The sequence below is a fragment of the Halomonas sp. TP35 genome, assembly GCF_052375975.1.
In the GTDB taxonomy this organism is placed as follows: domain Bacteria; phylum Pseudomonadota; class Gammaproteobacteria; order Pseudomonadales; family Halomonadaceae; genus Vreelandella; species Vreelandella citrativorans.
Window position 1 is genome coordinate 55,919 of record NZ_JBQSUZ010000007.1, and the last position, 56,994, is coordinate 112,912.

Below are 56,994 nucleotides of genomic sequence, written 5' to 3' on the forward strand. Positions count from 1 at the left end.
TTGCTCAGCTGGATACGTTCGCCATTAAGTGCAAGTTCAGCGGTGCCATTAACATTGCGCACGTTGAGTAGCCTGCCGAGCCAGTCGCTTTCTCGGGCACGGGCTAAAAACAATCTGGCGACCAAGCCGGTGTCGCGCATGGCCAGACGCAGCTGTGTGGACAGGCGAATGGGGTCATCCCAGGTAAGCTGTGCGTCATCCATGGAGAGCTGCACCCACCAGCCTGCGTCCTGAGCGCCTTGCTCGCTTATGCGGAACACATTTTCCAAGCGCAGAAATGAGTCATTAGCCGTAAAACGCCGTGCCTGTAAATCGCCTTCAGTAAGTTGTAAGTAGAGTTCGATATCGCCACGTAGCCGCTGATCAAGAAGGGCGAGGTCGGCGCCAAACGCACGTAGGGTCATGTTGCCTTGGGCGCTCATCCCCTCCAAGAGCCACTCGCTGCCCAGGCTTGCCTGACCGCCAAGCAGGCGAAGGCCTGCATCTGCAGGCAAGTAGCGGTTATAGCGCGTAAAGTCCGGCACTTCGGTAATCGGCAAGTCTATTCGGGTAACAAAGTATTCTGCTTCTGGCGATATGAGCACGTTGCTGAGCTGGTCTGTCTGGGTGGTTAAGGCAAAGTGACGCCCCTCTACATGAGGTTGGTCATCACCGTTACGCTGTAGCGAAAAGCGCGGAATACCCAGCGAAAGTTGTGCCTGTTCGGGGCTGTCGATTTGCGCGGTTAGCTCGCCGCGCCCGCTGGCCTGGTAGTCTAAAAATGCGACTTCAAGCTGGTTGGCATCGATACGCAGCCGAGTAGGTGCCAACAGGCGCTTACTGCTAAAAGAGCCTTGGGCGAACAGTTGCCCATTGCCAGACAACGAAACGCCGTGATCTGTGGGTAAAAAGGCGTTCAGAAAACTCAAGCGCTGCACGCTGCCCTCTAGCTGAAACTGCCCACTGGGAATCTCGCCACGCCGCTGAAAGCGGCCTTCGCGAACCACTAAGATACTTTCCAGGCGCTCTTCGGGCTGTGTGTCATCAGCGACCTGCCAGCGTAAACGGCTACCACTGATATCAATGCTTGTGCCATCGGTAGCGGCCTCGCGTAGTTGCAGTGAAAGCTGCATATCGCTAGTGAACAGGGTGCTCTGCTCATCACGTTGCCAGCGGGTAGTGAGCGAATCGCCGGTTAAGGTGAGCGCTCCGCTAAGCTGTTCAGGGGTAATATGGAGCGTTCCATTACTTTGCGCTTGGCCGCTGACCAGGTTAAACGGAGCCGGGTCCGGCAGGTAGGTGGCAATATACGGTTGCAGGGCGCTAATGCTGGCCATGCGGGCATCCTGCCAGTGAAGTGTCGCGGTGGCGTGGCTGCGGGCTAATACGGGTTCGATAGGACTTTGTGCTACCAGGTCAAGTGTCGCGTCGTTAAGCAGTGTTTGGTCAGCGTGGGAGAGTGTTGCCTGGGAGAAACCAAGTGTCGCGTCCACCATCGAGGCGTCCTTTAGCTCAGCGTTAAGTATGCCTTGCCCTTGAGCGGTCATATCCAGTGCGTTGACCGCGATTGCGTCTGCCTCGACCCGCAAATGGGCGCTATGGGCGTGAGTGTCGCGAACGCTAACCCTGGCCTCTAAACGGCCATTGCCGGATAAGCGAATGCCCTGACCCTCCAGCGTATTGGCGAGGTAGCGGTCCATCATGTCCAGCCGGGTAATGGTGCCTTCAAGCGCTAGCTCAGCATCCGTGGGTGGAGTTAGTTGGTCCAAGCGCTGGTTGGCCATATCGCTTTTAAGGCTTAAGGCGGTATTTACCGCATAGGGCTGTGTATCTGCCAGCGTGACATCTTGTAGGCGAGTCTCAAAATCAATATGGTGATCGGCTACGCGTAGCTGGACGCTTCCTCTACCGGTTGCTGTGTGACGTGGAGGAGGTGCATCTGCCTCTCTCCAAGTCGTTGGTTGATCGTGCTCTAAAAGCGTTCGCTCATCCAGCGTTAAACGTAATTCAGGTGCCTTCAAAGTAAGCAGGCTACCTGGTTTAAGTGTGCCTGAGGCAAGTTCAATATGGCCCTCCAGTGCGCCGCGGCCGTCCAGGAAAAGCCACGGAATGGCCTCCAGGTAGGGCATGAATACATTCCAGGCATCTGCCTGCGCCTTAATATCAAGTGTTGCGGAAAGTGCCGCTAGCAGTTCAGGGTTAAGTGCACCCGTGGCCGGGTCCGTGGGCGTGATCTCATCAAGCGTTGCGGTGGCTTCAAGGGTTATGGCGTTAACCAGTGTGGCGTGGTCACTTGGGCGTATCAGGCGGCCTTCTGTGATTGCCAAGTTCACATGGGGTATGGCCAGGTTTTCACGGCTAAGGGTTGTATCAGCCACTTCTAGCGTGCCCTGCGCTTCAAGGGCGATATCACCCACCGTTAAGCGGCGGATTCCTTCGGCCTCTAATACCTTGATATGTAACTCGCCGCGCAGCAGCGACCATAACGAGAGTGTGAGCGTGGCATGCTCGGCCTCAATTGCCATCGGTAGCGCATCGTCTTCACGGGCAAGATAAAGGTTGTCTACTTCCCAGCGTCCAGGGTGGCGGCTAGTTCCTTGGCTCCAGCGAACCTCAATACCTTCAAACTGAGAAATTCTTTCCGGTAACCACTGACTATTCAGCAACCAGTAGCTGCCCACCAGCCAAACCGTTATGATAAACAGGCTACTGATCAAGGTAGCCAATACAACGCGGGATAAGCGCTTTTTAGTAATGTTCGTGTTTGACATACTCGCTTCCTGGCAGGTGACTCCTGTTGGCGCGTGTTTTATGGCATTATGCGCGACGCTGGATAGTTATGGGTTTTCGATTTCAACGCTAGGCAGGCAGCAAACGCCATGTTCAAGGATTTTTACGCGCAACACGGAGAGTATGTAGTGGTCTCCGCCGAGCAGGCCAGCCGTTTCGCTAAAGGCGTGGCAGGTGATTACAACCCGATCCATAATCCGGGTGCGCGACGTTTCTGCGTGCCTGGTGACCTGTTGTTTACGCTAATACTGGTAAAGTTCGGGCTGTCGCGGCAAATGGAATTTCGCTTCACCAATATGGTAAGTGCTGATACGCCACTGCTCTTTAGTGAAGCAGAAAATGGTGAGCTTCACGTAAGTGATGAGAGTGGAAAATGTTATTTACAGGTGGTTCGTGATGGCGAGACGACCCACGATAGCGCTGCTATTGAAGCATTTGCTCGTTGCTATGTGGCGTTCTCAGGCAAAAATTTCCCGCATTATTTAAAACCGCTAATGGAAAAGCATGGGGTAATGTTTAACCCTAAACGCCCTTTGGTTATCTACGATAGCATGGGGTTTTCATTAGAGCGTTTGGATGGGTTTACACCAGGCCTTGCCTTAACGCGCTCATCGCTTGATGTGCAGGGGAAGCGAGCAGACGCATTGCTTGAGTTTTCCATTGAATCGAAGGGCGTTGCAATCGGTGTCGGCTCTAAAAAGCTGGTGGTCAGTGGCCTTTGTCATTATGACGCCGCTGAAATGGCCGCCATTGTTGATGAGTTTTACCGGCTTAAAGCTGCCTACGAAGCTGCCTGAGTTGTTTCTGCAGTGCTGGTCCAGCAGGACTGGTTGAAATACGATTCTTGCAGGACATTTTTGCAGCACGTTGAAGTATTTCTAAAGGCCACCCGTTAATAGCGGGTGGCCTTTACGTATGGGTGTCAGGCGGGGTGTTGCTCTACAGTGAGTTCTGGCTGACTGATGGCCAAACCTACCGTGGTAATGCGCCCATCAAGTACGCCTTGAACGGAGAGGGTCACGTTTTCCAACGCTATTGAGTCACCTATGCGTGGTTCGTCCGTCAATCGCTCACGCAGAAGCGCGTCTAATGTGCAGTGCATATCACGGTCTAGCGTAATGCCATAGGAGTTAAATACTTCGTCGACGTTGGTGTTGCCTTTCAGATGCAATATTTGATTGGGGAGTTGGTAGTGGTCGACCGTGGCTCCCTCCGCAAAAATACAGTCAACAAACGGCAGAACCTGTGGACGCAGCACGACAAACAAGTGATCGCCTGGCTGTAATTGGGTGGACCCACGCGGTGGGATAACGTCTTTGCCACGGGTGATCATGGCCACCACTGTGCCGTCAGGCAGTGCGAGTTGCGATAAACGACGGTTGGCTGCACGAGTAAAGTCACCTAGCCGATATTCCACAATGTCGGCGTCAACGTCCTCCAATGAGGTAATCTCCAGGCTGGCGGCAGGCACAACAGGCGGTGCTTCGGTAAGTTTCAGTTTACGCGCCAGGTAGGGCAGCGTAGTGCCTTGAATAGTGGCAGAAATTAATACCACGAAGAACACCACGTTGAAGATAAGTTCAGCGCCTTCCAGGCCGAAAATCAGTGGGAAAATAGCCAAAATAATGGGCACTGATCCACGCAGGCCTACCCAGGCAACCAGCCCGGTTTCGCGGTTCGTAAAACCGAACAGTTTAAGAATGGGAGTGACGGCGAGTGGACGAGCCACCAGGATTAATATGGCCGCAATCATTAGGCCTTCCAGCCATACATCCAGTAGGGAAACAGGATTAATCAGCAGCCCAAGCACCACGAACATGACGATCTGACTCATCCACGCTAATCCGTCATGAAACAAAAACGTGCTGCGCTGAAAGGCAATCGGGCGATTGCCGATCATGACGCCTGCGATAAAAATCGCCAGGAAGCCACTGCCTCCAAGGTTCGCAGCAACGCCAAAGGCGAAGAGCCCGCATGCCGCAACCAGAACGGGATAAAGCCCCGATGTGACCAGATGAATACGGTTAATAAGTTGAACGGCTGCCCAGCCGACCAGCAAGCCGACGGCGCCACCTACTCCGATTTGCAGGATAAAGAGTTTTAACAAGCCCACTCCAAGGGGCATATCGTTAACCAGTACTTCAAGTAATCCAATGGTTAAGAAAATCGCCATCGGGTCGTTGGATGCGCTTTCAATTTCAAGCGTAGACTTGAGCCGCTGATTAATATGGATGCCAGCATTACGCAGTAATGAAAAAACCGCAGCGGCGTCGGTGGAGCCGACGATGGCGCCTAGTAATAAACCATCCAACAGGGGGAGCTTTAGAATATAAGCAGCAGCGACCCCGGTAACCATTGATGTGATCAAAACGCCGAGCGTGGCCAATAGCGAGGCTGGCTTCCACACCAGGCGGATTGAGGCGAGGGGCGTTTGTAAGCCGCCATCGAACAAAATCATTGCCAGTGCCAACGTGCCCAGCGCGTGTGCCAAACCAGGATTATTAAAGTCGATACCGCCAATGCCTGCTTCCCCCGCAAGCATACCGGTTCCTAAAAACAGTACGAGTACCGGCATACCCAAGCGAGCTGACAGCTTGCTTGAAATAATGCCGACCAGTAGCAGAATTGCTGCTAGTAAAATAAGTTGGTCCACCAGAAACATACGCACGATTCCTGAAATAACTTGATATGGCCAGACCTTTTAATAATAAATGCCTGGTGTCATGTATGTGGCAAAGAGGCGTTATGCACCTCTGTTAACCGTCGTTATTTGTTAAGCGTAGGGTGGTGCTCTGCAGGGAGGAAGGCCGCCTGGTAAGCCTGGGTTCGATGAGCCAAGGGTATTCAATACGCAGTGATAAACGGCAGGCGCAATACCAGGCCATCTTTCATGGGCGGGCAGAGCCACCCCGGTATCATTTTGAATTACTACCGGGTTTTGGCGTCGCTTGTCATGGTCCAGGCTAAGGCGATTAAGTGGGTTAGCCAGCACGATCAGCGGTTTGGTGTGGTCTTCCAAGGCTGAGTGATGACCTGGCTCAGCAGCCCGCGGCATCACCTCGTGGGGAGCGGCACACCAAAGCAATAGCGCCAGGCTCCAGAGGCCCACTTGGCCAAGCCGGAGAGACGTCATAGCGGTGGGCATGTATTGCTGAGGCAAAGAGACATCTCCTGGGTGCGCTGTATTATCATCCCTTATTGAGAGGGGAGGTCAAGCGGTTAAACATGCGTTTGCACTGTCTTTGGGGTCTTGTCATCGCTAATCGGGATTGTCTCTAATCGTTAGTTGACGTTTACGTTAACTTGCTGATATACCCTGTTCTTGGCCCTGGGGCAGCTATAGAGACTGCCACTGTTACAAACACAATCATAATCAGGAGCAAGCGTAATGGCCGTTCGCGAAATTCCCATGATCATTGATGGTCAAGCCGTCCTGTCTCAAAGCCAGGAGTGGCGTGATGTGGTTAATCCGGCGACCCAAAAGGTGGTTGCCCGGGTGCCTTTTTGCACGGCAGAAGAAGTAGAGCATGCGATTGCAAGTGCCCATCATGCGTTTAGAGAGTGGCGCAAGGTACCGCTTGGAAAGCGCATGCGTATTATGCTGGCGTTGCAGGCACTGATTCGTGACAACACCGATGAGCTAGCCGCCTTAATCACCGAAGAGCATGGCAAAACGTTGCCAGATGCCAAAGGTGAAGTAGGGCGAGGTCTGGAGGTGGTCGAACACGCCTGCTCGATTACCTCGCTCCAGCTAGGAGAGGTGGCCGAGAACGCGGCAAGCGACGTCGATGTTTATACGCTACATCAGCCGCTAGGCGTAGGGGCCGGTATTACGGCCTTTAACTTCCCGATCATGCTGCCCTGTTTCATGTTTCCACTGGCCATCGCGACAGGCAACACCTTTGTGTTGAAGCCTTCTGAGCAGGATCCCAGCTCGACCATGCGCTTGGTGGAGCTCGCCCATGAAGCCGGTGTGCCAGCTGGGGTGTTGAACGTGGTGCACGGCGGTCCTGAGGTTGCCAACCAGATTGTCGATCACCCAACGATTAAAGCGCTATCGTTTATTGGCTCAACCCACGTCGGCTCATTGCTTTACAAGCGGGCGGCAGATGCGGGTAAGCGTATGCAGGCGATGATGGGGGCGAAGAACCACTGTGTGGTGATGCCCGACGCAAATCGCAGCCAAGCCATCAACAATCTGCTGGGCTCAGCATTTGGCGCCGCAGGTCAGCGCTGTATGGCTAATTCGGTCGTGGTGCTAGTCGGTGAGGCGCGACAATGGATTGATGATATTGTGGATGCAGCAGGCCTGATGAAAGTGGGTCCTGGCACTCAACAGGATGCCGATTTAGGGCCGTTGGTATCGCCTGCCGCCAAGGAACGTGTGTTAGGTCTTATCGAGACCGGTGAAAAGGAGGGCGCAACGCTATTGATTGATGGGCGTAACTGCCAGGTACACGATTACCCGAAGGGCAATTTTGTGGGACCGACGTTATTTACCGATGTGACTGCGGAGATGACCATTTATCGTGAAGAGATATTTGGGCCGGTACTCTGCGTTGTCAACGTGGAAACACTTGACGAAGCGATTGCGTTTATTAATGCTAATCCTAACGGCAACGGCACGTCTATCTTCACGAATTCTGGCTGGGTGGCGCGACGCTTTGAAACTGATATAGACGTGGGGCAGGTGGGTATCAACGTGCCAATCCCGGTGCCGGTTGCCTATTTCAGCTTCACTGGCTCACGCGCTTCAAAGCTCGGCGATTTAGGGCCAAATGGCAAACAAGCGATCGCTTTCTGGACGCAAACCAAAACGGTAACGGCACGCTGGTTTGAGCCTGAAAACGTTTCAAGCGGTATCAATAGTACTATTGCATTAAGCTAACGCTTACTTACTAAGCAGTCACTGGCTCTTGCGGGGCCAGTGACGTTGTTGTACTCAAGGATTAAAAATCATTCAGCAGGCTTAAACTTTCTTCCAGCAGCTTTTCAATCGGCTTAAGTTGGCTTTCATGCAATACGAGTAGAGACGGCGCCTCTTTTGGTTGTCCGACAAGGGGCACTAAAAGGGCGAACTCACTCTCCTCTAGATGAAATTCATGAATTTCACGCGGGCCTAAGGCTGTTTGGCATTGGGAGCAGCGGTAGACATCGTCCTCGCCATACACCAACCGGTGATACATTTTAAAAAGCGTATAAAGTGCCAAGCCGCCTTCAAGCGCAGACCAGCGTGCGGGCGTTTTGGGTATATCGTCGGTGACCTCTTGCCCTTCGGCTTTGGCATCGGCGATCACATTTGCTAAAGGCATCGCCAAAATGGCAGGGTCTTCAGAGGGTAGCGGAGCGTTTTGCTTCGTGGCCTGGTCGAAGTCTTTTACCGCGCGCTTTACATCATCTAGCGTATTTAAAACGTAGTCAGCATGCTGTAAGTCGCCAGGCTCGCAGCTACCGTTCTCCCAGCCATGGATCACGCGTAGCGTCATGTCTCCTCGTGACATGGGGCGGGCCAGCAGCATATAAAGCATTACACGAACGTGAAGCTGGCGCTCATCGGTATTGTTTTCAAACGCACGGTAGGGGTCAGCAAACAGAGTATTGAGCCGCCCTTGCGTATGCTCCTTGGCTTCGGTGTATGACATAGTGGTTTCCTGTAAGCGCGTCGCTTATTCTCCTGTGCGACGCTTGTAACACTAATGTTTTATAACACTAATGGCGGTAAGCTACTTTTATTTTGTAATGCTTTGACTCAGTGTACAGCAGCTTTTGTTAGTCTAGACAACGTTGTAGCGAATGAATAGCAGAAGTAAACCGTTTTCCTGTTAGCTATTTAGCGGCTAGGATACGGCGCGAGTAGCCACTCATTTTGACGGTTAGCTCGCTTTACATCAGGATACACTCTCAATTCACTGTCGCCAGGGGAGCCACGTTGTGTGGCTGAGAATGCTATGACGCAGACCCTGGAACCTGAACCGGTTAGTACCGGCGGAGGAAGTGCGACATGCCATACCTAACGTCAGCCGTGCTGGGCGCGGCGCTCTGTTGCTTTGCATTTTTAGGCCTTAAAGCCCGTGGGCGTAAAGGCTCATTGGATGACTTTGTTAGCGCTCGTAATTCACAAACCAGCACCACGCTAGGGCTCTCTTTTGTTGCATCTGGTATGGGCGCCTGGATTTTGTTTGCACCGCCAGAAATTGGCGCTTTTATTGGCCCATTGGCCTTGGCAGGCTATGCCCTTGGCTCCTCACTGCCTTTTATCGTTCTTGGCTTTTATGGTCCGTCTATACGCCGGGCTCTCCCTGAGGGACGGAGCATCGCTGAGTTTGCCGAGGCGTGCTATGGGCGCGGAGTGCGCCACTGGGTAACGCTGGTTTCCGTGGTGTATATGGCCTGCTTTTTAGCTGCTGAATTAACCGCTATTGGAGCAATCACCTCACTGCTTTCTGATGTTCCGTCGAGCTGGGTGATTATTGGAGTAACGCTCACTACGTTGCTTTACACGGTAAGCGGTGGGCTACGCGCAAGCCTGGCCACTGACCGTTGGCAGGCATGGCTATTGCTTGCACTGTTAGTGGTGGTTTCCAGCGTCGCCCTTTGGCACTTGCCTGCCATGCCGAGTAGTGCGGCATGGCCCTCTATCGCCTCTTCTGATGCGCTTAGTGTTGCTCTAACGCTTGTCATTGCGGTTACCGCCGCGAACTTGTTTCACCAAGGCTACTGGCAGCGGGTATGGGCGGCACGTGATGACCACAGCTTGGCCCGCGGGGCTTGGATAGGAGGGATCGCCACGGTCATGATCGTTATGGTGATTGGCGGTTTGGGTATGCTTGCTGCCATGAACGGCGTTCCGCTGGGCGAACCGCCCATGCCTTTTTTTGCGCTGCTCAATAACGCGCCACCCTGGCTGGCTATAACAGCACTAGTGCTTGCCGTCACACTGGTGGCATCCAGCGTAGATACGCTACAAAGCGGTATTGCCTCACTGATAGTATCGCGCAGTGAACAGCCTGGCGTTTCCATAGCGCTCACACGCTGGATGACCGTTTTGCTTATGGTGCCTGTAGTGGTTGTCGCGCTTCAAGGTGTGTCTGTTTTACGTCTTTTTTTAATCGCTGATTTAGTCTGCGCTGCAACCGTGGTGCCCGTACTGCTGGGCTTATGGCGGCGCATGACGCCCCTTGCAGCTGTCGGTGGCGGCATGGCGGGCCTATTGGGTGCGATCTTGCCTGGGTGGGTTAGTCACGCCAGCATAAGTGAAGGGATAATGGCGGCAAGCTTTCCGAACAGTGTGCCCACACTAGCGCCGTTTCTAGGTGCGTTGTTAGCTTCCACGGTGGTGAGCGTGTTGTTAGCGTATTTAAGAACCCCCTGGAACCAAGGACAGTTATGATTCGCAGTATTTTGACTACCCCTGATGGCGAAACTCATGAAGGGAACGAAGAGCTTTTTGTAACATGGCAGAATACCCCTGACAGTCATATCTGGATAGATATGCAGGGGGAATCAGAAGAATCTGCTGAGCGGCTACTAGGTAAGTTTGAGTGTCACCCCATGGCTATTCAGGACGCCCACAAGGAGCGCGTGCCACCCAAAATAGAAGAGTTTGATAACCACGCACTGATTATTTATCGCGGTATTTCATCTTTTGATGCCAAGCTAAACTTTGTTCCTCAGCAGGTCTGCTTTTTTATTGGTGAGCGCTTTTTAGTGACGCTACATCCAGGCGTTGCCATGAGCATTGAGTGGCTCTTTAAGGAGCACGGTAAGACGTTATTAGCGAAATCACCGGAGCAGGTGGCGCTCAAGGTGATGTATAGCTCTGCCGGGTACTACATCGATAGCCTGCTTGAGTTTGAAGCAGAGTTAAGCGATTTAGAAGACGAATTACTTGAAAACGGCAACGATGTATTAATGCGCAAAATTACTATGTACCGCTCTCGCTTGGTCAAGATGCGGCGCGTGTTTAATTATCATAAAGGGATTACTCAAGAGTTAACCGTCTACGACTATGAGCACGTCCCGCGTGAGGAGCGTGAAACGCTGCATGCCATTAACGATGTTGCTGAACGCTTTGAACGGCTTTATACGCTTACTCAGATGTATTACGACATTTGCGGTGATTTAGTAGACGGTTACATATCAATCTCGTCGCACCAACTGAACATTACAATGCGCGTTCTAACGGTCATTACGGCGATCTTTGTTCCGTTAACGTTTCTTGCGGGTATCTACGGGATGAACTTTGACTACATGCCGGAACTGCACTATCGCTACGGTTACTTTTTTATTTTAGGAATTATGGCAGGAGTCGGCGGCGTACTGATTTGGCTATTCAGGCGAAAGGGCTGGTTCTAGTTCAGCAGGCTTTTAAGCGGCAGCAAGAGTTTGTTATGGTCGACAAGTCATCTTATTCCTTTGTATCAAGGAGTCTGACAATGCCTGAAACTACCGCCGTTTCTTCTACGATGGCTGCCATGCTCTTGGTCGGGCATGGTGGCGTCGAACAACTGCATTATCGTGAAGACGTCAAAACGCCGTCACCCGGCCCAGGTGATGTTCTGGTCCAAGTGACGGCGACTGCGAAAAACAATACCGATCGCAAAGCGCGTGAAGGTCTATATCCTACGAAAGAGAAGGGTGATGTCACTTCATTTGCCATGGGCGGTACGCCCACCCTAACGTTTCCGCGTATTCAGGGGGCTGATGTAGCCGGGCGTATCATAGCGGTAGGCGAAGGCGTGAATGCCGAGCGGATTGGCCAGCGTGGCCTGCTTGATTTCAATATTTATGCGGATGAGCGCCGGGATATCAATCTAACTCCCGACTACTACGGCCATGGGGCTGATGGCGGCTACGCTGAGTATATTGCGGTACCTGCAGACCAGTTCCACTCCATTGATAATCCCGAACTCAGCGACGCTGAGCTAGCCGCGATGGGCATGTGCTCCTATCAAACGGCGTACCATATGATGACTTCGGCACACATCAAGGCTGGCGAGCGCGTGTTGGTAAGCGGTGCCAGCGGTGGCGTGGGTACCGCACTCATTCAGCTGTGCCGTATTGTCGGTGCCATTCCTTATGCGGTTAGCCAGCCTGATAAAGCCGCTGAGCTGCAAGCGTTAGGGGCCGAAGCTGTCATTGACCGGGGCGACCTGCCGACCTTTGTTGAGCGCGTTTTAGAAGCCACTGGCGGTAAGCCTATTGATGCGGTGATGGACTTGGTCGGCGGCGAGATGACCGACCTGTTTATCGATACCATGATTGTTGATATGCAGCACCGCCAATCCTATCCGCGCCTTTCCATAGCCGGGGCCAGCGGCGGTAATCTCAGTGAGATCATGTGGACGCGCATTTACCTTTACCAGGTGCAGATATTTGGCGTTTCTCACGGTACTCGTGAAGAAGCCGAGCAGCTAATCGCCTGGATCCGTAGTGGTGAACTCAAGCCTGTTCTCCATGCGGCGTTCAAGCTTTCTGAACTGCATGACGCCGAGCGCTATTTTGTTAATCGGGGCAGCAATTATCTCGGCAAAATTGTCATTGTTCCGGATGCGCAGTGGGATGCTCACGGCGCACCTTTTGGACTAACAAACGCTCAGGAGCAACGCCTTTGAAAAATATCCATACGCTTCAATTAATGGATACTCATGCGGGTGGCGATGTCAGCCGAATCGTAACGGGCGGGATTGATGCTCTGCCGGGCGCCACGGTGCGGGAGCAAATGGAGTACCTGCGCGACGATGCCGATGGCTTGCGTCGCTTGCTGCTGGAAGAGCCTTACGGTATTCCAGAGATGTCGGTGGATTTGCTGGTGCCAGCGACGCACCCTGAGGCCGCAGCGGGTTATATCATTATGGAAGTGATGGGCTACCCGATCTATTCAGGCTCCAATACCTTGTGTACGGCAACCGCCGTGCTGGAGTGTGGGATTGTGCCTAAGCAGGAAGGCATTCAGCATTTTTCGCTGGAGGCCCCGGCAGGTCTGGTACATATTGAAGCGCGTGTGCATAACGGCGTGGTCGAGTCGGTTACCTGTGAAGGCTTACCCAGCTACATTGACACCTACCGCGATACCATCCAGGTGCCTGGTATCGGCACAGTGACGTATTCCGTCGCCTATAGCGGTGGCTTTTACGCGCTAGTGGATGCTGCCGAGCTTGGTTTTAAGCTTATTCGTGAGGAAGAGCAGGCGCTTTCGGCCTGCGCGCATAAAATTGTTGAGGCCTTGCAGGCTCAGCGTGGCTTTTCCCACTACACGCTGGGTGATGTAGGTCCGCTGCCTTTCCTGCATTTTATGGGCCCCGAAGAGCAAGTGGGTGAAGGCTATGTACGCTCACGTTCAACAACGTACGTGCACCCCGGTGTGATTTGTCGCAGTACTACCGGTACCGGCACCTCCGCCAGGCTAGCGTTAATGAACTACGAAGGTCGGCTCAACATAGGGGATAAACTGGAAACGGTCTCGTTACGTGAAACCGGGTTTATTGGCACGTTTACAGGGACTCATCAGGAAGGCGCCTACCAGGTCGTTGAAAACACGATTACCGGGCGCAGCTATGTGCTGGCTCAGTCGGATATTGTGATCAACTGTGGTGATCCTCTGGTTTCTTGCGGTGAGCTGCACCATATTTTGAGCGACCGTCACTCTGTTAATCACTACTCTGTTACGTCGGGTGGCTAATCTCGGCTAACGCGATATAGCCCTGCGCTTCCAGGCGCTCCCAGACCGGGGCTTTTTCGGCCTCGGTCATTTGGCCCCAATAGGCAATTTCATCCAACGTACGGCCACAGCCTTGGCACGTATTTGTCGTGTCTAGCTGGCAGTGCTGGATGCAAGGAGAGAGCGGTCGGGAAACGGTGGTCATGCGAAATTCAATCGACTCAATAGCGCTTACGAAGAGGAAACTTTACCACGTAGCGATTTGATTTTTCCTTTGCGGGTCTTATGGTCAACGCGACGTCGTTGGGAGCCTTTGGTGGGTTTTGTCGGGCGGCGTACCTTTTGCTGCCGAGTCGCACTGGTGATCAATTCTTTCAGGCGAGAAAGGGCATCTTCTTTATTAAGCTCCAGCGTGCGATAACTTTGCGCCTTGATAATCACCACACCCTCTTTACTGATGCGCTGGTCATTAAGCGCCATTAAACGCTCTTTATAAAACGGCGGTAGGGTAGAGCGTGAAATATCGAAGCGCAGGTGTACCGCTGACGCCACTTTGTTGACGTTCTGACCGCCTGCACCCTGAGCGCGAATTTGGCTAATATCAATTTCCCAGTCGGCCAAGGCAACATGGTTGGAAATAGTGAGCATCAGGTCCTCTGTGTCACAGGTGAGTAATAAGGCTAGCACACTTGACACAGAGGTGGTCGCAGCGACGGGATTCAAGAGGCGAGATTGGTGACCGGCTCACCGTTGCTAAACGCGACGAGATTCGCAAACGCGTCACCAAAGTAGAGCTCGTAGCTATCTTTTTCGACATAACCCAGGTGAGGCGTTGCCACGCAGTTGGGCAGGGTAAGCAGAGGATCGTCGCAGGTCGGCTCGCTATCGAAAACATCAACTGCCGCGCGTCCTGGCCTGCCTGCTTTGAGGGCACTGACTAATGCACCTGATGCAATTAATGGTGCGCGGCTAGTGTTTACCAGAAGCGCTGTGGGTTTCATGCAGGCCAAATGGTCGGCGGTCACAATACCCCGCGTTTCATCGTTTAGGCGCAGATGCAGGCTAAGCACATCGGCACGTTTAAAAAGATCCTGCTGGCTCTCGGCAACCGTTAATCCGGCGTCCATGGCTCGTGCTCTGGTGCCTTCGCGCCCCCATACCAGCACGTTCATTTCAAATGCCTGCGCGTAACGGGCCACCAGGCTACCAATTTTTCCCAAGCCAAAAATCCCCATTGTGCGGCCTTTTAGCCCAGTGCCCAGGGTTTGTTGCCAGCGGCCAGCTTTAAGGTTTTCTACTTCTTCAGGCAGGTGGCGCATGCCGCAAAGTACCAGCCCCCAGGTTAGTTCAGCCGCCGCGTGCGGCGAGCCTTTACCCGTCATAACGGTAACGCCTTGGCGCTGACACGCTTTTAGGTCGACATGGGCCGCACCGCCCCCGGTTTGGCTAATAACTTTTAAATTGGGTAAGCGTTCAAGCAGCGCTGAAGTGATAGGGGTACGTTCACGAATTAACACAAGCGCATCCGCGTGATAAAACCGTGCCACCAACGCCTCAAAATCGGTCAGCGTATCGTGATAAATAGTTACGTCGTGCCCGTTGAGCATTGCATAGGCATCCAAATGGCGTACACAGTCCTGGTAGTCATCAGAAATCACGATATTCATTGAATTGTTCCTTTTCTCTAAGTATGTAGCAACCCTAAAAGGCCTTACGCTAAAGCGAGGCTGAAACAACGTGATACTCCGCTCTTGCTTGGTAATCAAGGGGCAGCGAACGAGCGATTATAGTTAAGCCGCTTGTTGCCGATATTAAATCCTGTAGGCTTCTGGATCACGTAATTTCAAAAGGGAAACACACCTTAACTGACGGTTTTTTTTAGAAAATAAATGCCCGGTTTTGGTTGTAACGGTTACCCTTGACCGCCTGGCTAGTGGTGCTTTTTCACCAAAAGTAGACGCTCCTGCATGACTTCTGACACAAGCGAACACGCACAATGAAAAAGACGTTAAGTATACGTACCATGCTCATCAGCCTCTTTATTGTGGCCATGTTGGGCGCGGTTGCGCTTGCCGTGACCGGCTGGTTTACCAACCAGCGGCTAATCAACGCTCAACACACTATCACCGACAATGTACTTCCTCTTCAGGATGCCAGTCGTCGTTTGGTGCTCACTGTGGCTGCCTTCGGCCAGCGTCATAACGAACTGCTCGCTGCAGAAAGCGCGGCTGACCTGGATAGCATTGTCACGGAAGAGACACTTAATCAGCGCTTTCTAGAAGCTCGTCGGGGATTAGGAGAAGAGAGCCTCCAAGGGCAACAGGAAAACCTGAGCAATGAGTACGATGCATTACGTGTGGGTGACGCAGCGCTTGAAGCGGCCCGCCAGACGGAGCTTGGCCTAAAAGCAGACACGGCCACTACGTTGACGCAAATGGAGACGTTAATCAGTAATGCCATGAGCAGTGCTGAAGAAGTGGCTAACGTCTCGGTGATTAACCAGCAGCGCTATCAGAGTGAGCAGCGTGAGTTGATGGAGGCGTGGCGTGAGGATGGCATGACCACGTTACCCACAACGGTGCTGGATAGCCTGGTGGTTGAAGGCACGGATATTAGCCGTTACAGCGCGAATGTCAGCACTGCGTTGGCGTTGCTGGCGGGTTATGGCCACCAAATGGTGCAGGCCACAGATGCCGAAGCGCTGTCTACGCTGCGCCGGAACGCTATCGAACCCCAGTTCACTCAGATGCGTGACTGGTTAACGGCGATTAACGATGCACCTGATTCAGAAAGAAGCCAGATAGCGATGGTCAATGCCTTGAGAGAGGATATTAATCAACTGGAAAGCGTGATGATCACTGACGCCGTGTCTGTTTACCGGCTCCGTGAACAGCAGTTGGAATTAGGTCGCCAGGTTCAGGAGGCGCTAGCGAGCGTGGCAAGCGCTATGGCACAAATAGAGCAGACGCTGAGCGACGTAGAGCGATATGCGGCGGCTCAGGCGGACAATGCGGTTGACCAGGCAGAAACACTGGCCGCCGCCGGGCTCACTCTGCTTATCACCGTCACGTTAGGCGTTGTCGCTCTGCTTGCGATTTTTGGCTGGCGTACGCTGGTACGTGTACTTGGCCCGCTGGTGGCCATGCGCCGGCAAATGGAGAACATTAGTGGCGCAGGTGGCGAAAATACCAATCTGTCACAACGTCTTGATCTACAGCGAAACGATGAAGTCGGCCAAACTGCCCAAGCGTTCAACCGTATGATGGACACGTTTGAAGGTATGGTTGCCCAGGTGCGTGAAAGCGCTGAGGCGATTGCCGAAAGCAGCCGACAAATTGCTTCGGGTAATGAGAACCTGTCACAACGCACAGATCAGCAGTCCGCCTCGCTAGCCGAAACGGCTTCCAGTCTTGAGCAAATTACCTCTACTGTGAAGCAGACGGCCGACTATGCGGATCAGGCAAAAGATGCCAGTGGCGGTGTCGATCAGCGGGCACGCTCGGCGGGGGATGTCGCCAAACGTACAACGGCGGCGATGGGGGATATACGTGAAGCGAGTGGAAAAATCACCTCAATCATTAAAGCCATTGATGATATTGCCTTCCAAACCAACTTGCTGGCGTTAAACGCCTCTGTTGAGGCCGCTCGTGCAGGGGAGCAGGGGCGTGGCTTTGCCGTGGTCGCCCAGGAAGTGCGTAAACTTGCCGGTCGCAGTGCCGATGAGGCAGCGCAAATTCGTCACTTGGTGGCTGACAGCGTGGCCAAAGTCAGTGAAGGCGAGCAACTGGTTAATGCGTCCAGCACGCACCTTCAAGAAATCATCGATAGCTTGTCAGAAGTCACTCGCTACGTGACAGAAATTGCCGATGCCACGCAGGAGCAGTCGACGGGTATAGAGCAGATTAATCAGGCGATTTCACAGCTGGATCAGGTAACCCACCAAAATGCCCGCTTGGTTCAGGATGCTTCAAGCGCAAGTCACGAACTTGATGCGCGAGCTGGCGATATGCATCTGCTGGTGAGCCGGTTCCAAATGAGCGGTGACGCGGGGCAGAAAGTACGTTCATTGCCTTATAAAGAGGCGCCTGCACGACTGACTTAGCGCCATCCTGTTGCTTGCTAACAGCGAATGCACCCATGGTGCATTCGCTGTTTTACGTTTCAGGGGTTGATTTATCCAGGCGCTGGCTGCACTGATTAAGCAATAGTCCCGTGAATGAACGAAACCAGAGAGGCAACATGACCACATTAGTAATAGGTGCCAATGGGCAGATCGGTAAACAGTTTTGTGAACTCGCCCAACAGGCTGGGGAGCCGATTAAGGCAATGATTCGGGATGAAAGCCAAGCAGAGTGGTTCAGCGAGCGTCAGATCCCCATCATTGTTGCTGATCTTGAGGGTGAGTTTGAACACGCCTTCGAGGATTGCGATCAGGTGATTTTTACTGCTGGCTCAGGCCCGCATACTGGACCGGATAAAACGCTAATAATTGACCTTTATGGTGCTATCAGAGCCGCTGATATCGCCAGTGAAAAAGGGCTTGATCGCTATATCATGGTGAGTGCTATTCGCGCAGAACATCCGCTTGAAGCACCCGAAAAGATGCGCCCTTACATGGCCGCCAAGTTTGCAGCGGATAGCCATCTACGTTTTGCCAAGGTTCCCCATGTCATCCTTAAGCCAGGCCCCTTGACTAACGAGAAGGCAACGCACGGGTTTGCCGGGACGATGGAGGCATCCCCCGAACAATCCATTACCCGGGCAGATGTTGCCCATGCCTTGCTGCACGTTGTGAAAACACCTACGTTGAAAGACAGGGAGTTCACGCTCTTGAACGGTAAGGAACGTATTAGTGACTTGGTGCGTTGAGCCTGAGCATCACATATTAACGATTGAAGCGCCTATTGGCGTCATTGCCGCTCACCCAGTCGCTTACCGTGAATGGTTGGCGGCTGCACTTGGTACATCGCTTTGTTGATTTTAATGAAGCGACGCCTTGCGATGTGGTATTGCACGGCCACTCTCATAAGCCCCGCAATGAATGGCAGGGGGATCGTCTGCTCTTTAATCCTGGTGCGGCGGGCAAGCGCCGATTTAAGCTTCCCCTTACCCTTGGCAAATTATGGCTTGAAGAGCGCCACATAAAGCGTGCCATTATGCATCTACCGGTTTGACCGCGTGTTTTCGCTATAAAAAATCAGTGTAGTAATGGCGTACTACCGCTATCGAAAACGCGCTTGCTAGGCTTGTTTGACACATGCGTTGTGTGCACAACGACAAAACAAGAAGGAGTACGGAGATGACCAGCAAGCGCATTCTGATGATTACCGGCGACTTTACTGAAGATTACGAGACCATGGTGCCTTTCCAGGCATTGATGGCTGTTGGTCATCAGGTTGATGCCGTTTGCCCTGGCAAGGCATCGGGCGACACCGTGGCGACGGCGATTCATGATTTCGAAGGTGATCAAACCTATTCTGAAAAACCTGGCCACCGCTTTGCGCTCAATGCTGATTTTGAGCGTATTGATCCCGCCGATTATGATGCGCTGGTGGTGCCCGGCGGGCGTGCTCCGGAATACCTACGCTTGAATCAGGATGTGTTGGCGATGGTTCGGCACTTTTTTGAAGCCAATAAGCCTGTTGCTGCGATTTGCCACGGCGCGCAATTACTAGCCGCTGCAAACGTGCTCAAAGGCAGGCAGTGTTCGGCATACCCGGCTTGCCAACCAGAAGTTGAGTTGGCAGGCGGGCATTTCGCCAGCATTGAGGTAAGTGAAGCGGTAACCGATGGCAATCTGGTGACGGCGCCCGCTTGGCCTGCCCACCCAGCTTGGCTTGCTCAATTTATGGCGCTGCTAAACCAGTGAGCGCTGGGTCGTTAGCGTAATCATACAAAGCAAAGCCTACGCGCCTAACCGACATGCACCTAACAGACATTAGGCGCGTAGTGTATTTGCCCGCTATGCTAACGGCTTACCTGAACGTTAAGAGATCACACCCATGTGCAAACTCTTTATTCACGCTAATCCTGAGTTATGGTCCAGCGCGACGCATTCATTGCGTATTGATGGCATGGTGACGAGCGTACGAATGGAGCACTACTTCTGGCTCATTTTGGAAGAGATCGCCACGCGTGATGGTATGAATACGGCTCAACTGATTACTCGCCTGTATCATGAATCTATCGATGCCGGACACGACCTGGGTAACTTCACCTCGTTTTTACGCGTGTGTGCGCTACGCTATCAGGCGCTTCAACTAACGGGAGATATTCCCTCTCAGCATGAGATACCGATTGCGACGCTGGATGCTGAGGAGATACTCGTGCGTGAAGGCCGATCCAGGCGCAGTCAGGTTCACTAATCACTGGCCGCCTTAGCGTTAAAGCGAGTAGCGATAAAGCCAGTACGTGAGATAGCAGGTGAGACAGTACGTGAGACAGACATCAACAGGATTTTTATGACAGATGTTGCCACTGCGGTGCGCCAATTACTCGCCACGGCACCCGAAAAAACATTACCGATCACCTATCAGCAAGTGGCTGTGGCGTTGGGTCTGACACCTCCACGTACTATTCAGCGGGTGGCTCAGGCGCTAGAGCAGCTTATGCGCGATGATGCTGCTACCCATCAGCCGTTTATCGCCGCGCTGGTGGTAAGCCGCCGGGGCGATAATATGCCCGCCGCTGGTTTTTTTGAGCTGGCTGTAGCGCTGGGGCGCTTTCCCGATGACACCACGCAACATGCCAAGGCGTATCGCCATGAATATCAGCAGGTATTGGCGTCGCGCTCAAACGCGTAACCTTATTTAGGCGGCTTTCGTAACGGGTCCAGCAAGTCGCTTAACCCATTATGGTCAATTTCCTGCATTAATTGCAGCAGTTGGCCAATCTCTCCCGATGGAAAACCTTCCCGTGCAAACCAGTTAAGATATGGCCCAGGCAAATCAGCAATCAGCCAGCCCTGGTGCTTGCCGAACGGCATCGTGCGGGTTACCAGTTTTTCAAGGTCTTCAGGTCTCATGTCTTACTTTCCTTTGGGCTTATCTATCGCGCTGGTTTCCGAAAAGATGTAATTTTGTTAGACTTTGGTCGACAAATAATACCCCCTCGATGTCGGGCATTTACAGCTTCGGCAAGTTATTTCTGTATCATCAGGATATGACATGCATAAACATTTACGTTTTTTACTCTGCACACCGCTCTTAGCGTTTGCAGCGATGCCCGTTGCGGCGGATGAGCCTGTTGATGTTGTATTAATTGGTGGCGGTATCATGAGCGCCACACTAGGTACCTATCTTCAAGAATTAGAACCCGACTGGGATATCCACCTTTACGAGCGCTTGGGCCAGGTCGCTGAAGAGAGTTCCAACGCCTGGAACAATGCAGGCAGCGGTCACTCTGCCTTCATGGAAATGAACTATACGCCAGGTGATGGTGACCACGTTGAAATTGAACGTGCGGTTAACGTTACTGAGCAGTTTGAAATTTCCCGCCAGTTCTGGGCCCACCAGGTTGACCAAGGCATCTTGAGCGACCCGAAAGCCTTTATCAACTCAGTGCCGCACCACGCGTTGGTATGGGGGGAAGATGATGTTGCTTTCCTGCGCGAACGCTATGCACGCATGACTGAAAACCCGCTATATGAAGGCATGGAATACTCGGAAGATCGCCAGGAAATCGCTGAGTGGATGCCGTTGGTGATGGCTGGCCGTGATGAGAATACACCGGTTGCCGCGACCCGTATGCAGATGGGTACGGAAGTTAACTACGGCGCGCAGACTCGCCAGATGATTGAAGGCTTAGGCGATAGCGATAACTTCACGCTTTCGCTTAACAGTGAAGTGCGCGGCCTTGAGCGTAATGACGACGATACCTGGCACGTGACGATCAAAAACCTGGAAAGCGGTGATGAATCCAGCGTTGATGCACGGTTTGTGTTCATTGGTGCGGGCGGTGCTGCGCTGCCGCTGCTTCAGGAATCTGGTATTCCGGAAGCGGATGCTTACGCCGGTTTCCCGGTGGGTGGCCAGTTCCTTTACACCACCAACCCTGACGTTGTCGCCCAGCACCAGATCAAGGTGTATGGCAAAGCCGGTGAAGGTTCACCGCCGATGTCGGTTCCACACCTGGACTTCCGTAACCTGGATGGCGAGCCTGCGCTGTTCTTTGGTCCATTTGCCACCTTTTCAAGCAAGTTCTTGAAAGAAGGTTCCTGGACCGACCTGTTTGGCTCCATGACATTTAATAATATCTGGCCGACAACCCAGGTGGGGTTGCATAACTTCAATCTGGTGAGCTACCTGGTGGGTCAGGTAATGATGTCCGATGACGATCGCTTTGAAGCGCTGCAGGACTTTTTCCCTGAAGCGAACAGCGATGACTGGAAGCTTTGGACCGCTGGTCAGCGGGTTCAAATCATCAAGAATGACCCTGAACGTGGCGGCCTGCTGCAGTTTGGTACCGAAGTGGTAAGTGCTGAAGACGGCTCAATCGCCGCACTTCTGGGTGCTTCACCCGGTGCCTCAACTGCACCACCCATTATGCTACATTTGCTGGAAAACGTGTTTACTGAGCAAGTGCAAAACGGTGCGTGGCAGGAAAAGTTGACCGAAATCGTACCGTCTTACGGCCAGCGTCTTTCTGAAAATCCGGAGCTGCTGCGTGAAATGCGGGTATACACGGCAGAAGCGCTTAAGCTGAACGAGCCAATGAATGCTGCTGAAACAGATACAGACGTTCAAGCGGAAGTTGAAAACGCGCAGCTTGAATCAGAAGCCGCTGATGCCGGTGATGAAAGCAGCGCTGACGAAAACGCTGATGCACAAAGCGAAGAGCAGGACGCCGAAACAGAAGAAGTTGCTCTGTAAGGTTTTGCCTGCTTAAACCCTGAATGCACTAGCGTGTCATGTCAGGTGCGGTCGATAACGCTAGCCCCTTTTTAAGGGGCTAGCGTTTTTTTTGGATTCAATAGTGGGGATTGGTAGCTTCACAAATCAGTTGGGCAAGCGCGCGGGCTGGGGCGCTTAACTGGCTGCTTGCGCGATGAATCAATCCTACATCCCGATGAAACGTATGTTCACCCAGCGGGATGGCGCGCACCGCTGGTGGCCAGGGCTGCAGGGCGGCTACCTCTGGCACCAGGGCAATGCCCACGCCGTTGGCCACCAATTGGATAATGGTATCCAGCTCGTCCACCTCACACAGCTCATGCACATGGCAGTGCTGGGCGCGTAAAAAGCGGTCGACTTGGCGGCCGCCAAACGAGGTGCGGTCGTAACGCACAAAAGGTCCGTGGCTGAGTCGTTCGCGCCAATCATCGCCTTCCGTTAAGGCCGGGACGATTAGGCGGTAAGGTTCATGGGCCAGTGGTGTCCAGCGTAAATCGCTGTGCAGTGAGAAAGGCGGGCGAATAATGGCCGCCATATCAAGCTCGCCTGCATCCACCTGATTGACCAGCGCCATGGAGAGCCCTGGCACCACGTGGCTTCGGCAGTCGGGATAGGCTCGGTGAAAACGGGCCAAGGCACTGGGCAGTAGCGAGCGCTGAATGGAGGCAATAGCGCCTATGTTCACCGGCGTGCTCGCAGGCTTGTCGGTATTGGCTTCACCAAGTGTCCGGTAAAGGGCGAGTAGGGTATGCGCCTGATGAAGAACTTCCTGACCTTGCGCCGTTAATACCGCCGCACGCCCTTTTCGGGCAAACAGGGTAACGCCCAGCTGTTCTTCCAGCCGCTTCATCTGTGCGCTAACAGCCGCTTGCGTTAAGCCAATTTTCTGGCCTGCCGAGGCAAAGGTGCCTTCTTGAGCAACGGCTGTTAGGGTTTTAAGCTCTCTTATCATTGATAAATAATATTTGTGAATGAGCGAAAAAGATATTGATTTTATTTTTATAAGGCTCGGCCTAGGATGATCATCACGGGTTGGCACTTTGTGTCACTCATTACATAACGATAGCGAGCAGGAGACCACTATGAGCCTTTCCCCCTTTCATCTGGCCATCCCGGTTTACGATGTAGCGCTAGCCCGGGCTTTTTACAACGACGTTTTTGGTCTGGAAGAAGGGCGCTCCAGTGACAACTGGGTCGACTTCAACTTTTTTGGTCACCAACTGGTAATTCACGGCCACCCTAAAACGCCCAGCCAAGAGAATGCCCATACCAACCCGGTAGATGGCCACGACGTACCGGTGCCGCATTTCGGCGTAATTTTAGAGTGGGATGAGTGGGAAGCACTTGCTGAGCGCTTGACGTCACGCAACACCGTTTTTGTGATCGAGCCTTACGTACGCTTTAAAGGTGAAGTGGGCGAGCAAGCCACCATGTTCCTGCTCGACCCCTGTGGTAACGCGCTAGAGTTCAAGGCGTTCAAGGACAAGAGCCAAATATTTGCAAAGTAAGTCTGCAAAGTAATTTCGCCAAGTGAGCTAGCCAAGTAAGCGATAACTACCCTTGCAGCATCTGCTCCTGGCGGCGATGTTGCAGGGGAGATTCGCCAAAGTAGCGTTTATAGTCACGGCTGAATTGCGGCACGCTACGATAGCCGACCGCCAAGGCCGCTTGGTTGACATTATGATCCTGTTGCGACAGAAGCTGCTGGGCTTTTATCAACCGTAGCCGCTTCAGGTACTGGGCAGGCGAGGCGCGAGTAATCTGCTTGAAATAGTGATGGAACGTCGAAACGCTCATACTGGCTCGCTGAGCCAACTGTTCAACCGTAAACTCATCGGCGAAGTTTACGTGAAGCTTCGATAGCACCTGCACAATGCGTGAATAGTGCCCTTGGCCGTTCACCAGCGCCCTGAGTGCGGGCCCCTGCTCTCCTTTCAGCGCCTCGAAGATCACCTCGCGGATGCGCGACACCCCCATGACCGCGCACTCTGTTTCGCATTTCAGCGTGTCTGCCAAGCGGGCAACGGCATCCTGCATTCCTTCTGTCATGGCAACCGACGCCATGGGCTTGGGAGAAAGAGCGGGTGCGCCGGTATCGCCCATGGTCATGACCATCTCGCTTAACAGGGCAGGATCCAGCTTTACCGAAATGCCCAGCAGCGGCGCTTCGGGTGAGCCATGAGTTTCACACTCAAACGGCAGCGGCAGGGTCTGTACCAGGTAGTGGCCGGGATTGTAGTGAATTTCACGATCGCCCAGATAGCCCACTTTCCGGCCCAGGGCGATAACGGTCAGGCTGGGCTCGTACAGTAGCGGAGTGCGCACTTGGTGGCGCCTAAGGCAGAGCAGCGAGACGCCCGGTAGGTGCGTCTGGGTGATGCCGTCTGCCTTGGTGAGCGCTGCAATAGTGCGCGCCAAGGGCGGGTAGGTAGGAAGCAACGAACTCATGAAGACCTGCCATAAACGTGCAAAAAAATGGGTGACTTCGGATAATAGTGCCATAATATAGGCTTATTTTTGTTATTTTATCACAGTGATTTGTAGGAATAGGCAAAAAATACGGAGCTTCGCTCATCGTTATTGCGGTTTAATCGGCGAATAATGGTCAGGCGTCCTCACGGTCCCGAGGATCACCGATTTAAGGAGTTTTATCTGATGAGCCAAGCTAAATCCTACGCTGCCTTTGCGGCGGATAAACCGTTAGCGCCTTTTTCATTCGAGCGTCGTCAACCGCGTGCCGATGATGTCGCCATAGAAATTCTTTACTGCGGTGTTTGTCATAGCGACCTGCACTTTGCTCAGAACGATTGGGGTATGAGCCAATACCCGGTCGTGCCGGGGCATGAAATTGTAGGCCGAGTAACCTCGGTAGGCAGTCAGGTGAGCCGTTTTAAAGCAGGCGATTTAGTTGGCGTTGGCTGCATGGTTGATTCTTGCCGCACCTGTAGTGCCTGTAACGATGGTGTTGAACAGTACTGCCAGGAAGGGTCCACCATGACCTACGGTAGTGAAGACCGCCAGGACGGCACGATTACCCAGGGCGGCTATTCCGATAGCATCGTGGTGAGCGAACATTTTGTGTTGAGCATGCCTGATGGCATCGACCTTGCCTCTGCAGCCCCTATTTTATGCGCAGGTATCACTACCTATTCGCCGCTTAAGCACTTTGGTATCGGCAAAGGACATAAGCTGGGCGTTATCGGTATGGGTGGTTTGGGCCATATGGCTGTGAAACTGGCCAAAGCACTTGGCGTAGAAGTGACCGTCTTTACCCGTTCCGATGCCAAAGTAGAAGAAGCCAGGCGTAATGGCGCCGACCATGTGGTGGTTTCAAGCGACCCAGCACAGATGGAAGCCGTGGCTGAGAGCTTTGACTTCATGATGGATACCGTACCCGTTCAGCACGACCTAAACCCTTACCTAAAGGCGCTTAAATACGACGGTACGCATATTCTTGTTGGTTTGCTGGAGCCTATCGAGCCTCCTATTGAAGCCTTCAATCTGGTATTCAAGCGTCGCGTCGTGGCAGGTTCTTTAATTGGTGGCATTGCTGAAACACAAGAACTTTTAACGCTGTGTGCCGAGCAAAACATCACGTGTGATATCGAAATGTTGGATATCAATAATATCAACGAAGGGTTTGAGCGCATGGCGAAAGGCGATGTGCGTTATCGTTTCGTGATTGATATGGCAACCCTTAAAAATACCGCTGTTTAAAAAAGCGTCGGTATTTACCCATCGTGGCCTGAGCCATGGTGGGTTTTTTTATACCTTTTAGTTATACATAGGTCGATAGTGGCACATAAAGTACTTCAGCTTGGTTTACTCTTGCCGATAGTAATGAACAACCATAAACGGCAAGGGAATCAACTGGATGAGACATCTCTCTATTAAGTGGACTTTGACCGCAGCGCTCGCGTTGATGGTATTGATGATAGGACTGATAAGTGGATTGGGGTTTTATGCCAATCACACCAGCGGCCGAGCGCTTGAGGAGTTAGCCGATGTCAATGTTCGGTTAACCAGTCTTGCCAACCGTACCCAAGTCAATGCACTCAGAGCACAAACGTTCCTGGACCGTTTTGCAAGCTTCAGTACGCAAGGCAATCCTGATAAAGGCCTGGAAAGCCTTCAGCTGGCGATTGAGGCCGTAGCAATGGCCCAAGCGAATTTTGATGAATTCAGTGCGTTGTCGGTGCCAGAAGAAAGTGAGCTTGCCGGCTACCATGAGGCTGTTGTTTTAAGCTACGAGGCATTTGTTACCAACGGCATTGTGCCCCTGCTGGAGGCTCCGCCGTTCCAGGTGCAGCGTCACCAGGAGGCATTAGGCGAGAGTGGTGTACGGCTGGATGAGGCCATGAACGATTTTATCGCTTACACCGAAGCGCGGGGACAGCGCGTGATCGAGCAGGTGGGGAATTTGACCCAAACGGTCGGCGTGATTGCGTTAGCGTTGCTCATCCTTTCGTTAGTGGCCGCTACTATTATCCGTATGGCCATGATGCACAGCGTCGTGCGCCCGCTTAACCAGGCAATAGCGCATTTTGCCACCATTGCCGAAGGAGATTTGACCGACCGCATTGAAGCGCGAGGGCGTAACGAGGTGGGCCAATTGTTCAGCGCCCTGGCGGACATGCAGGCCAAGCTGAAAGCACTGGTGCACTCTCTACGCAGTAGTAGCGAGAGCGTTTTTAATGGCGCGGGCGATATTTCATCGGGAAGTCAGGACCTCTCTTCGCGCACAGAGCAGCAGGCATCTGCGCTGCAGCAAACAGCTTCCAGCATGGAGCAAATGTCAGCAACCGTAAGCAAAAACGCAGAAACCGCTCACACTGCAGACCAGCTGTCGATTGCTGCTTCTCAATCAGCGGAAGCTAGCGGCGAAGAAGTGCAGCGCACGGTACAGTTGATGCGTGACATTGCATCCAGCGCAAACCGCGTTAACGACATTATCGGGGTTATTGACTCGATTGCTTTTCAAACCAATATCCTGGCGCTTAATGCATCGGTTGAAGCTGCTAGAGCCGGAGAACAGGGGCGTGGATTTGCGGTTGTTGCCAGTGAGGTGCGCTCGTTGGCTACGCGCAGTGCCGCCTCCGCCAAAGAAATTCGTGACTTGATTGGGCAAACAACATCACAAATTAACGGCGGCGCGGAACAGGCTGAACGCAGTGGACATACGATTCAACAAACGGTGCAGGCGATTGGGCAGGTAACCACGTTGATGAGCGAGATATCCACGGCAAGTCGTGAGCAGGATGGGGGCATTGAACAGATTAATGCCGCACTCACTGAAATGGATTCGGTCACTCAGCAAAATGCTGCTTTGGTGCAACAAACCAGTAGTGCAGCCAGCGCGCTTGAAGACCAGGCGCAGCAGTTAGCCACGTTGATAGCGACGTTTCGGCTAGATGAGCAAGCACCTGCCACCTCATCAAACCAACTGCCTGCGAAAACAGCCGTCATAAAAGAGAGCGTTGGCAAAGAGGGCGTTGGTAGAGAAAGTATTGCTAAAGAGAGCGCAGCTGAGGAGTGGGACGCGTTTTAACTGTTTTAACTACTCTAGCTGTTTTAAGAACGGGGGCTGGATGCCTGCCAGGGCTACAAGCATGTTGCTCTGGCAGGCGGCCTGTAACAGGTTATACGTGGGCTGAGACGCGTAAGCGGACATAATCTGCTGTCCAGTTTCCTTGGCCATCTTTTAAGCTATGACCAAGAAGAATCATGGTGTTATCCATAATTGAGTCTCGAAGGTCATCTTCTAATCCATGTAAAAACGGATTGGCGAAGGTTTCAAGCCAGCCTGCCATCCCCGCCGGTAACGCGGTGGGACGTGGAAGCAGCTCAATTGAGTCTATCTGAAAACCAACCGTTTGCAGCAGGTGCGCGTACTCTTCTGTGGTCGGAAAATACCAGGGGTGCCGACCGCGAGCGCTAATACCCCGAAACTGAAGCGAAGCAATGAGCGCGGTACAAATAGCCGCGACATTACCATGTCCGCCAAACTCAGCCACGAACCGCCCACCCGGTTTTAAAGCACGCTTAACACCAGAAAGAACAGCTTGAGGATCCAGCATCCAATGAAGTGAGGCGTTACTGAAAACGGCATCAAATTCGTGGTCAAACGGAAGCTCATGGGCATCAACAACGCGAGCGGTAACGCCGCGTTGGCGGGCGGCTGTCACCATTTCCTCTGATGAGTCAATGCCTAATACATCAGCACCAAGATGCATTAAACGTTCGGTTAATACGCCGTCGCCGCAGCCCAGATCCAAAATGCGCTGGCCTGGTTGTGGCGAGAGCAGCTTTACGACGTCACTGCCCAATCTGGGAACAAAATGGGCATTTTCCGCATATTGTCCGGCATTCCACTCTTGACCAGAGGCATCAGATTTAATGTTATTCATGGCAGCTTCCTGGCATCGTTATGTTTCATCAGGGGATTATCAAAGAGTATAGCCTGAAGCGCTACAACATCCTTGTATGTAAGGAAAATTTCTTAACGCTAAGCGACTCCATTAGTGGAATATTCGTGGCCTACCGATAGCTGCTACCTTGATAGATAAACCAGCGAGTAGGGAGTTCCATAATGGCAGGCGGATGGGCAAAAGAGGGTGCCGAACAAGAGCAAATCGAAAGAACACTGGATGATGCTGTCGAGCTTGCCCGCAGTCGGCTGCCGCAGGGCGAAAGCCGTAAGTATTGTGAGGAGTGCGATGAGGTGATTCCTGAGGCGCGCCGCATGGCAGTCCCTGGGGTTCGGCTGTGCGTTGTTTGCCAGAACGAGCACGACAAAAAACAGTCGAACGCTAGCAGCTATAATCGCCGAGGTAGTAAAGACAGCCAGCTTCGCTAGCAAGCCCATGTTTGCGCTTATTGGATAAAAGCGTTTAGCAGTAGGCTATTAGCGTGCGGCTGTGCGATTCTAGTGTTGATAAGCGATACTGATTTATAAAGGCGAGGTACCATGAACGACGTTATTAAACTCTTGAAATCCCACCGTTCAGTTCGAAAATTCAAGGATCAGCCGATTGCACGTGAGCTTCTGATCGAACTTATCCAAGCGGGTCAAGGCGCGGCAACGTCCAGTCATGTTCAAGCCTATACGGTTATTCATGTTACAAATCCGGCTAATCGCGAACAGATTGCTGAGTTAGCGGGTGGCCAGTCTTATATTGCCAGTTGTGCGGACTTTCTGGTCTTCTGTGCCGATATGAAGCGCCCAACCGAGGCATCAGAGCGGGCGGGTTCCAACGTTGTTCGAGGGATGACAGAACAGCTGTTGGTAGCCACGGTAGACACTGCCTTAATGGCGCAGAATGTTGCGACAGCTGCTGAATCAGAAGGGCTGGGCATCTGTTATATTGGCGGCATTCGCAATAACCCCCAAGCGGTTAGCGATCTGTTAAAGCTGCCTGAGCATGTTTACCCTGTATTTGGTATGTGCCTTGGCTATCCGTCTCATGAACCGGAGGTAAAGCCCCGCCTGCCGGTTGAAGCGATCTTAAAAGAAGACTACTACAGCGACGACAGTGCGCAGGTGCAAGCGTTTGATGACACCATGCAGGCGTATTATCAGTCGCGTAGCAGTGGCAATAAAGACTCCGATTGGTCACAAAACCTGAAGCCGCTGTTTGATAACAAACTACGACCCCATATGCGTGACTTCTTGATTCAGCGTGGCTTTGAAATGAAGTAGCCCAAACGGCACCTTGCTTATGACCGCCATCGCTCCTCTTCCCGATGCTTCATGAGTGATCGAATTCACTGCTGCCAGGAGGTGGCAGTGATAGTCTGGAAGCCGCCGTTTTTGAGGAAGCACTATGTGTAAGTTACGAACAGGGTATAAGCGACAAACGGGCTTTGGCCTATTATTGGTAGTGACGATGTCGGCTGCAGGATGCAGCGATTCCGAAGACGAACCCCCGCGTAATTTATCTGAACAGACAGCTACCAGCACGCAACCGGCTGACGCTTCTGTAGCGGAAGAGCCTGCGACCATCATACCCTTGGAAGTAGCTATTTCGACATCGGTTGCCTTGCGCCCTGATCGGCGTCTGATGGTGGAGGGAGAAACCAATCTACCTGATCAGGCGCAGGTGCAGGTTATTGTCGAGCGTGAAGTGAGTCGTGTGCGCTGGAGGGCACGTGCGCGGGTTAGTGACGGAGGCTTTATGGCCGGTCCATTTGGTTCAGGGAGCGGTTTGCCGGATGGTGGCTATATCGTACATGTGCAGCTTTCCGAAGCCAGTGTGCAGCCTCAAACCGTACAAGCCGTGATCGGTAATCGCGGGGAGAATTTGGCGGGTGAGCTGGTTAGCCAATCCCGCCATGGGTTGGGTCAAGTGGCCACCTACTCACGCCGTTTCTTGGTGGGGGAGGAGCCAAGACGAACACGTGACCAGGTGGAAGTGCATTAACATTTACGGGGATGTAGATGCTTTAGACAGAACGCCAATGGGCTAGCAGTACCGCATGTATTTCTACGTCAGAAGGCGCTTTTGCAAAGTGCTCAAGTACAAAACGCTCGTCGCGACTGACAAGATAATGCCCGGCTTTATGAAATACGTGTGTCGGGCCCAGCAGCAGTAAATCATTGGCTGCGACGGGTGAAAAGTCAGTGCCTGAATCTGGCGTTGCCATGACGCAGGGCGCTTTCCAGTCGATATTTAACGCTAAATGGTGTGGAACGGTAATTGTCGTTGCTTGCACCTGTTCCCAGGGGAGGGGGCCAGTGTGTTTCAACGTCAACAGTTGAGGGGCGGTGTCGCCTTCCAGCAAGGTAGCAAGTGAACAATCCAACGCCTCGGCTAGAGCGACCAAACGCTCGTGACCAATTTGTTTAATTGCACCTGATTCCCAGTAGGAAATAGTAACATCCGACACGCCAACGTTACGTGCTAGGGCAGCTTTGTTGAGCTTGGCCCTAAGACGCAATTGCTTAATACGTGAGCCTAGCGATTCCATTTCGATTTCCTATAATTGAGCTGTGTAAGCTCGTTAAGTTTACTTCAACCACAGTTGCAGCGATGTGAGCACGCTTAGTGCGTTTAAGCACTTTTTATAAGCATGATCGCCGATCATCGACGCCGCGCCATACTAAGCGATTGTTCAGTGTCGCGCATCTTGTAATCTTATAACCGTATTACTTTTTGTAAGACGCTTTAATATGGAAGTCGTTCCATCTACAGCGCTGTTGGTTATGCGTAGGGTAGGTATAATATCGCTACGCTTTCTCGCTATAAGGATGTCTTGATGACCGTTCGTACTCGCATTGCACCTTCCCCAACTGGGGATCCCCACGTTGGTACGGCGTATATTGCGCTGTTCAATTTATGCTTTGCGCGTCAGCATGGCGGGCAGTTTATTTTGCGTATTGAGGACACGGACCGCGTACGCTCAACGCCTGAGTCAGAGCAGATGATTCTGGACTCCTTGCGCTGGCTTGGGTTGGAGTGGGATGAGGGGCCAGACGTTGGCGGTCCATATGGTCCGTACCGCCAAAGCGAACGTGGCGATATTTATGCGAAGCATGCTCAGCAGTTGCTGGACGCTGGCCATGCGTTTAAATGCTACCGCACCGCAGAAGAACTGGATGAGCTGCGTGAGTCGCGTAAGGCAGCAGGCTTGCATCTGGCTCTCAAGCCGGGTGACTTGGCTTTGGATGACGCAGAAGCTGCACGCCGGCAGCAGGAAGGCTGGCCTTATGTCGTGCGTATGAACGTGCCCAGCGAAGGTGTCTGCGTAGTAAACGATATGCTGCGCGGTACGATTGAAGTGGAGTGGGCACAAGTTGACGCGCAGATACTGCTCAAGTCGGACGGCATGCCTACTTACCATTTGGCGAATGTGGTAGATGACCATTTAATGGAAATCACGCATGTACTGCGTGGCGAAGAATGGATTAACTCCGCACCCAAACACCAGCTGTTATATGAATACTTTGGTTGGGAAATGCCTGAGCTATGCCATATGCCGCTTTTGCGTAACCCCGACAAATCCAAGCTTTCCAAACGTAAAAATCCCACGTCGATTAATTTCTATCGCCGGATGGGCTTTTTGCCTCAAGCGGTTACCAATTACCTGGGCCGTATGGGCTGGTCCATGCCGGATGAGCGCGAGAAGTTTAGCTTACCCGATATGATGGCCGAGTTTGATATTCAGCGTGTCTCGCTGGGTGGGCCGGTGTTTGATCTAGAGAAGCTTACCTGGCTCAACGGCGTTTATATCCGCGAGGATCTGGATGACGATGCGCTGCTTACTGCGCTGCGCGAATGGGCGTTTAATGATGCCTATGTAAGGCAGATTTTGCCCCAGGTGCGCCCACGCGTAGAAACACTTTCACAAATCATGCCGCTAGCCGGGCACTTCTTCTCAGGCTTACCTGCGCTTACAGAAGATGACTTCGCCAGTATTAAGCTGGAGAAAGACGAGTTAGTGAAATTGCTGCAGTTTTTGGTCTGGCGCTTCGAGGTGCTACCTGCCTGGGATAAAGAGGCGTTGCTGGCCGAAGTAAAGAGCTTGTCAGAGTACTTCGAGCTTAAAATGAAAGCATTCCTGGCGCCCGTTTTTATTGCGATTACAGGCAGTAGCTCGAGCACGTCTGTTATGGATGCCATGGCGATCCTGGGTTCCGATGTCACTCGTGCGCGTCTGCGCAGCGCTATTGATGTGCTGGGTGGCGTTTCCAAGAAACAAGCGAAACGTTTTGAAAAAGAGTACCGCGATCTGTAAGTCATTCAGCTAATGGCTGCAGGAAACGCCATTCTCCATTGACGTTAGGCGTCTGGCGTTTTCCTAGGTAATTAATGCCCTTGACGAAGACGAGCGTAATCAGTATTATACGCTCCGTCTTCAGGATATGTGGGGCCTTAGCTCAGCTGGGAGAGCGCAACACTGGCAGTGTTGAGGTCAGCGGTTCGATCCCGCTAGGCTCCACCATTTAGTTTGTTTGTCGTAACGTCCCATTCGTCTAGTGGTCTAGGACACCGCCCTTTCACGGCGGTAACAGGGGTTCGAACCCCCTATGGGACGCCATCTCTTTTATACTCTTCTATCCCCATATTGATGTAGTAATGAACTCCTTCATTTGCTGCGTTTTTTCCTGCCTGCTATCTAGCTAAATCGCTAAATCCCCACTTTATTTGTGGTATTTTCGCTTGACTTGTCCACTTTTGGTGGTCCTTGCTAAAGGTTGTGCACAACCCCGTGCTGCACCTGCGAAAAATATTCGAATTAACTTATCTTATTTAAAAACAATAGCTTACGTTCGGTCAAAAAATAACCAATTTAAGGGGAGGTCACTGTTCATGGCGATTTAGGGGCATTTATGAAGGGTTATGAACAAGGTTATCCACAGATAGTGTGGAAAACATTTTTCCAGCCTGGCTCTTAAAAAAGTCAAGCGCTATTACGGCCTTTTGCTAGCGTTTTGGCTGGTGCTTTCGTCTATTGATGAGGTGGGACGCGAGCGTTTGGAGAAGCGTTGTTGGGTGTCATGCTGATGAGGTCAGAATGCTCGTCTAGCGCACGTATTCGAATGTGTTTAGAGAGGAGGGCTTGCGGGAATCAGCAGGCTTGGAGGGCGGTCACATCAAAGCAGAGACGCTTAAACAAGGAAGGCCACCCGAGGGTGGCCTTCTTGATGATTAAACCGTCGAAAATTATTTTGTCGGGTAATCGCGTTGGTCATGGCCAATGTAAAGCTGGCGCGGACGACCAATTTTATAGCTTTCGCTCAACATTTCGTTCCAATGAGAGATCCAGCCAATCGTGCGTGATACGGCAAAGATCACCGTGAACATATTGGTGGGGATGCCCATCGCTTTCAAAATGATGCCGGAGTAGAAGTCGACGTTCGGGTAAAGCTTGCGCTCGATGAAGTATTCGTCTTCCAGCGCAATTTGCTCTAGGCGCTTGGCAATTTTAAGCTGCGGGTCGTTCGCCATGCCCAGCTCGGCGAGCACTTCGTCGCAGGTCTCTTTCATTACCTTGGCGCGTGGATCAAAGTTGCGATACACGCGGTGACCAAAGCCCATCAGCTTGAACGGGTCTTCCTTGTCTTTTGCCTTGTCAATGAAGCGTTGGATGTTCTCTTCAGAGTCGTCACCAATCTCATCAAGCATCGCCAGTACGGCTTCGTTCGCGCCGCCGTGCGCCGGGCCCCATAGTGCCGCGATGCCAGCGCTGATGCAGGCAAAGGGGTTGGCGCCGGTAGAGCCTGCCAGGCGTACGGTAGAGGTGGAGGCATTCTGCTCATGGTCAGCATGCAGCATGAAAATGCGGTCCATCGCTTTCGCGTAAACCGGGTTGATCTTGTACTCTTCGCACGGGTTGCTGAACATCATGTAGAGGAAATTCTCTGCATAGCTCAGGTCGTTGCGCGGGTAATTAAACGGCTGGCCAACATTATACTTGTGCGACATGGCCGCCAAAGTAGGCATTTTGGCGATCAGGCGAATAGCACTAATAGTGCGGTCTTCTTCTTTAGTGATATCCATGTGGTCATGGTAGAACGCCGCAAGGCCGCCTACGACTCCACACAGAATCGACATGGGATGCGCGTCGCGGCGAAACCCTTTAAAGAAGTTGTTGATTTGGTCGTGCACCATTGTGTGATTACGAATGCGTGCAGCGAAGTCAGTGTACTGCTCGTCGTTGGGCAGTTCACCAAAAAGCAGGGTATAGCTCAATTCAACAAAGTTGGACTCTTTAGCCAGCTGGTCAATAGGGTAGCCGCGATGCAGCAGTACGCCTTTGCCGCCGTCAATATAAGTGATGGCAGATTGGCAAGAAGAGGTGGCCATAAAGCCAGGGTCGTAGGTGAACAGGCCTTCCGCACCTAAGCCACGGACATCAATAACGTCTGGGCCAAGGGTGCCGGAGTACATGGGTAATTCGATCGTTTTATCAAGACCGTCTACCGTCAATGTTGCTTTCCTGTCAGCCATGTTGGCCTCCTTTCGGATTCGGGTTGGGACGTAAAGTCATTGTTTCGCATGCCGCACCGGCGAAAAGGTTTGCCCACTATAAGAGCGTGCGACATTTTGTCAATTATGCAAAGCGCTAGGCATGGATGGTGCATGTAATGTTATGCAAAATTATTATTGTAGACAATTTTTGTATATAGTTAATGCTAGCTATAATAACCAGGTGGCAGAGATTTGACGAACCCTTAACAGGCTTATCAAATGACTAGAGTGCTGTCACTATATCGATGCTGCATTGCAAAATCGACTCGGGTGAGCTGCTTTTTTTGACATCATAATTGAGTTAGGTCCGAGTTCGGTTTGTCAGCAGGGGCGAAGGTTCTTATAATCCACGGCGCGCGACCGGCAGGTAGGTGGTCGTGCCCGACTTGGCAAACGGCCGAGCCCCTTCCAGCAACCACTGCCCGCTCGGGCTATGCCCGACCTGTCGCAGAGCGGGCCAAGAGAGTGTGTATAAGCCGTGAATAGCAAACGACCCGTAAATTTAGATCTAACAACGATACACTTCCCACTTCCGGCACTGACGTCGATTGCCCACCGTATTACGGGGGTTATTCTGTTCGTTGGCCTGGTGTTCGCTTTTTGGGCGTTGGGTAAGTCACTTTCATCTCCAGCAGGCTTTGATGCCGTTAGCAGCGCACTTGCCAATAATCTATTGGCCAAGTTCATTGCTTGGGGGCTGCTTTCTGCGCTGGCGTTCCATTTTGTAGCAGGGATTAAACACCTGTTAATGGATGCCGATATTGGTGTGACACTAGAAGGTGGTGTGCAAAAAGCACAGATCACCGTTGTGGTAAGTGCCGTTCTAATTATTCTGGCAGGAGTTTGGGTATGGTAACCAACGTCACAAGTTTTGGCCGAAGCGGACTGTCTGATTGGCTGATGCAGCGCGTGTCTGCGGTGGTGCTGGCCGTTTACACGGTCTTTATGGTGGCCTATCTGCTGTTTAATCCAGACCTTGACTACTACACCTGGAGCGGCCTGTTTAACCAAACGTGGATGCGGATCTTCTCATTGCTGGCTTTTATATCCATTGCAGCACATGCCTGGATTGGCTTGTGGACCGTAACCACTGATTACCTTAAGTCCACTGGCCTGCGCGTAGGTGTCCAGACGCTGATTATTCTGGCTATCTTCGTGTACCTGGTTTGGGGCATTCAAATTCTGTGGGGAGCTTGATAAATGTCTAACCTTCGTAGCCTGACGTTTGACGCCATTATTATCGGTGGCGGTGGCGCTGGCCTGCGCGCTGCTTTAGAACTGGCGAAGTCCGGTAAACAAACAGCCGTCCTTTCCAAAGTTTTCCCGACACGCTCTCACACTGTCTCTGCCCAGGGCGGTATTACCTGCGCTATCGCGTCTTCTGATCCCAATGACGATTGGCGCTGGCACATGTACGACACTGTTAAAGGCGGCGACTATATCGCTGACCAAGACGCGTCGGAGTATATGTGCTCTGAAGGCCCGAAAGCTGTATTTGAACTTGAGCACATGGGCCTGCCGTTTTCGCGCTTTGATAACGGCCGCATCTATCAGCGTCCGTTCGGTGGCCAGTCCAAGAATTTCGGTGAAGGCGGCCAAGCGGCGCGTACTTGCGCGGCGGCAGACCGTACCGGTCACGCACTGCTGCACACGCTTTACCAGAACAACCTTAAGAACAATACAACGTTCTTGAATGAGTGGTACGCGGTTGATCTGGTGAAGAATGGCAACGGTGACGTGGTGGGTTGTATCGCCATGTGCATTGAAACTGGCGAGGTTGTTCACGTTAAATCCAAAGCCACTGTATTGGCGACTGGTGGTGCTGGCCGAATTTACGCGTCTACCACCAATGCCCTGATCAATACGGGTGACGGTATCGGTATGGCGTTGCGTGCGGGCTTCCCGATGCAGGATATGGAAATGTGGCAGTTCCACCCGACCGGTATTTACGGTGCGGGCACGCTGGTAACCGAAGGGTGCCGCGGGGAAGGTGGCTACCTGATCAATAAAGACGGCGAGCGCTTTATGGAGCGTTACGCGCCCAACGCGAAAGACCTGGCGGGTCGTGACGTTGTTGCGCGTTCCATGGTCATGGAAATTCTGGAAGGCCGCGGTTGTGGCGAGAAGGGCGACCACGTCTTCCTGAAGCTTGACCACTTGGGTGAAGAAGTTCTAAGCAAGCGTCTGCCTGGTATCGTTGAGCTTTCCAAAACCTTCGCCCACGTTGATCCGGCGAAAGATCCGATTCCGGTCGTGCCGACCTGCCACTATATGATGGGCGGTATTCCGACCAACATTCATGGTCAGGCGATTCTGCAGGACGAAAGCGGCAACGACCAGATCATCAACGGTCTGTTCGCCTGTGGTGAAGCAGCGTGCGTATCTGTTCACGGTGCTAACCGTCTGGGCGGAAACTCCTTGCTGGATCTGGTGGTCTTTGGCCGTGCAGCCGGTATGTTTATTGAAGGCGCGCTGAACGAAGGTATTGAGTACCTGGATGCCTCCGAGTCTGATATCGAATCAGCGATGAAGCGCATTACTCGTTGGAACGAGTCGGAAGGCGGTGAGAGCATTCCTGCGCTGAAAGCAGAGCTTCAGGACATCATGCAGAACTCTTTCGGTGTATTCCGTGAAGAGAAAAACATGCTGGAAGGCGTTGAGAAGCTTGCCAACCTGCGTGGCCGCATTGCCAATGCTCACCTGCCTGACAAATCCAACGCTTTCAACACGGCGCGTGTAGAAGCACTGGAACTTGATAACCTGATGGAAGTGGCCGAAGCGACGGCAATTGCTGCCCTTGAGCGTAAAGAGAGCCGCGGTGCCCATTCGCGTTACGACTACCCAGACCGTGATGACGTCAACTGGCTGAAGCACTCGCTCTACTTCCCGCTCACCAAAGAGCTGAAGCAGCGCGACGTCAACTTCAAGCCGAAAACTGTTGATACGTTCGAACCCAAGGTTCGTACCTACTAAACTCCGCATTGACGAGAGGGAGTTATAATGTCCAATCTTCAGGTATCCGTATACCGTTACAATCCGGAAACCGACTCCGCGCCCTATATGCAGGAGTTTCAAGTTGATACCAAAGGGCGCGATGTCATGGTGCTGGATGTTCTTCATATGATGAAAGAACAGGACAGCGGCCTGGCGTTCCGTCGTAGCTGCCGTGAGGGTGTTTGCGGCTCTGATGGTATGAACATGAACGGCAAAAACGGCCTGGCATGTATTACACCGCTGTCGGACGTTGTGAAAAACAACAAGCTGATCCTGCGCCCGCTGCCTGGCCTGCCGGTTATCCGCGATATGGTTGTGGATATGGGGATTTTCTATAAGCAGTACGAGCGTATTCAGCCGTACCTGCAAAATGAAACGCCAGCACCCGCCATTGAGCGTCTGCAGTCGCCAGAAGACCGTGAAAAGTTGGATGGCCTGTACGAGTGCATCTTGTGTGCTTGCTGCTCTACGTCTTGCCCGTCGTTCTGGTGGAACCCGGACAAGTTCGTAGGTCCTGCTGGCTTGCTGCAGTCTTACCGCTTCCTGGCGGACTCTCGCGATACCGCAACCCGCGAGCGTTTGACCAGCCTGGAAGATCCGTTCTCGGTGTTCCGCTGCCGTGGCATCATGAACTGCGTAGCGGTTTGCCCGAAAGGCTTAAATCCGACGCGCGCCATCGGTAAAATTCGCGAAATGCTGCTCGCAGATGCAACATAAACGCCTTGTGAGTCAATAAAAAGCGATTGCCACGCAACAAGTCTCGTTTTACTACTTAAATCGTGGCGCTTCGCTTGTTATCATAGGGCTTGTCATAAGGTGCGGCGCGTCGCCGCACCTTATGAGCAGTCAAGTTTAAAAGCCGGTGCTGCGAGTACCGGCTTTTGAGCATGAACTGAGTAAGAATAGCAATTAAGAAATAGCAGTTAAGAAATAGCAGTTAAGAAATAGTAATTAAGTAGGGCTTCCGGCCGTTGGTCGGTGCCGCCGGCACATGTTCCGCCCCGCCGGCAGGGCAATAGCGATGTCGTTGTTTTTTGCAGCGATGCCGATACCACCCCATCAGTGTAGGGTGACCGAGAGATGCAACAAGGCATAATGGAGTTAATGTGGCGTTCCTCTCACGTTAGTGGTGGCAATGTCCACTACGTGGAAGCGCTTTACGAGCAGTACCTCGCCGATCCTGATGCTGTTTCTGACGAATGGCGTAGCTATTTTGACCAGCTACCGAGTTCCGAGGGCAGTGCCTCCCACGATGTTCCACTAAGCCCGACTCGTGATCAATTCTACCAGCTAGGTCGTGAAAGCCGCCCGGGCCGGGTAGTTGCCGCTGCCGATAGCGGTGAGAACAAAAAGCAGGTGAAAGTCCTGCAGTTGATCAATGCGTATCGCTTCCGTGGTCATCAAAAGGCTGATATCGATCCGCTTGGGCTGCGTAATCCTACCCCCGTCCCTGACCTCGATTTATCATTCCATCAGTTGACGAAGGCTGATCTTGATACCGAGTTCCAGACCGGCTCGTTTTTCCTGGGTATTGATAAGGCACCACTGCGTGAGATCGTGGACGCGCTGGAGAAGACGTATTGTCGCTCCATCGGTTGTGAGTTCATGCATATCGTGGACACCGAAGAGAAACGCTGGCTACAACGGCGCTTCGAATCAGTGCGCAGTGCTCCCAAGTTTAGCGATGATGTTCGTAAGCATGTGCTTGAGCGTCTGACGGCTGCTGAAGGTTTGGAAACTTATCTGGCATCCAAATACCCAGGTACCAAACGCTTTGGTCTTGAAGGTGGTGAGGTCTTCGTTCCGATGATGGACGAGCTTATCCAGCGTGCCGGTGGCTATGGCACGAAGGAAGTCGTTATCGGTATGGCGCACCGCGGTCGCCTTAACCTGTTGGTCAATATTCTGGGCAAAAACCCGGCTGATTTGATTGATGAGTTTGATGGTAAGAAGGTGATTGAGCGTGGTTCTGGCGATGTGAAGTATCACCAGGGCTTTAGCTCCAACGTCATGTCACCGGGCGGCGAAGTCCACCTGGCCATGTCGTTCAACCCCTCGCACCTGGAAATTGTCGCACCGGTTGTTGAAGGTTCCGTACGCGCGCGCCAAGACCGCCGCAAGGATCCTGCCGGCGACAAGGTGTTACCCATCAATATTCATGGTGATGCTGCCTTCGCGGGTCAAGGCGTGGTTATGGAGACATTCCAGATGTCTCAGACCCGTGCCTATAAGACCGGCGGCACGATTCACATCGTCATCAATAACCAGGTGGGCTTTACGACGTCCAACCCCATGGATGCTCGTTCGACCGAGTACTGTACCGACATTGCCAAGATGGTCCAGGCGCCCATTTTTCATGTGAATGGTGATGATCCTGACGCCGTTATCCATGCGACCCAAGTGGCGCTGGATTATCGACAGCAGTTCAAAAAAGACGTTGTTATTGATCTGGTCTGCTACCGTCGCCGTGGGCATAACGAAGCCGATGAGCCGTCTGGTACGCAGCCTTTGATGTACGCCAAAATCAAGGATCATGCGTCGACGCGTACGGTTTACGCAAAGCGTTTGGTTGACCAAGGCGTTCTATCTGAAGACGACGCCAAAGCGATGATGGAAACCTATCGCGATGATCTGGTCGCGGGTAACCACGTTGCCAATGCACTGGTTCAGGAACCCAATAAATCCCTGTTTGTAGATTGGGCGCCGTACCTGGGGCATGAGTGGACGGGCGATGCAGATACGTCAATTGATATGAAGCGCTTGCAGCAGCTTGCTGCAAAAATGTGCGAGATCCCGGGTGGGGTTGAAGTGCAGCGCCAGGTTGCCAAGATTTATGAAGACCGACGCAAGATGCAGGCGGGCGGTATGGCAATGAACTGGGGCTTTGCTGAAACGCTGGCCTACGCCACGTTACTTGACCAAGGGCACCCTATCCGGATTACCGGTCAGGATGTGGGTCGCGGTACGTTCTCGCACCGTCACGCTGTGGTTCATAACCAGAAAGATGGCTCTACCTACGTGCCGTTGCAAAACATGGCCGATGGTCAGCCGGCTTTCACCATTCACGACTCCTTCCTATCGGAAGAAGCTGTGTTGGCGTTTGAGTACGGTTACTCCACCACTGCGCCGAATGACCTGGTTATCTGGGAAGCCCAGTTTGGTGACTTCTTCAACGGTGCACAAGTTGTCGTTGATCAGTTCATCTCTTCTGGTGAGAGCAAGTGGGGCCGTTTATGTGGCCTGACGATGCTGCTACCCCATGGCTATGAAGGCCAAGGCCCAGAGCACTCGTCTGCGCGATTGGAGCGTTTCCTGCAAATGTGTGCTGAGCACAACATGCAGGTCTGTGTGCCGACGACACCTGCGCAGATTTATCACTTGCTGCGTCGTCAGGTGATTCGTCCGCTGCGCAAGCCGCTGATTGTTATGTCGCCCAAGTCGTTGCTGCGTCACAAAGAAGCGGTATCGAGCCTTGAAGATCTTGCCCATGGCAAGTTCCAAATGGTGTTGCCGGATCAAGCTGGCCTGACCGCTGAAAACGTAACGCGTGCGATTCTGTGCTCAGGCAAGGTCTACTATGATCTGGCCACATGGCGTGCAGAAAATGAGCGTAACGATACGGTGATCATACGTCTTGAGCAGCTTTACCCCTTCCCGAAAGAAGAACTTCTGGAAGTGCTTCAAGCGTATGGCAATGTGGAAGATATTGTCTGGTGCCAGGAAGAGCCGTTGAATCAGGGCGCTTGGTACTCCAGTCAGCACCACATGCGTACAGTGGCCGATATGCTTAAAGATGGCCTCGGACGCGAGTTGAAATTTGCAGGACGTCCTGCCTCTGCCGCGCCGGCAGCGGGTTATATGTCCGTCCATACTGAACAGCAGCGCCAGCTGGTGGAAGACGCTTTTAATCTGTAAAGCGCCCACCGGATTTAGAGAACACATAAGGGAAACGACATGGCTACCGAGATCAAAGCGCCAACCTTTCCGGAATCCGTTGCCGAAGGTACTGTGGCTACGTGGCACAAAAAGCCGGGTGACAGCGTCGAGCGTGACGAACTGATTGTTGAAATCGAAACCGACAAAGTGGTGCTGGAAGTGGTTGCACCCGAAGCGGGTACCCTGACTGACGTAATGGCCGAAGAGGGCGAAACCGTCGAGTCTGAGCAGGTACTTGGCAAAATTGGTGAAGGCAGCGCCTCGGGCGACAGCGGTAAAAAAGAAGAGAAATCTTCTGATGAGCCGAAAGCCGAGAAAGCCGAACAGCAAGACGAAAAGAAAGAAGAGAAAACAGAAGAGAAGAAAGCCAGCGGCGGCAAGCAGCATGACGTAAAAGCGCCGAGCTTCCCTGAGTCTATCCAGGAAGGCACCGTGGCGGCTTGGCACAAAAAGGTCGGTGAAGCGGTTAAGCGCGATGAAGTGCTGGCCGATATCGAAACCGATAAAGTCGTGCTTGAAGTGGTTGCGCCTGCTGATGGTGCGCTGGCTGAAATCAAAGCCGAAGAGGGCAGCCAGGTAGAGTCTGAAGCGATTCTTGCGGTCTTCACCGAAGGCGGCGGTAGCGACGTAGCAACAGCGGCCGATAAAGAGCCAGCCGCCTCTGCGGACGATGGCGCCAGCGATGAGAAAATGGGCGACAAGATCGTTGCACCGGCTGCGCGCAAGCTGATTGCCGAGCACGACCTTGACGTTGCCAAAATTGAAGGTACGGGCAAAGGCGGTCGTGTTCTAAAAGAAGACGTGCAAAAAGCCGTTAAAGATGGCTCAGCCAAGAAAGGTGCTGCCAAGTCTTCTGCGCCGAGCAAGGCGGCAGCGGCCCCAGCGGCTGTTGAAGGCGAGCGTGTTGAAAAACGCGTGCCGATGACCCGCCTGCGTCAAACGATTGCCAAGCGCTTGGTACAAGCGCAGCAAACCGCTGCCATGCTGACCACGTATAACGAAGTGGACATGACTGAGATCATGGCCCTGCGTGCGCAGTACAAAGATACGTTCTTAAAAGCTCACGATATCAAGCTGGGCTTTATGGGCTTCTTTGTAAAAGCGGCGACTGAAGCACTCAAACGCTTCCCGGATGTTAATGCCTCCATCGACGGCACCGACATTGTGTATCACGGTTACCAGGATATCGGTGTTGCGGTATCCACCGACCGTGGTCTGGTGGTCCCCGTACTGCGTGACACCGACAGCATGAAAATTGCTGATGTCGAAAGAACGATTGTTGATTTCGGTAAGCGTGGTCGTGACGGCAAGCTGGGCATGGACGACATGATCGGCGGCACCTTTACCATCACCAACGGGGGTACGTTTGGTTCTCTGATGTCGACGCCGATTATCAACCCGCCGCAAACGGCTATCCTGGGTATGCACAAAATCCAGGATCGTCCGATGGCTATTAATGGCAAGGTTGAAATTCGCCCCATGATGTACCTGGCACTGTCATATGATCACCGTATGATTGATGGCAAAGACGCCGTACGTTTCCTGGTTACGCTTAAGGAATTGCTGGAAGACCCGGCACGTCTGCTGCTGGACGTCTAAGGTACGTAGACCACGTATCCTTGCGTATTGATATTTCAATACGCGCCACCCTTCTTATGCAGTCGCACACCGCTCTTCTCTCGGCAATGTAAATACGAGAGAAGAGCACCGAGCTAAAGGAGCCAACATGGCTGACAAGTTTGATGTGATCGTTATCGGCGCCGGCCCTGGCGGTTACGTAGCTGCTATCCGCGCAGCGCAAATGGGCCTGAAAGCAGCCTGTGTTGAAAAATGGGTTAACAAGGAAGGCAAGACTGTTCACGGCGGCACCTGCCTGAACGTCGGCTGTATTCCTTCCAAAGCGCTGCTGGAAACGTCACATAAGTTTGTTGAAGCACGTGATCACTTTGCTGAAGTCGGCATCGAGATTGACGCGCCGAAGGCTAACATCGCCAAAATGCTCGAGTTCAAAAACTCGGTCATTAACAAAAACGTTGGTGGCATCAGCGCGCTGTTCAAGGCCAACGGTGTCACTTCGCTGGAAGGTAAAGGTAAGGTTACTTCGTCTACAGAAGTTGAAGTAACTGACCATGATGGCAATGTCACGACCTACACGGCTGACAACATTGTTATCGCCGCAGGCTCCGTACCGGTTGAGATTCCGCCGACGCCGCTGACCGACGACCTGATTGTTACGTCTACAGGCGCACTTGAGTTTACCGAAGTGCCCAAGCGTTTGGGTGTTATCGGTGCCGGTGTTATCGGCCTGGAGCTGGGCAGCGTTTGGAAGCGTTTAGGTTCTGAAGTGACCGTTCTTGAAGCCATGGATAGCTTTTTGCCGATGGTTGATGGCGCGATTGCCAAAGAAACCCAGAAACTGCTCAAGAAACAAGGGCTGGACATCAAACTGGGTGCGCGCGTAACCGGTTCTGAGGTCAAGGACAACGAAGTCGTCGTTAAGTACACCGATGGTGACGGCGAACAGGAAATGACCTTCGACAAACTGATTGTTTGTGTGGGTCGTCGTCCTTATACGCAAGGCGTTATTGCCGACGGCGTAGGCGTTGAGCTTGATGAGCGTGGCTTTATCTTCGTTGATGACCAGTGCCGTACCAATGTCCCAAGCGTTTATGCGATTGGTGACTGTGTACGTGGTCCGATGCTTGCCCATAAAGCGTCTGAAGAAGGCGTTATGGTCGCTGACATTATCGCTGGCCATAAAGCTGAAATGAATTACGACGCCATCCCCAGCGTTATCTACACGTCGCCAGAAGTAGCGTGGGTAGGTATGACGGAACAGGATGCCAAAGCCAAAGGCATTGAAGTCAAAACCGGCTCTTTCCCGTTCTCTGCCAACGGTCGTGCGCTTGCCAACAATGCGCCTGAAGGTATGGCCAAGATTATTGCCGATGCCGAAACAGACCGCATTCTGGGTATGCACATCGTCAGTCAGCACGCGGGTGAGCTGATTGCCCAAGGCGTTATCGCGATGGAATTTGGTTCCAGCGCTGAAGATCTGGCGTTGACCTGCTATGCCCACCCGAGCACTTCTGAAGCCATTCATGAAGCGGCTCTCGCGGTGGAAGGCCATGCAATTCACATGGCCAATCGTAAAAAGCGCAAATAAGCTCAGCGGTAACCACCAAGCGCCACCATAAGGTGGCGCATCACTTTCGGGCATGTTGTAAAATAGCGCGCGAAAGTACGGGGACAACCCGTTTTGAAAACGGGTTGTCGTTCGAGTCACATGCAACCAATGGCATGAATCGATGAACCTTCACGAGTATCAAGGCAAACAGCTGTTTGCTGATTATGGTCTACCAGTGTCTAAAGGCTTTGCCGTGGACACTCCCGAAGAAGCAGTAGAAGCCTGCAAAAAGATCGGCGGCGACATGTGGGTAGTCAAAGCCCAGGTGCACGCAGGTGGCCGTGGTAAAGCGGGTGGCGTTAAGCTGATCAAAGATCCGGCTGAAGCGAAGGCATTTGCTGAGCAGTGGCTGGGCAAAAACCTGGTAACCTTTCAGACTGACGAAAAAGGTCAGCCGGTTGCCAAGATTCTGGTAGAGACCTGCACTGATATCGCCGATGAGCTTTACCTCGGTGCCGTTGTCGACCGCACTACCCGTCGCGTGGTCTTCATGGCCTCGACCGAAGGTGGTGTTGAAATCGAAACGGTTGCTGAAGAGACGCCGGAAAAGATTCTTAAAGCCGAAATTGATCCGCTGGTTGGCGCACAGCCGTACCAGGCGCGTGAGTTGGCGTTTGCTCTGGGCCTGAAAGGCGACCAGGTCAAGCAGTTCACCAAGATCTTCCTGGGCCTATCCAAGTTGTTCCACGACAAGGATCTGGCACTTTTAGAGATCAACCCGCTGGTTATCACTGACGAAGGCAACCTGCACTGCCTCGACGCCAAACTTGGCCTCGACAGCAACGCGTTGTACCGTCACCCGGACCTGCAGGCCATGCGCGACCCTTCCCAGGAAGATCAGCGTGAAGCCGATGCAGCGAAGTGGGAACTGAACTACGTCGCACTCGACGGTAACATTGGTTGCATGGTAAACGGCGCAGGCCTGGCCATGGGCACCATGGACATCGTTAACCTGAGTGGCGGTAAACCGGCTAACTTCCTGGACGTTGGCGGCGGCGCGACCAAAGAGCGCGTAGCAGAAGCGTTCAAGATCATCCTGTCTGACGACAACGTGAAAGCCGTTCTGGTTAACATCTTCGGCGGTATCGTACGTTGCGACATGATTGCTGAAGGCATTATCGGTGCCGTTGAGCAAGTGGGTGTCAACGTGCCAGTCGTGGTTCGCCTGGAAGGTAACAATGCCGAGTTGGGTGCTGAGAAACTGGCGTCCAGCGGTCTGAACATCATCGCTGCTACCAGTCTGACCGATGCGGCTCAGCAGGTTGTTAAAGCGGCGGAGGGCAAGTAATGAGTATCCTGATCGATAAGAACACCAAGGTCATCTGCCAGGGTTTCACCGGTGGCCAGGGCACGTTCCACTCCGAGCAGGCGATTGCCTATGGTACGCAAATGGTCGGTGGTGTTACGCCGGGCAAAGGCGGCCAGGAGCATTTGGGCCTGCCAGTTTTCAACACCGTTAAAGAAGCGGTTGAGAAAACAGGCGCGGAAGCCAGCGTTATTTACGTACCGGCTCCGTTCTGTAAAGACTCAATCCTTGAAGCCGCTAACGCTGGCATCAAGCTGATCGTGTGCATTACCGAAGGCATCGCTACGCTTGATATGCTCGACGCAAAAGTAAAATGCGACGAGCTGGGCGTACGTCTGATTGGCCCGAACTGCCCGGGTGTTATCACTCCGGGTGAGTGCAAAATCGGTATCATGCCGGGTCACATCCACCAGCCGGGCCGCGTTGGTATCGTTTCCCGCTCTGGTACGCTGACTTACGAAGCTGTTAAGCAGACCACTGACCACGGTTTCGGTCAGTCTACCTGTGTCGGTATCGGTGGCGACCCGATTCCGGGTTCCAACTTTATCGACATTCTGGAAATGTTCGAGAAGGATCCGAAAACCGAAGCGATCGTTATGATCGGTGAAATTGGTGGTACGGCTGAGGAAGAAGCTGCCGCCTACATCAAGGATCACGTTTCCAAGCCAGTGGTTTCTTACATTGCCGGTGTTACTGCACCTCCTGGCAAGCGTATGGGCCACGCTGGCGCCATCATTTCTGGTGGTAAAGGCACGGCTGACGAGAAGTTTGCTGCCCTTGAAGACGCCGGTGTTAAAACCGTTCGTTCTCTGGCAGAAATCGGCGACGCACTGAAAGAAGTGACGGGCTGGTAAGCTAGCAAGCGGATCAAAAAGGGGTGCCAAATGGCACCCCTTTTTTGTGTCTGCATGTTGACTGCACCGCCGTCACTTTAACCCTCGACCTCACGCTTGCGGCCTTCAAGAATTTTTCTGAGCAGCGGGCGTCCTGCCATCAGCATAAATACCGGTGCCCCGGCGATCAGATAAAAATAGTAGGTGACAGCACGCCAGATCAAAATGGCGGCTGCCGCGCTGCTTTGGCCCACCATAGGGGCCAGCAGGGCCGACGAGGAGAGCTCGGCGCCCCCAGCGCCGCCGGGCAGCAGGGTCAGCTGGCCAGCCGCCATGGAGAGCATTTGCACCAGGAAGGTCCATGCCCAATCCAGATGTTGTCCAAGGCCGTACAGCGTGACGTAGAGAATGCTGTAGCGCACGATCCAGTGCACGATCCCGAATCCGAAGGCCAAAGCCAGCGCTGAGCGCGGCAACTGAAGGGTTTCGGTAAAGGCCTGTTTGAAGAGAAGGATGCGGCGCACCATGGCATGCTGGAGCCGTGCACTGACACGCATTCGAGACAGTAGGCGGCCGGTCACAATTAGTACGCGGCGATGATAGCGGCCTATGAGAACGACGCCGAGCAGTGCCAGGCATAAGAGTGCCATGGGTACCACCAACATCCATCCTAGCCGAGCATCAATTGAGCGCGTGATGACATAAATCATCATCGCGATCATCGAACAGAGAAAAAACAGCAGGTCAATGATCTGATCTACAGCAAAAATGGCAGTGGTCTGCGCGGGTCGAACGCCACGTCGCGTGAGAAGGGCGATCAGTGTCAATGGCCCACCGCTCCCCCCAGGCGTGGCGCAAATGGCGAATTCAGTGGCCATCACCGTGCCGGTAGCACGCATCAGCCCCATGTTGCCGGCGCGTCCCGCCAGTAGAACACGCAGCTTGGCACCGTTAAGCAGCCAGCAGACCAATATCATGCACAACATCAGCGCAAACAGACCTGGTGGAAATCCGGCAAGTAGATGAATAAGGTCAGTGCCACCCAATAGTATGGGGATGGCCATAACAGCGATGAGACCTGCGGCCAGCAGCCAGAGTGTTCTTTTCATGCGTCTAATTATTCAGGGGTGGGTTTGGCTCTGGGCGAGCGTTTTCAAGGCGGGTGTCCATACGTGATGATAAGGCGCCAGTCTGATCGTGCTGACTGCAATGGCGCTGTAACCAACTGATCTTGGTGGTGGGCCGATAGCCTTCTTCTAACAGGCGACGAATCGTCGTCAGCCAGTAGCGCCTTGAAATAGCATGGCGCATATCCACGGGATGTAGCCCCAGGCGAATCAGAGGTTCGTGGCGATGACGACGCCTAGCCCGCTCATTAACGACCCAAGACATACCGCGCCGCCAGCGGCTGCGTGCGCTCCATACCAGCGAGGGCGCTTTAATCGGTGTGTAGTCTGGCAGAAAGTACAGCTGGCCGGGGTCGCTGGTATAGGTAAACCCCTGGGTTTTTAGTGCCTGCCGTGCGCCTTCGCCTAAAAGCCAAGCGGGCGCAACGAACCCCTCCAGCGGCCAGCCCTGAGCACGAAAAAGTTCGACGCCACGCTGCAAACGCTCAAGTGCCTCAGCGTAGCTGAGCGGATAAAACTCACCTTCATAGGTATAAAGCCGTCGCATGAAGTAGTCGCGCGGCGTGCGGGGGGCGGGCGCATCATCGCAGTGATAGAAACCATGTAACGCCAGTTCGTCTCCGCGCTCCCGGCGTTGATGCAGGAGCTGCAGGAGATCAGTATCTTCAAAGGTGTTGCTGCGATGGTGAAAGTCGGGCACGACAAGCCAGGTCATGGGGATCTCCCCCATGCTGTCGATCTCCTCGACAAAGGCGCGATAGTCCGGCCAGGTGATAGGGGCAATGTCATGGAGTACCAGTGCAAATTCCCTGTTAGCCATGCTGTGCGCTCACCGTTGTCGTATGGCTAATGCCCAGAAGTTCGCGATAGTGCTGCATCACACCCTGCACGACGATATCCCAGTCATGATGGCGTTCTACATGCGCGCGCGCACGACGGCCCATGGCTTTTGCGTCGTTTTCAAAAAGAGCTTGAATGCTGCGTGCCATATCTTCACTGTCCAGTGGTCGACACAACATTCCGCACTCTTCGGGAACGTTTTCGGTCAGCGCACCGGCGCGGGCTGCCACTACCGGAATGCCACAAGCCATGGCTTCCAGCACAATCAGCCCGAAGGTTTCCTGGGTGCCCGCATGTAACAACGCATCGCTACTGGCGAAATAACGTGCAATCTCGGCGGTTGGGCAAAAATGATTGATGATCGTTACGTTGTCGGGAACCTGCGTCGGCATTGAGGAGCCGACCAGCAGCAGATGATAGCGCTGTGCAGAAGGGTCGTCCTGCAGGCGGCGCATTGTCTCCAGCAGGATAGGCAGGTTTTTCTCTTGCGAGCCGCGCCCGGCAAAAACCAGCAGGCGTGTGTCATCATTAAGCCCTAGCTCGACCCTGACCTGCTCATCGCGAAGTGCAGGGCGAAAGGTCGTGAGATCTACGCCCAGCGGCTGAACGCGAACCTCCTTAATACCCAGTCCTTCGAGTCGCTCTGCCATCACACGGCTCGGAGCGAGGACGCGATCATAATGATCATAAAGCCGCGAGATGTAGCCATTGATCAGCGAACGTGACCAGCCCCCCAGCCGATTGCTGATCATGGTGGGTAGGTCGGAGTGGTAAAAGGCTATCAGCGGGATATCAAGCTCACGGGCGCTTGCGATGGCCGCCCAGCCGACGGTATACGGGTCGCCGGCTTCGATCAGGTCCGGACGCACCTCATTAAGCGCTCGCCGCCAGGGACGCCTTGTCAATGGGAAGCGGTAGCCATTGCTGAAAGGCAGTGGGGTTGCGGGCACATCAACACGGTGATCTTGGGTTATATACACATGGCGCTCGCCAGGCACCAGCAGGGTATGGCGAGCATCGGCCAGGGCGTTCAAGCGATGACGCTTGGCATCAAGATAGGTACGTACGCCGCCACTGGAGGGCGCATAAAACATGGTCATGTCGGCAATATGCACTACACCGATACCTCCTCGAACCACTGATAGTTGAGCGGGCGACTTATGATTGCAAACGCAGGGGGCCGCAGGCGCCCCCTGTATAATGTGTCACTTTGATGACCGCTGAGGCAAGCGGCAACAGACTATTGCCTGTCACATTGCCGAGGTCATAAGCCCGCCCATATGGGCGGGCAGGCACTTTAGGCGGGGCGTGCCACCAGCGAACGGGTCTCTTCACGCGCTTCTACCAGCGCAACACGCAGGCTATCGCCCAGTTTATAGCGCTCTTCACCCTCGATCTGAATGCGTCCCTCTTTATCATCGATAGCCACTTTGTCGCGGTCGCTATGCATCAAGGGAGCTGGAACAAACGCGGTAGCGCCATTCTCAATCAGGCGTACGCGCATACCGCCACGGTTAATCGCCATAATGTCGGCTTCAAACGTGTCCTGGTTCTGCGCCGCAGGCGTTAAGAAGCGCACGTAGAGCCAGTCTTTCACATCACGCTCGGCCATCCGGTTTAGGCGGCGGCGCTCGGTGAGCTGCTCGGTTAACGCTTGGCTTGCTTCTGCCGGGGCCTGTTCGCTTTTCAGTACGCGTTTGATCAAACGGTGATTGACCATATCGCCATACTTACGAATCGGCGATGTCCAGGTCGCGTAAGCAGCCAAGCCAAGGCCAAAGTGCGGGCCGGGCTGAGCAGACATGCTGGTAAAGCCCTGGAAACGACGCAGACGGGCATCCAGCCAAGCGTCATCGCGGCTCTCAAGCGCGCGCTTAAGCTCTTTGTAGTGATCCAGTTCCGTTAACGCTTCACGCTCAACGGTAATCTCCTGGCTTGCCAGGAACTCTTGCGCCGCCTCGGCTTTTTCGGGCTCAAAGGCACGATGCACGTTAAAGATACCGTGGCCGATGTGGCTTGCCAGGAAGTCCGCGCAGCAGGCGTTGGCCGCAATCATCGACTCTTCAATCATGCGGTTGGCGATACGCCGGTCTTCGGTATTGATCGCCAGCACATTGCCTGCCGCGTCAAGCTCAAAAACGTAATCGGGACGATCTTTAAAGACCAGTGCGTGCTCGTTGCGCCAGGCGGTACGTGCTTCGGTGAGTTCTTGCAGCGCAGTAAGCTGCTCGGCGATGTTATCTTCGGGTGCCCAATCGCCTTGACCGTCAATCCAGTCAGAAACGCGGTCATACACGAGCCTGGCATGCGATTTAACGTTCGCCGCGAAGAAGCGGTAGTCACCCAGGCTGCCGTCGGCATTGATAACCAACGTGCAAGCGAGTGTCGGGCGCTCTTGGCCTTCCCGTAGCGAGCACAGGTCATCGGCCAACTGTTCCGGCAGCATGGTCACGTTTTGGCCCGGCAGGTACACGGTGAAGGCGCGGGTACGTGCTTCCAGGTCAGCGGCATGCCCCTCTTCTACATAGGCAGTGGGGTCCGCAATCGCGACGCTTAGCTGCCAGCCGCCCTCTGCGCGTTTGCTTACGTGTAGCGCATCATCCATATCGCGGGTTTTTTCACCGTCGATAGTGAAGAAGGGCTGCTCGGTAAGGTCTTCGCGGGTCAGGCCTTCTTCGTGTAATGGCCATTCGGTGCCCGCATCGGGGCAGTCCTGTTCCAGCGCGTGACGGGCAAGTGTGACGCGCCATGGCACCGCAGGGTCGTCCGACTTGGCGACCAACTCATCAATTTGGGCAAAAAAGCCGCGGTCATTCTCTTTAAGCGGATGGCGAACCAGGCGGGCAACCACCCAGTCACCATCGGCAATGCTGGCTTCATCCAGGCTGTTTTTGATACGTGACTTGATCACATTACGAATAGAGGGGTGATCAGGGACGACGGCCAAACGATCTTCGCGCTTTTGAACACGCGCCACAAAGCGGTCAAGACCGGCTTCAATCAGCTTTTCAGGCTCAACCGATTTCTTGTCACCGTTTTCGTGAATCACCGCTTCTACGCGGTCACCGTGAATCACCTGCTTCATCGCGGGAGGCGGCACGAAGTAGGATTCACCGTTATCGGTTTCGAGAAAGCCAAAGCCTTTCTCGGTGGCTTTAATCACCCCTTCAGCGCGCGGGGTGGTATCACGAATTTGTTGCTTGAGCTGAGCAAGCATAGAATTATTCTGAAGCATGAGATCAATCAGTTGGCGAGAGTAGCTTGCCACTATACGGATTCCCAGGGGCTGCGCCAATTATCCGCCGTGGAAGTTGATGTTAGTTAGATAGTATCTTAGATAGTATCAAGGTGTTACATAGCCCGAGGAGGATCGGTTAAGCTGATGTTTCATTAATGGAGAGCGCACGTTATGACACCACGGCTGATTGTTTCTGATCTTGATGGCACCCTATTGGGGCGCGACCATCGCTTGCACGAAGATACCATTGAGGTCTTGAGAACGTTGGTCAACCAGGGGCATCTCTTGGTGCTTGCATCAGGACGCCACTATGCCGATATGCGTGTTTTTAGAGATCAGCTCAATGTTCCCATCCATTTAATCAGCAGTAATGGTGCCTATACACACGACCCTAACGATCAATTACTGGCGGCCTACCATGTCGGTTCCCCTCAGGCTGCCGCGTTGATTAAATTGCCGCGCCCGGACAATGTACGGTTAAGCCTTTACCTGGACGATGCCTGGTACATAGATGCTGAGTCGCCCAGCCATTTGGAAATGCATGCAGCCACGGGATTTGTCTACCAGGTGGTGCCGCCGGAGAAGATGCCTACCGAGGGGATCGGTAAGGTGCTTTACGGCGGGCGCCCCGATGCGCTGTTAAAGGTCGAAACCGCCATCCGCGAAATTAATGATGGCTCGCTTCACGTGACCTATTCAACCAGCGATTCGTTAGAGATTATGGCGGGAGGCGTCAATAAGGGAGTAGCTTTGTCGGCGCTGCTCAAGCGCCTCTCGGTTGCACCTGAAGACTGCCTTGCTTTTGGCGACAACCTCAACGACGTTGAGATGCTAAGCTTGGTGGGAGAGCCGCACTTCATGATTAACTCACACCCAGAAATGGCCGGCAGGCTAAACGCCGCGCGGCAGATAGGCCACCACGGCGAGGCGGCCGTCGCTGTGCTGTTACGCGAGCGATTTGCACTCTGAAAGCGACATTAAAAAGAAGATTCGTTAGCGTCAGTCCCATCATTAGTCGAAGGGGGCTTGAGATACCCGGTCCCCTCGACCATCATCATGGCCCCAGAACGACAACAACGTAGGGCCAAAGCCGCTGCAATGACGACACCCGCTGCTACCTTGATTGTGGTCGATGACGATCCGGAAATTCGTGAGCTGCTTGCTGATTATCTGGGTCACCACGGTTATCGCGTTTTCACCGCCGATGGCGCCGAGGCGCTGCATGCTCTGCGCTTGGAGTGTTCTCCCGACTTGCTGATTGTCGATTTAATGTTGCCCGGCGATGACGGCTTCACCATCTGCCGTGATGTGAGAAAGCATAGCGATGTGCCGATTATTATGCTCACGGCCAGTGCTGATGAGACAGATCGAATTCTCGGCCTGGAGTTAGGTGCTGATGACTACCTGAGCAAGCCATTTAACCCCCGCGAGCTTTTAGCGCGTATTAAAGCGGTATTGCGGCGTACGCGCAGTGATGCGGCGCCTATTCCCACAGGGCAAGCGCGTTGGGTGGGTTTTGGTCAGTGGCAGTTGGATCGCATGACGCGAGAGCTGATTGACGAGAAGGGTGAGCGTACCTCGCTCTCAGGGGCCGATTTTCAACTACTTCAAGTGTTTCTGGAACACCCTGCCACGGTGCTCTCGCGGGATGATCTCTATGCGCTGACCCGGGGGAGAGACGCGCCGCCGCTTGATCGCTCCATTGATGTTCACGTTTGTCGCCTTCGCCAACGGCTGGGCGAAGATGCTCAGCATTCGCAACTGATCCGCACGGTGCGAGGGGCGGGCTATGTGTTAACCGCCCAGGTAGATGCACTAACGTGAAAGCGGCAGGATGGAGAGGCATTAGGCGTAGGCTGGCCCGCAGGCTGCCCGCCTCTCTGCGCGGGCGTTTTGTCATTATCATGATCGCTGGGGTGCTGGTGGCTCAAGGCGCCAGCTATGCGCTTTGGAGTTCTCAGGTACGATCCAGCCATTTGGCTCAGCTTGATGAGCTGTCCACTAACATGGCCTTTAGCATCGCCTCCACCATGCGGTTCTTCCGCTCGCTACCCGTTGAATACCGCCATATTGTGCTGGATCAGCTACGCAATATGGGCGGGACGCGGTTTTTTGTGAGCGTTAACGAGCGCCGACTCATGGTCAACGATATTGGCTCGGGGCTGGAAAAAGAAGTTGTCGTTAACAACGTACGTTCGGTGCTCACTCGCGAGCTTAATATTGACGATGTCGTCGTCGAATTTTCGCGTCCGGAAAATCTGCGCGTACTCAATAACGAGGTGCTTCTTTATGACCTGCCGCCCCGTTGGGGGCAGCACAGCCTGATGATGGAGCCGCTATCGCCGCCCATTTTAGTCGTACAGTTAGAGCTTTCACCCGGCACCTGGCTTTACGTTGCCACGCTCTTGGGCGTGCCCGATATTTTTAGCGGCTATCGCTGGCTTTCTGAAGAGCGTTTGCTGGTAGGGCTTTTGGTACTGCTGAGCGTGTTGGCGCTTTCGTTACTGGGCATTACCAGCGTGACCCGGCCGCTGGCACGGCTTTCACGCGCGGCTAGGCAGTTGGGAGATGACCTTGATATTCCCCCCTTAAAGGAGAGCGGCCCCAAAGAGGTGGCGGCCACTGCCATTGCATTTAATCGAATGCAGCGACGCATACGTGAGCAGATTGAGGAGCGCGAGCGGCTGTTCTCCGCTATTTCTCATGACCTAAAAACACCGATCACCCGCATGCGCCTGCGTGCCGAGATGCTGGATGACACGCTCCAGCGTGAGCGTTTTTGTGCTTCTCTGGACGAATTGGATAGTTTAGTAAAAGGCGCACTGGCATCGGTAAAAGGGCTGGACCTGCATGAAGAACCCGTGCCTGTCTCCCTGGAGCAACTGCTTGAAGAACTGGCCGAGGCGCTTAGCTTGCAAGGTGGGGAGGTCAAGATTGAGCGCCAGAGTGCCGTCAACATCGCGCCGATTGTTGTCAAGCCTCTAGCGCTGAAGCGCTGCCTGGCCAATTTACTTGAGAACGCGATTTTTTACGGTAAGCAGGCGGATATCTATCTGTTTAATGAGGAGGAAAGCGTCACCTTACAGATACGCGATTACGGCCCGGGCATTCCTGAAAAGCAGTTAGAGCGCGTGTTTTCGCCCTTTGTAAGGCTGGAGCCTTCACGTAGCCGCCATACCGGTGGTAGTGGCCTAGGATTAGGCATTGCCAAGCATATCGCCCGGGCACACGGTGGCAATATTCAGCTCGCCAACCATGCTGAACAAGGCTTAATCGTGACCCTTACGCTACCGCGTCAGGAAACTATTACGGGTTTGTAATAAACCTCCAACACTATGCAGCACTCGGTAACTCACGTTGCTGCTTTTCCTGGAGTAACCTTCTAAAGGCCGAACGTCCGAGAGGACAATAACAATATCAGGAGCGACGCAATGCCGATGTTTAAGAAAACCACCCTCGCCCTCGCCTTAGCCGGGGCTACACTTGCCGCGACAGCTCATGCCGAAGAAGTCGAAGTACTTCACTGGTGGACTTCCGGTGGCGAAGCTCGCGCTGCCAACGTGCTTAAAGAGCTAATGGAAGCTGAAGGCTACGGCTGGCAGGATTTTGCTGTCGCCGGGGGCGGTGGTGAAACGGCGATGACAGTGCTCAAGTCGCGTGCCATGTCCGGCAATCCTCCCTCAGCAGCTCAAATCAAGGGGCCTGAAATCCAGGAGTGGGGCGAGCTGGGTCTGTTAGGTAATCTTGATGACGTCGCGGGCGCCGAAGGCTGGGATGAACTGCTGCCTGAGGTTGTCGCCAATATCATGCGCTATGACGGTCAGTATGTGGCGGTACCTGCTAACGTCCATCGGGTGAACTGGCTATGGGCCAACCCCGAAGTGCTGGACGCCGCTGGGGTTGAAATGCCAACGACGCTGGATGAACTGTTTGTCGCAGGAGAGGCCATTCGCGAGGCGGGCTTTGTGCCGCTGGCGCACGGTGGCCAAGCCTGGCAAGACGCTACGGTATTTGAAAGCGTGTTATTAGGTGGTCAAGGCAGTGAGTTTTACCAAGCGGCGTTGGTGGATTTAGATCCGGAAGCGCTGGGCGGCGATCAAATGATCGAGTCGCTGGAAGACTTCAAGCGTCTGCGTGAGCTAATGGATGAAGGTATGCCTGGACGTGACTGGAATATTGCCACTGCGATGGTGATTGAAGGCGCGGCAGGCATGCAGTTGATGGGTGACTGGGCCAAAGGAG

Annotated in this window: 50 protein-coding genes, 2 tRNA genes and 1 riboswitch (2 of these 53 only partly in view); of the genes, 35 read left to right on the forward strand and 17 right to left on the reverse strand. The window is 53.4% G+C overall.

Translation table 11 applies throughout. From position 1 onward, the window contains the following. Nucleotides 1-2,750, reverse strand: partial view of a translocation/assembly module TamB domain-containing protein gene (locus ACT3RU_RS10310; RefSeq protein WP_192527839.1) — the 5' portion only. It extends 205 nt beyond the left edge of the window; the window shows 2,750 of its 2,955 coding nt (coding positions 1-2,750); the start codon lies at nt 2,748-2,750; the stop codon falls past the left edge of the window. A 108-nt stretch (nt 2,751-2,858) separates the two neighbouring features. Here ACT3RU_RS10310 and ACT3RU_RS10315 point away from each other — a divergent pair, with 108 nt between their 5' ends. Next, entirely contained in the window at nt 2,859-3,566 is a 708-nt protein-coding gene (locus tag ACT3RU_RS10315) for a DUF3581 family protein (RefSeq protein ID WP_087106339.1), read from the forward strand. Nucleotides 3,567-3,691: 125 nt separating this feature from the next. Here ACT3RU_RS10315 and ACT3RU_RS10320 read toward each other — a convergent pair whose 3' ends face one another. Together ACT3RU_RS10320 and ACT3RU_RS10325 are read right to left on the reverse strand one after the other, a co-directional pair. Further along, entirely contained in the window at nt 3,692-5,431 is a 1,740-nt protein-coding gene (locus ACT3RU_RS10320) for a potassium/proton antiporter (RefSeq protein WP_192527838.1), read from the reverse strand. 111 nt (nt 5,432-5,542) lie between these two features. Then, nucleotides 5,543-5,929, reverse strand: a complete 387-nt coding sequence (locus tag ACT3RU_RS10325; RefSeq protein ID WP_140398963.1) for a hypothetical protein — start codon at nt 5,927-5,929, stop codon at nt 5,543-5,545. 228 nt (nt 5,930-6,157) lie between these two features. Between ACT3RU_RS10325 and ACT3RU_RS10330 the strand changes: the two genes are divergently transcribed. Continuing rightward, nucleotides 6,158-7,657, forward strand: coding sequence for a CoA-acylating methylmalonate-semialdehyde dehydrogenase (locus ACT3RU_RS10330; protein ID WP_192527837.1), 1,500 nt, complete (start codon nt 6,158-6,160; stop codon nt 7,655-7,657). Between the two features lie 61 nt (nt 7,658-7,718). Here ACT3RU_RS10330 and ACT3RU_RS10335 read toward each other — a convergent pair whose 3' ends face one another. Further along, the gene (locus ACT3RU_RS10335; protein WP_172117235.1) at nt 7,719-8,411 is read right to left on the reverse strand and encodes a hypothetical protein; all 693 of its coding nucleotides are present in this window, start codon (nt 8,409-8,411) and stop codon (nt 7,719-7,721) included. A gap of 265 nt (nt 8,412-8,676) precedes the next feature. Continuing rightward, a riboswitch (TPP riboswitch) is annotated at nt 8,677-8,781 on the forward strand. Between ACT3RU_RS10335 and ACT3RU_RS10340 the strand changes: the two genes are divergently transcribed. The 4 genes from ACT3RU_RS10340 to ACT3RU_RS10355 all read left to right on the forward strand — a co-directional run bounded on the left by ACT3RU_RS10340 (nt 8,771) and on the right by ACT3RU_RS10355 (nt 13,450). Further along, nucleotides 8,771-10,159, forward strand: a complete 1,389-nt coding sequence (locus ACT3RU_RS10340) for an SLC5/6 family protein (RefSeq protein WP_192527836.1) — start codon at nt 8,771-8,773, stop codon at nt 10,157-10,159. Its footprint overlaps the riboswitch before it by 11 nt. Next, nucleotides 10,156-11,124, forward strand: coding sequence for a magnesium/cobalt transporter CorA (gene corA, locus ACT3RU_RS10345; protein ID WP_087106327.1), 969 nt, complete (start codon nt 10,156-10,158; stop codon nt 11,122-11,124). Before ACT3RU_RS10340 ends, corA begins: the two co-directional genes overlap by 4 nt. An 80-nt stretch (nt 11,125-11,204) precedes the next feature. Next, entirely contained in the window at nt 11,205-12,383 is a 1,179-nt protein-coding gene (locus ACT3RU_RS10350; protein ID WP_192527835.1) for a zinc-binding dehydrogenase, read from the forward strand. Continuing rightward, a complete protein-coding gene (locus ACT3RU_RS10355) occupies nt 12,380-13,450 on the forward strand; it encodes a proline racemase family protein (protein ID WP_192527834.1) in 1,071 nt (356 codons plus the stop codon). Before ACT3RU_RS10350 ends, ACT3RU_RS10355 begins: the two co-directional genes overlap by 4 nt. On the opposite strand, the gene ACT3RU_RS10360 is transcribed toward ACT3RU_RS10355, so the two are convergent. From ACT3RU_RS10360 to ACT3RU_RS10370, 3 genes are all read right to left on the reverse strand, one after another. Then, nucleotides 13,434-13,634, reverse strand: coding sequence for a DUF1289 domain-containing protein (locus ACT3RU_RS10360; RefSeq protein ID WP_087106321.1), 201 nt, complete (start codon nt 13,632-13,634; stop codon nt 13,434-13,436). The two genes, ACT3RU_RS10355 and ACT3RU_RS10360, sit on opposite strands and share 17 nt — an antisense overlap. Nucleotides 13,635-13,660: 26 nt before the next feature. Next, entirely contained in the window at nt 13,661-14,077 is a 417-nt protein-coding gene (arfB, locus tag ACT3RU_RS10365) for an alternative ribosome rescue aminoacyl-tRNA hydrolase ArfB (RefSeq protein WP_087106319.1), read from the reverse strand. Between the two features lie 71 nt (nt 14,078-14,148). Beyond that, nucleotides 14,149-15,096: a D-2-hydroxyacid dehydrogenase family protein gene (locus tag ACT3RU_RS10370; RefSeq protein WP_192527833.1), complete on the reverse strand. Its 948-nt coding sequence runs from the start codon at nt 15,094-15,096 to the stop codon at nt 14,149-14,151. Nucleotides 15,097-15,425: 329 nt separating this feature from the next. Here ACT3RU_RS10370 and ACT3RU_RS10375 point away from each other — a divergent pair, with 329 nt between their 5' ends. The 6 genes from ACT3RU_RS10375 (at nt 15,426) to ACT3RU_RS10400 (ending at nt 20,232) form a co-directional block, all read left to right on the forward strand. Beyond that, entirely contained in the window at nt 15,426-17,531 is a 2,106-nt protein-coding gene (locus ACT3RU_RS10375; RefSeq protein WP_192527832.1) for a methyl-accepting chemotaxis protein, read from the forward strand. Between the two features lie 137 nt (nt 17,532-17,668). Next, nucleotides 17,669-18,298 carry an NAD(P)H-binding protein gene (locus tag ACT3RU_RS10380; protein WP_192527831.1) on the forward strand — a complete coding sequence of 210 codons (630 nt, stop codon included), beginning with the start codon at nt 17,669-17,671 and terminating at the stop codon, nt 18,296-18,298. 35 nt (nt 18,299-18,333) lie between these two features. Then, nucleotides 18,334-18,603 (forward strand): metallophosphoesterase family protein, encoded by a 270-nt coding sequence (locus ACT3RU_RS10385; protein ID WP_225733847.1) that lies wholly within the window; start codon nt 18,334-18,336, stop codon nt 18,601-18,603. Between the two features lie 125 nt (nt 18,604-18,728). Next, a complete protein-coding gene (locus ACT3RU_RS10390; protein WP_192527830.1) occupies nt 18,729-19,298 on the forward strand; it encodes a DJ-1/PfpI family protein in 570 nt (189 codons plus the stop codon). A gap of 133 nt (nt 19,299-19,431) precedes the next feature. Then, complete coding sequence (locus ACT3RU_RS10395; protein ID WP_192527829.1) at nt 19,432-19,794, forward strand: ribbon-helix-helix domain-containing protein; 363 nt, start codon at nt 19,432-19,434, stop codon at nt 19,792-19,794. A gap of 96 nt (nt 19,795-19,890) precedes the next feature. Next, nucleotides 19,891-20,232 (forward strand): hypothetical protein, encoded by a 342-nt coding sequence (locus tag ACT3RU_RS10400; RefSeq protein WP_087106306.1) that lies wholly within the window; start codon nt 19,891-19,893, stop codon nt 20,230-20,232. Nucleotides 20,233-20,234: 2 nt separating this feature from the next. Here the strand turns inward: ACT3RU_RS10400 and ACT3RU_RS10405 are convergent, their stop codons facing one another. Then, entirely contained in the window at nt 20,235-20,453 is a 219-nt protein-coding gene (locus tag ACT3RU_RS10405; protein ID WP_087106304.1) for a DUF3820 family protein, read from the reverse strand. 142 nt (nt 20,454-20,595) lie between these two features. On the opposite strand from ACT3RU_RS10405, the gene mqo reads away from it, so the two are divergent. Continuing rightward, a complete protein-coding gene (mqo, locus tag ACT3RU_RS10410; RefSeq protein WP_192527828.1) occupies nt 20,596-22,299 on the forward strand; it encodes a malate dehydrogenase (quinone) in 1,704 nt (567 codons plus the stop codon). 97 nt (nt 22,300-22,396) lie between these two features. Here the strand turns inward: mqo and ACT3RU_RS10415 are convergent, their stop codons facing one another. Next, nucleotides 22,397-23,272 (reverse strand): LysR family transcriptional regulator, encoded by an 876-nt coding sequence (locus tag ACT3RU_RS10415; RefSeq protein WP_192527827.1) that lies wholly within the window; start codon nt 23,270-23,272, stop codon nt 22,397-22,399. A 130-nt stretch (nt 23,273-23,402) separates the two neighbouring features. Here ACT3RU_RS10415 and ACT3RU_RS10420 point away from each other — a divergent pair, with 130 nt between their 5' ends. Further along, nucleotides 23,403-23,828 carry a VOC family protein gene (locus ACT3RU_RS10420; RefSeq protein WP_087106298.1) on the forward strand — a complete coding sequence of 142 codons (426 nt, stop codon included), beginning with the start codon at nt 23,403-23,405 and terminating at the stop codon, nt 23,826-23,828. Nucleotides 23,829-23,874: 46 nt separating this feature from the next. Here the strand turns inward: ACT3RU_RS10420 and ACT3RU_RS10425 are convergent, their stop codons facing one another. Beyond that, nucleotides 23,875-24,768 carry an AraC family transcriptional regulator gene (locus tag ACT3RU_RS10425; protein ID WP_192527826.1) on the reverse strand — a complete coding sequence of 298 codons (894 nt, stop codon included), beginning with the start codon at nt 24,766-24,768 and terminating at the stop codon, nt 23,875-23,877. Nucleotides 24,769-24,975: 207 nt separating this feature from the next. Between ACT3RU_RS10425 and ACT3RU_RS10430 the strand changes: the two genes are divergently transcribed. Together ACT3RU_RS10430 and ACT3RU_RS10435 are read left to right on the forward strand one after the other, a co-directional pair. Next, nucleotides 24,976-26,037: an NAD(P)-dependent alcohol dehydrogenase gene (locus ACT3RU_RS10430; RefSeq protein ID WP_087106294.1), complete on the forward strand. Its 1,062-nt coding sequence runs from the start codon at nt 24,976-24,978 to the stop codon at nt 26,035-26,037. Nucleotides 26,038-26,194: 157 nt separating this feature from the next. Further along, complete coding sequence (locus ACT3RU_RS10435; protein WP_192527825.1) at nt 26,195-27,868, forward strand: methyl-accepting chemotaxis protein; 1,674 nt, start codon at nt 26,195-26,197, stop codon at nt 27,866-27,868. A 91-nt stretch (nt 27,869-27,959) separates the two neighbouring features. On the opposite strand, the gene ACT3RU_RS10440 is transcribed toward ACT3RU_RS10435, so the two are convergent. Next, nucleotides 27,960-28,727, reverse strand: coding sequence for a class I SAM-dependent methyltransferase (locus tag ACT3RU_RS10440; protein ID WP_087106290.1), 768 nt, complete (start codon nt 28,725-28,727; stop codon nt 27,960-27,962). 182 nt (nt 28,728-28,909) lie between these two features. On the opposite strand from ACT3RU_RS10440, the gene ACT3RU_RS10445 reads away from it, so the two are divergent. The 3 genes from ACT3RU_RS10445 to ACT3RU_RS10455 all read left to right on the forward strand — a co-directional run bounded on the left by ACT3RU_RS10445 (nt 28,910) and on the right by ACT3RU_RS10455 (nt 30,740). Continuing rightward, entirely contained in the window at nt 28,910-29,176 is a 267-nt protein-coding gene (locus ACT3RU_RS10445) for a DksA/TraR family C4-type zinc finger protein (protein WP_192527824.1), read from the forward strand. 111 nt (nt 29,177-29,287) lie between these two features. Then, nucleotides 29,288-30,019 carry an oxygen-insensitive NADPH nitroreductase gene (nfsA, locus tag ACT3RU_RS10450; protein ID WP_192527823.1) on the forward strand — a complete coding sequence of 244 codons (732 nt, stop codon included), beginning with the start codon at nt 29,288-29,290 and terminating at the stop codon, nt 30,017-30,019. A gap of 124 nt (nt 30,020-30,143) precedes the next feature. Next, nucleotides 30,144-30,740 carry a hypothetical protein gene (locus ACT3RU_RS10455; RefSeq protein WP_192527822.1) on the forward strand — a complete coding sequence of 199 codons (597 nt, stop codon included), beginning with the start codon at nt 30,144-30,146 and terminating at the stop codon, nt 30,738-30,740. Between the two features lie 22 nt (nt 30,741-30,762). Here the strand turns inward: ACT3RU_RS10455 and ACT3RU_RS10460 are convergent, their stop codons facing one another. After that, nucleotides 30,763-31,287, reverse strand: coding sequence for a helix-turn-helix domain-containing protein (locus ACT3RU_RS10460; protein WP_087106281.1), 525 nt, complete (start codon nt 31,285-31,287; stop codon nt 30,763-30,765). Nucleotides 31,288-31,575: 288 nt separating this feature from the next. On the opposite strand from ACT3RU_RS10460, the gene gltX reads away from it, so the two are divergent. From gltX to ACT3RU_RS10475, 3 genes are all read left to right on the forward strand, one after another. Beyond that, nucleotides 31,576-33,054: a glutamate--tRNA ligase gene (gene gltX, locus ACT3RU_RS10465; RefSeq protein WP_192527821.1), complete on the forward strand. Its 1,479-nt coding sequence runs from the start codon at nt 31,576-31,578 to the stop codon at nt 33,052-33,054. Nucleotides 33,055-33,185: 131 nt separating this feature from the next. Continuing rightward, nucleotides 33,186-33,261, forward strand: a tRNA-Ala gene (locus ACT3RU_RS10470). 20 nt (nt 33,262-33,281) lie between these two features. Next, a tRNA-Glu gene (locus ACT3RU_RS10475) sits at nt 33,282-33,357 on the forward strand. Nucleotides 33,358-33,983: 626 nt separating this feature from the next. Here the strand turns inward: ACT3RU_RS10475 and gltA are convergent. Then, the gene (gltA, locus tag ACT3RU_RS10480) at nt 33,984-35,270 is read right to left on the reverse strand and encodes a citrate synthase (RefSeq protein ID WP_192527820.1); all 1,287 of its coding nucleotides are present in this window, start codon (nt 35,268-35,270) and stop codon (nt 33,984-33,986) included. Nucleotides 35,271-35,769: 499 nt separating this feature from the next. Between gltA and sdhC the strand changes: the two genes are divergently transcribed. From sdhC to sucD, 9 genes are all read left to right on the forward strand, one after another. Then, complete coding sequence (gene sdhC, locus ACT3RU_RS10485) at nt 35,770-36,147, forward strand: succinate dehydrogenase, cytochrome b556 subunit (protein ID WP_087106275.1); 378 nt, start codon at nt 35,770-35,772, stop codon at nt 36,145-36,147. Beyond that, nucleotides 36,141-36,488: a succinate dehydrogenase, hydrophobic membrane anchor protein gene (gene sdhD, locus ACT3RU_RS10490; protein WP_087106273.1), complete on the forward strand. Its 348-nt coding sequence runs from the start codon at nt 36,141-36,143 to the stop codon at nt 36,486-36,488. Before sdhC ends, sdhD begins: the two co-directional genes overlap by 7 nt. Before the next feature lie 3 nt (nt 36,489-36,491). Beyond that, entirely contained in the window at nt 36,492-38,264 is a 1,773-nt protein-coding gene (gene sdhA / locus ACT3RU_RS10495) for a succinate dehydrogenase flavoprotein subunit (RefSeq protein ID WP_087106270.1), read from the forward strand. 27 nt (nt 38,265-38,291) lie between these two features. Continuing rightward, nucleotides 38,292-39,002: a succinate dehydrogenase iron-sulfur subunit gene (locus tag ACT3RU_RS10500; protein ID WP_087106268.1), complete on the forward strand. Its 711-nt coding sequence runs from the start codon at nt 38,292-38,294 to the stop codon at nt 39,000-39,002. Nucleotides 39,003-39,365: 363 nt separating this feature from the next. Continuing rightward, the gene (locus ACT3RU_RS10505) at nt 39,366-42,200 is read left to right on the forward strand and encodes a 2-oxoglutarate dehydrogenase E1 component (RefSeq protein WP_087106266.1); all 2,835 of its coding nucleotides are present in this window, start codon (nt 39,366-39,368) and stop codon (nt 42,198-42,200) included. Nucleotides 42,201-42,239: 39 nt separating this feature from the next. After that, nucleotides 42,240-43,820 (forward strand): 2-oxoglutarate dehydrogenase complex dihydrolipoyllysine-residue succinyltransferase, encoded by a 1,581-nt coding sequence (gene odhB / locus ACT3RU_RS10510; protein ID WP_087106264.1) that lies wholly within the window; start codon nt 42,240-42,242, stop codon nt 43,818-43,820. 127 nt (nt 43,821-43,947) lie between these two features. Then, entirely contained in the window at nt 43,948-45,387 is a 1,440-nt protein-coding gene (gene lpdA, locus ACT3RU_RS10515; RefSeq protein ID WP_192527819.1) for a dihydrolipoyl dehydrogenase, read from the forward strand. Between the two features lie 142 nt (nt 45,388-45,529). Then, nucleotides 45,530-46,696 carry an ADP-forming succinate--CoA ligase subunit beta gene (gene sucC / locus ACT3RU_RS10520; protein ID WP_087106261.1) on the forward strand — a complete coding sequence of 389 codons (1,167 nt, stop codon included), beginning with the start codon at nt 45,530-45,532 and terminating at the stop codon, nt 46,694-46,696. Next, nucleotides 46,696-47,568 (forward strand): succinate--CoA ligase subunit alpha, encoded by an 873-nt coding sequence (sucD, locus tag ACT3RU_RS10525; RefSeq protein WP_172117205.1) that lies wholly within the window; start codon nt 46,696-46,698, stop codon nt 47,566-47,568. The genes sucC and sucD overlap by 1 nt, the downstream gene beginning before the upstream one ends. 77 nt (nt 47,569-47,645) lie before the next feature. On the opposite strand, the gene ACT3RU_RS10530 is transcribed toward sucD, so the two are convergent. The 4 genes from ACT3RU_RS10530 to ACT3RU_RS10545 all read right to left on the reverse strand — a co-directional run bounded on the left by ACT3RU_RS10530 (nt 47,646) and on the right by ACT3RU_RS10545 (nt 52,749). Then, nucleotides 47,646-48,656: a glucosaminyl phosphatidylglycerol flippase gene (locus ACT3RU_RS10530; RefSeq protein ID WP_087106256.1), complete on the reverse strand. Its 1,011-nt coding sequence runs from the start codon at nt 48,654-48,656 to the stop codon at nt 47,646-47,648. Between the two features lie 4 nt (nt 48,657-48,660). Beyond that, nucleotides 48,661-49,494, reverse strand: coding sequence for an N-acetylglucosaminyl phosphatidylglycerol deacetylase (locus ACT3RU_RS10535; RefSeq protein ID WP_192527818.1), 834 nt, complete (start codon nt 49,492-49,494; stop codon nt 48,661-48,663). Beyond that, nucleotides 49,487-50,629 (reverse strand): N-acetylglucosaminyl phosphatidylglycerol synthase, encoded by a 1,143-nt coding sequence (locus tag ACT3RU_RS10540; protein WP_192527817.1) that lies wholly within the window; start codon nt 50,627-50,629, stop codon nt 49,487-49,489. Before ACT3RU_RS10540 ends, ACT3RU_RS10535 begins: the two co-directional genes overlap by 8 nt. Nucleotides 50,630-50,811: 182 nt before the next feature. Beyond that, complete coding sequence (locus tag ACT3RU_RS10545) at nt 50,812-52,749, reverse strand: exoribonuclease II (protein ID WP_192527849.1); 1,938 nt, start codon at nt 52,747-52,749, stop codon at nt 50,812-50,814. Between the two features lie 174 nt (nt 52,750-52,923). Between ACT3RU_RS10545 and ACT3RU_RS10550 the strand changes: the two genes are divergently transcribed. The 4 genes from ACT3RU_RS10550 to ACT3RU_RS10565 all read left to right on the forward strand — a co-directional run. Beyond that, nucleotides 52,924-53,721, forward strand: coding sequence for an HAD family hydrolase (locus ACT3RU_RS10550; RefSeq protein ID WP_192527816.1), 798 nt, complete (start codon nt 52,924-52,926; stop codon nt 53,719-53,721). 129 nt (nt 53,722-53,850) lie between these two features. Beyond that, complete coding sequence (locus ACT3RU_RS10555) at nt 53,851-54,576, forward strand: response regulator (protein ID WP_192527815.1); 726 nt, start codon at nt 53,851-53,853, stop codon at nt 54,574-54,576. Nucleotides 54,577-54,656: 80 nt separating this feature from the next. Continuing rightward, nucleotides 54,657-56,072, forward strand: a complete 1,416-nt coding sequence (locus ACT3RU_RS10560) for an ATP-binding protein (RefSeq protein WP_192527814.1) — start codon at nt 54,657-54,659, stop codon at nt 56,070-56,072. A 111-nt stretch (nt 56,073-56,183) separates the two neighbouring features. Further along, nucleotides 56,184-56,994, forward strand: the 5' portion of a protein-coding gene (locus ACT3RU_RS10565) for an ABC transporter substrate-binding protein (protein WP_087106245.1). 449 nt of this gene lie beyond the right edge of the window; only the first 811 of its 1,260 coding nucleotides appear in the window; its start codon is at nt 56,184-56,186; its stop codon lies beyond the right edge, outside the window.

What these genes read in the sequence shown, in the direction of transcription:
- ACT3RU_RS10315 (WP_087106339.1), top strand. Translation starts at nt 2,859, where the DNA reads ATGTTCAAGGATTTTTACGCGCAACACGGAGAGTATGTAGTGGTCTCC.
- ACT3RU_RS10320 (WP_192527838.1), bottom strand. Translation starts at nt 5,431, where the DNA reads ATGTTTCTGGTGGACCAACTTATTTTACTAGCAGCAATTCTGCTACTG.
- ACT3RU_RS10330 (WP_192527837.1), top strand. Translation starts at nt 6,158, where the DNA reads ATGGCCGTTCGCGAAATTCCCATGATCATTGATGGTCAAGCCGTCCTG.
- ACT3RU_RS10335 (WP_172117235.1), bottom strand. Translation starts at nt 8,411, where the DNA reads ATGTCATACACCGAAGCCAAGGAGCATACGCAAGGGCGGCTCAATACT.
- ACT3RU_RS10340 (WP_192527836.1), top strand. Translation starts at nt 8,771, where the DNA reads ATGCCATACCTAACGTCAGCCGTGCTGGGCGCGGCGCTCTGTTGCTTT.
- corA (WP_087106327.1), top strand. Translation starts at nt 10,156, where the DNA reads ATGATTCGCAGTATTTTGACTACCCCTGATGGCGAAACTCATGAAGGG.
- ACT3RU_RS10350 (WP_192527835.1), top strand. Translation starts at nt 11,205, where the DNA reads ATGCCTGAAACTACCGCCGTTTCTTCTACGATGGCTGCCATGCTCTTG.
- ACT3RU_RS10360 (WP_087106321.1), bottom strand. Translation starts at nt 13,634, where the DNA reads ATGACCACCGTTTCCCGACCGCTCTCTCCTTGCATCCAGCACTGCCAG.
- arfB (WP_087106319.1), bottom strand. Translation starts at nt 14,077, where the DNA reads ATGCTCACTATTTCCAACCATGTTGCCTTGGCCGACTGGGAAATTGAT.
- ACT3RU_RS10370 (WP_192527833.1), bottom strand. Translation starts at nt 15,096, where the DNA reads ATGAATATCGTGATTTCTGATGACTACCAGGACTGTGTACGCCATTTG.
- ACT3RU_RS10375 (WP_192527832.1), top strand. Translation starts at nt 15,426, where the DNA reads ATGAAAAAGACGTTAAGTATACGTACCATGCTCATCAGCCTCTTTATT.
- ACT3RU_RS10380 (WP_192527831.1), top strand. Translation starts at nt 17,669, where the DNA reads ATGACCACATTAGTAATAGGTGCCAATGGGCAGATCGGTAAACAGTTT.
- ACT3RU_RS10390 (WP_192527830.1), top strand. Translation starts at nt 18,729, where the DNA reads ATGACCAGCAAGCGCATTCTGATGATTACCGGCGACTTTACTGAAGAT.
- ACT3RU_RS10395 (WP_192527829.1), top strand. Translation starts at nt 19,432, where the DNA reads ATGTGCAAACTCTTTATTCACGCTAATCCTGAGTTATGGTCCAGCGCG.
- ACT3RU_RS10400 (WP_087106306.1), top strand. Translation starts at nt 19,891, where the DNA reads ATGACAGATGTTGCCACTGCGGTGCGCCAATTACTCGCCACGGCACCC.
- ACT3RU_RS10405 (WP_087106304.1), bottom strand. Translation starts at nt 20,453, where the DNA reads ATGAGACCTGAAGACCTTGAAAAACTGGTAACCCGCACGATGCCGTTC.
- mqo (WP_192527828.1), top strand. Translation starts at nt 20,596, where the DNA reads ATGCATAAACATTTACGTTTTTTACTCTGCACACCGCTCTTAGCGTTT.
- ACT3RU_RS10415 (WP_192527827.1), bottom strand. Translation starts at nt 23,272, where the DNA reads ATGATAAGAGAGCTTAAAACCCTAACAGCCGTTGCTCAAGAAGGCACC.
- ACT3RU_RS10420 (WP_087106298.1), top strand. Translation starts at nt 23,403, where the DNA reads ATGAGCCTTTCCCCCTTTCATCTGGCCATCCCGGTTTACGATGTAGCG.
- ACT3RU_RS10425 (WP_192527826.1), bottom strand. Translation starts at nt 24,768, where the DNA reads ATGAGTTCGTTGCTTCCTACCTACCCGCCCTTGGCGCGCACTATTGCA.
- ACT3RU_RS10430 (WP_087106294.1), top strand. Translation starts at nt 24,976, where the DNA reads ATGAGCCAAGCTAAATCCTACGCTGCCTTTGCGGCGGATAAACCGTTA.
- ACT3RU_RS10435 (WP_192527825.1), top strand. Translation starts at nt 26,195, where the DNA reads ATGAGACATCTCTCTATTAAGTGGACTTTGACCGCAGCGCTCGCGTTG.
- ACT3RU_RS10440 (WP_087106290.1), bottom strand. Translation starts at nt 28,727, where the DNA reads ATGAATAACATTAAATCTGATGCCTCTGGTCAAGAGTGGAATGCCGGA.
- ACT3RU_RS10445 (WP_192527824.1), top strand. Translation starts at nt 28,910, where the DNA reads ATGGCAGGCGGATGGGCAAAAGAGGGTGCCGAACAAGAGCAAATCGAA.
- nfsA (WP_192527823.1), top strand. Translation starts at nt 29,288, where the DNA reads ATGAACGACGTTATTAAACTCTTGAAATCCCACCGTTCAGTTCGAAAA.
- ACT3RU_RS10455 (WP_192527822.1), top strand. Translation starts at nt 30,144, where the DNA reads ATGTGTAAGTTACGAACAGGGTATAAGCGACAAACGGGCTTTGGCCTA.
- ACT3RU_RS10460 (WP_087106281.1), bottom strand. Translation starts at nt 31,287, where the DNA reads ATGGAATCGCTAGGCTCACGTATTAAGCAATTGCGTCTTAGGGCCAAG.
- gltX (WP_192527821.1), top strand. Translation starts at nt 31,576, where the DNA reads ATGACCGTTCGTACTCGCATTGCACCTTCCCCAACTGGGGATCCCCAC.
- gltA (WP_192527820.1), bottom strand. Translation starts at nt 35,270, where the DNA reads ATGGCTGACAGGAAAGCAACATTGACGGTAGACGGTCTTGATAAAACG.
- sdhD (WP_087106273.1), top strand. Translation starts at nt 36,141, where the DNA reads ATGGTAACCAACGTCACAAGTTTTGGCCGAAGCGGACTGTCTGATTGG.
- sdhA (WP_087106270.1), top strand. Translation starts at nt 36,492, where the DNA reads ATGTCTAACCTTCGTAGCCTGACGTTTGACGCCATTATTATCGGTGGC.
- ACT3RU_RS10500 (WP_087106268.1), top strand. Translation starts at nt 38,292, where the DNA reads ATGTCCAATCTTCAGGTATCCGTATACCGTTACAATCCGGAAACCGAC.
- ACT3RU_RS10505 (WP_087106266.1), top strand. Translation starts at nt 39,366, where the DNA reads ATGCAACAAGGCATAATGGAGTTAATGTGGCGTTCCTCTCACGTTAGT.
- odhB (WP_087106264.1), top strand. Translation starts at nt 42,240, where the DNA reads ATGGCTACCGAGATCAAAGCGCCAACCTTTCCGGAATCCGTTGCCGAA.
- lpdA (WP_192527819.1), top strand. Translation starts at nt 43,948, where the DNA reads ATGGCTGACAAGTTTGATGTGATCGTTATCGGCGCCGGCCCTGGCGGT.
- sucC (WP_087106261.1), top strand. Translation starts at nt 45,530, where the DNA reads ATGAACCTTCACGAGTATCAAGGCAAACAGCTGTTTGCTGATTATGGT.
- sucD (WP_172117205.1), top strand. Translation starts at nt 46,696, where the DNA reads ATGAGTATCCTGATCGATAAGAACACCAAGGTCATCTGCCAGGGTTTC.
- ACT3RU_RS10530 (WP_087106256.1), bottom strand. Translation starts at nt 48,656, where the DNA reads ATGAAAAGAACACTCTGGCTGCTGGCCGCAGGTCTCATCGCTGTTATG.
- ACT3RU_RS10535 (WP_192527818.1), bottom strand. Translation starts at nt 49,494, where the DNA reads ATGGCTAACAGGGAATTTGCACTGGTACTCCATGACATTGCCCCTATC.
- ACT3RU_RS10545 (WP_192527849.1), bottom strand. Translation starts at nt 52,749, where the DNA reads ATGCTTCAGAATAATTCTATGCTTGCTCAGCTCAAGCAACAAATTCGT.
- ACT3RU_RS10550 (WP_192527816.1), top strand. Translation starts at nt 52,924, where the DNA reads ATGACACCACGGCTGATTGTTTCTGATCTTGATGGCACCCTATTGGGG.
- ACT3RU_RS10555 (WP_192527815.1), top strand. Translation starts at nt 53,851, where the DNA reads ATGACGACACCCGCTGCTACCTTGATTGTGGTCGATGACGATCCGGAA.
- ACT3RU_RS10560 (WP_192527814.1), top strand. Translation starts at nt 54,657, where the DNA reads ATGATCGCTGGGGTGCTGGTGGCTCAAGGCGCCAGCTATGCGCTTTGG.